Raw genomic sequence first — 44650 nt, 5'->3', positions numbered from 1 at the left:
CGGGGCCCAGGCACCCGCAGCGGCCGTCCGTCCGGCGCCGGCCGCCCAGCCGGCTCCCGCTGCGGCTAAGCCGGCTGCTCCGGCTCCGGCTCCTGCGCCGGCTCCGGCTCCTGCTCCTGCGCCGGCACCCGCACCTGCGCCGGCTCAGCCGGCCGCCTCGGCACCGACCCCCAACGCGAGCGCCGTCGACACGGCACTGAACTTCGCCCGTCAGCAGCTCGGCGACCGCTACCAACTGGGCGGATCCGGTCCCGACGTCTGGGACTGCTCCGGCCTGACCAAGGCCGCCTACGGTGCGGCCGGCGTCTACGTCGGGCCGCATTCGGCGACCGCGCAGTACCGCACGATGGCCAACCAGGGCCGGCTGGTGTCGTTCAGCCAGGTTCAGCGCGGCGACCTCGTCTTCTGGGGCGGCGGCGGCGACTACTACCACGTGGCCATCTACGTGGGCGGCGGGCAGGTGCTCGAGGCTCCGGACGTCGGCAAGCCGGTGCGCATCCACAGCATCTGGTCGCCCGGGGACGTAGCCCCGTACGTCGGCCGGCCCACCGGCTGACCCCGACCCCTCATCCGGCCGGCCCTTCTACGCCGAACCGTGAGAAAAGCCCCTTCCCGGACTCCGGGAAGGGGCTTTTCTCACGGTTCGGCGAGTGTGTGTGGGTGTTGGAGGAGCGGAGGCTAGTGGCCCTCGGTCGCCAGCTTCTCGATCCCGTCGCGCACGATCTGGTCGGCTTCGGCGGCGTCGCCCCAGCCCTCGGTCTTGACCCACTTGCCGGGTTCGAGGTCCTTGTAGTGCTCGAAGAAGTGCTCGATTTCCTTGCGCGTGTACTCCGGGATGTCCTTGACATCCTGGATGTGGTCCCAGCGCGGGTCGCCGGCCGGAACGGCGATGACCTTCGCGTCTGAGCCGCCGTCATCCGTCATGTTGAACACGCCGACCGGACGCACGGAGAGCCCGACGCCCGGAAAGAGCGGGAAGTCGAGCAGCACGAGAACGTCGACCGGGTCGCCGTCCAGGCCGAGGGTGTTCTCGAAGAAGCCGTAGTCGGTCGGGTAGACGAAGCTCGTGTAGAGCACCCGGTCCAGGTAGACCCGGCCGGTCTCGTGGTCGACCTCGTACTTGTTACGGCTCCCACGGGGGATTTCGATTACTGCGTCGTATGCGGCCATGGCCTGTTTCTCCCTTGATCAAAGTCTGCCGCTAACGTTACTGGATGGAGTCCCCCCGCCGTCCGAGGCTCAGCCCGGCCATCGCCGATGTGCGGCGGATGGTGCGTGAGCTGCTCCCCGAGGCCGGTCTCGTGCTGGTCGGGCTGAGCGGGGGAGCCGACTCGCTCGCCCTCGCCGCCGCCACCGCCTTCGAGGCGTCGCGCGCCGGCCTGGGCGCCGGGGCGGTCATCGTCGACCACGCGCTGCAGGCCGGCTCGGCCGAGGTCGCCGCCGAGGCGGCCCGTCAGGCCGGTGCGCTCGGCCTCGACCCGGTGCTCACCCTGCGGGTCACCGTCGACGAAGGCGCGGGTGCCGGCGGGCCGGAGGCCTCCGCCCGCCAGGCGCGGTACGCGGCGTTCGACCGGGCGCTGGCGGAGACCGGTGCGAGCCACGTGCTGCTCGGCCACACCCTCGACGACCAGGCCGAGACCGTGCTGCTCGGGCTGGCGCGGGGCTCCGGCCCGACCAGCCTGCAGGGGATGAGCGCCGTCAGCGGGCCGTTCCTGCGGCCGCTGCTGGGCATTCGCCGAGCCGTGACGCGCCGGTTCTGCCTCGACGTCGGACTGACGCCCTGGCAGGACCCCCATAATCTCGATCGAAGATTCGCGCGGGTGCGGGTGCGGCACACCGTGCTGCCGCTGCTCGAGGACGAACTGGGCCCGGGCGTCGCCGAGGCGCTCGCGCGCACGGCCGACCACCTGAGGGAGGACTCCGGCGCCCTGGACGACCTGGCCCGGCAGCGGGCCGAGGAGCTCTGCGAACTAAGTACGGGCGGCGTGCGGCTGGCGGTGAGCGGGCTGGAAGCGAACCCGCCCGCGCTGCGGCAGCGGATCATCCGTTTCGCGGTAGAGCGCGAATTCGGCGCATCCCTGGAACGGGTGCACACGCTGGCCGCGCTTCGGCTGGTCACCGACTGGCACGGACAGAAGGCGCTGGACCTGCCAGGCGTTAGAGTTGTACGGCAGGACGGTTGGCTGATTTTCGCCGCGCCTGGACACACTCCAAGCAAAGGAACATCCCGCTCCCATGGAACCCCGCGACATTGAAGGCGACCTCACCGAGATTCTGATCGATGAGGAGCAGATCCGGGCCAGGCTCGCCGAGCTGTGTCGCGTGATCGAGAAGGACTACGCCGGCAAGGACCTGCTGCTGGTCGGCGTTCTCAAGGGCGCGGTCATGGTCATGGCGGATCTGGCCCGCGAACTCGTGCACCCGATCACGATGGACTGGATGGCGGTGAGCTCCTACGGCTCCGGCACGCAGTCCAGCGGCGTCGTCCGCATCCTCAAGGACCTTGACACCGACCTGCACGGGCGGAACGTCCTGATCGTCGAGGACATCATCGACTCCGGGCTGACGCTCTCCTGGCTGCTCGCCAACCTCAAGTCGCGCGGACCCGAATCCGTCGAGATCTGCGCGCTGCTGCGGAAGCCCGCCGCGGCTCGCGTCGACATCGACGTGAAGTACCTCGGATTCGACATCCCGAACCAGTTCGTCGTCGGCTACGGCCTCGACTTTGACGAGCGCTACCGCAACCTGCGCTCGGTCGGCGTGCTCGCCCCGCACATCTACGCCTGACCCGCACGGAGCGCTGACACCCTGGCGCTGACACACATAGCGCTTTGGGCGAACACACGGTTCCCGCTCAGTGGCGGCAAGGTAGCCTGTGACCACGATGAACGTCAAGAAGCTACTGCGCGGGCCGCTCCTCTACATTCTGCTGGCATTTGTTGCCGTCTGGGTAGGGTCGAGCCTCATTACCATGTCGGGATTCAAAGAGATTTCGACCCAACAGGGGCTCGAGTTCCTCAAGGACGGGAAGGTCTCCGAGGCCAAGATCGTCGACGGCGAGCAGCGCGTCGACCTGACCCTGACCAAGGCCGATCCGAAACTCGGCAGCGAGGTGCAGTTCTACTACGTCGCCCCGCGCGGCGAGGAGATCATCACCGCCGTCACGAACGCAGACCCGAAGAACGGTTTCACCGACGAGGTGCCCAAATCGAGCTGGTTCCTGTCCCTGCTCGGGATCCTGTTGCCGCTGCTGCTGATCGGCGTGTTCTTCTGGTTGATGCTCTCCGGCATGCAGGGAGGGGGCAACAAGGTCATGCAGTTCGGCAAGTCCAAGGCCAAGCTCGTCTCCAAGGAGAGCCCCCAGGTCACGTTCGCGGATGTCGCGGGCGCCGACGAGGCGATCGAAGAACTCGAAGAGATCAAGGACTTCCTCAAGGAACCGGCCAAGTTCCAGGCCGTCGGCGCGCGCATCCCGAAGGGCGTTCTGCTCTACGGCCCTCCCGGCACCGGAAAGACTCTCCTCGCCCGCGCCGTGGCCGGTGAGGCCAACGTGCCCTTCTACGCCATTTCCGGTTCCGACTTCGTCGAGATGTTCGTCGGCGTCGGCGCGAGCCGCGTGCGCGACCTGTTCCAGCAGGCCAAGGAAAATGCCCCGGCCATCATCTTCATCGACGAAATCGACGCCGTCGGGCGCCACCGCGGCGCCGGCATGGGCGGCGGTCACGACGAGCGTGAGCAGACCCTCAACCAGCTCCTGGTCGAGATGGACGGCTTCGACGTCAAGGCCAACGTCATCCTGATCGCTGCGACGAACCGTCCGGACATCCTCGACCCGGCGCTGCTGCGCCCCGGCCGGTTCGACCGTCAGATCGGCGTGGACGCCCCCGACATGCTCGGACGCAAGCGCATCCTCGAGGTGCACTCCAAGGGCAAGCCCATGGCCCCCGGCGTCGACCTCGAGGTGCTGGCCCGCAAGACTCCCGGCTTCACCGGCGCCGACCTGGCCAACGTGCTGAACGAGGCCGCCTTGCTGACGGCCCGCTCCAACGCCCAGCTGATCGACAACCGCGCCCTGGACGAGGCCGTCGACCGGGTGATGGCGGGTCCGCAGCGCCGCAGCCGGGTCATGCGCGACAAGGAAAAACTGATCACCGCGTACCACGAGGGCGGCCACGCGCTGGTCGCGACCGCGATGCGCAACACCGACCCGGTGACGAAGATCACGATCCTGCCCCGCGGTCGCGCCCTCGGCTACACGATGGTGATGCCGGTCGAAGACCGCTACTCCGTCACGCGCAATGAGTTGCTCGACCAGCTCGCCTACGCCATGGGCGGCCGGGTGGCCGAGGAGATCATCTTCCACGACCCCACCACCGGCGCCTCGAATGACATCGAGAAGGCCACGTCCACAGCCCGCAAGATGGTCACCGAGTTCGGGATGAGTTCGGCCGTCGGCCCGCTCAAGCTGGGCCAGGGATCCGGTGAGGTCTTCCTCGGCCGCGACATGGGCCACCAGCGCGACTACTCCGAAAGGGTCGCCGAGAGCGTCGACGCCGAGGTGCGCCAGCTCCTCGAAGACGCGCACGACGAGGCCTACGAGGTGCTGAACACCAACCGGGAGATCCTGGACCGGCTGGCCGCGGCGCTGCTCGAGCACGAAACGCTCGACCAGCACGCGCTGGCCGATATCTTCGAGGGCGTCGTCAAGCTCCCGACCCGGCCGCAGTGGCTGTCCAGCGACAAGCGCCCCGTCTCCGACCAGCCTCCCATCCCGATGCCGGCACCCAAGATCTCCGCCCCGACCGGCGTGCTCGACGGCGACGCCGTCGCGAGCAAGCCGGCCCGCACGCCGGCCCGCAGCCCCCGTCCCGCCACCGCCTAGGTCGCGCCGGTGGCAGTAGACAGGGCGCGGATCGAAGCCGCGGTCGCCGAGATCATCGCCGCAATCGGCGAGGATGTCGCCCGGCCGGGGCTCGAGGCGACGCCCCGGCGGGTAGCGGAGTCCTACGCTGAATTCTTCGCGGGGCTCGACGTCGACCCGGTCGACCACCTGCGCGACACCATCCCGGTGGGACCCCACACGGGCGAGCTCGTGCTGCTGCGGGACATCGCCTTCCGGTCGGTCTGCGAACACCACCTGCTGCCGTTCCTCGGCACCGCCCACCTCGCCTACCTGCCCGACGAACGCGTCGTCGGGCTGGGCAAGCTGCCCGCCGTGGTCGACACCCTGGCCACCCGGCCCCAGCTGCAGGAGCGGCTGACCGAGGAAATCGCCGAGGCCCTGCACACGGGGCTCCGGCCGCGCGGGGTGCTCGTGGTCCTCGACGCCGTGCACGGCTGCGTGACCGCCCGCGGCCCGAGGCAGTCCGCCAGCTCGACCGTCACCATGGCCAGCCGCGGCGAGCTGTCCGAGCCCGCCGCGCGCGCCGAGATCATGGCCCTGATCGGGGCCGGGCGGTGACGCCCCCGCATTCGTCGGCGCCGACCCCGCCGAGGACCCTGGTGATGGGGGTGCTCAACGTCACCCCGGACTCCTTCAGCGACGGCGGGAAGTGGGCCTCCACGGATGCCGCCATCGCCCACGCCCTCGCGCTCACGGGCGAGGGGGCCGATTTGATCGATGTGGGCGGCGAGTCCACTCGCCCCGGCGCCGGCCGCGTCTCGCCCGCCGAGGAGCAATCCCGGATCATCCCGGTGATCACCGAACTGGCCCGCCAGGGTCTCCGGATCAGTGTGGACACCCTCAACTCCGGCACCGCCGCGGCGGCCGCCGCCGCCGGCGCGAGCGTCATCAATGACGTCTCCGGGGGACTGGCCGACCCGGTGATGGCATCCGTCGCTGCGGACAGCGGGCTCACCTACGTGGCCATGCACTGGCGCGGACACGCCCGGAAGATGGACGCGCTGGCCCGGTACGGCGATGTCGTCGCCGACGTGCGCGCCGAACTCTCCGCCCGGGTGGAGGCGCTCACCGAGGCCGGCGTGCTGCGGGGCAACATCGTGCTCGACCCCGGTCTGGGCTTCTCGAAACTGCCCGAGCACAACTGGCAACTGCTCGCGCACCTGACGTCCTTCGCCGACCTGGGGCTTCCCGTGATGGTGGGCGCGTCCCGGAAACGGTTCCTGGCCGGGGCGCTCCCCGCCGACGTCGGCCTCTCCGAGCGCGACCTGCCGACCGCGGTGGTCAGCGTGCTGGCGGCCCAGGCCGGCGCCTGGGCGGTTCGCGTGCACGACGTCGCGGCGACGCGCACGGCACTGAACGTGCTCGCACTGGTCGACTCGGCCACAATGGAACTATGAGAAGCGACTCCATCACGTTGACCGGGCTCCGAGTCAACGCGCATCACGGCGTCTACGACTTCGAGCGTGAGAACGGTCAGGACTTCGTCATCGACGTGACGGTCTGGCTCGACCTGCAGCGGGCCGCGGCGTCCGACGACGTGACCCAGACCATCCACTACGGCGAACTCGCCGTCGAGGTCACCGATGCAGCCCGGCACAACCCGGTCGACCTGATCGAAACCGTGGCCGAGCGCATCGCCGCCGTGGTCCTGGCCCACGACGTGGCCGAGCGGGTGCAGGTGACGGTGCACAAGCCGCAGGCGCCGATCTCCGTGCCGTTCACGGATGTCGCGGTGCAGATCCTGCGGACCCGCGAATGAGCGGGCAGCCGGCGCTGCTGGCCCTCGGGAGCAACCTCGGCGACCGGGCGGCCACCCTCGCGGCGGCCGTGAACGAGCTGGCCGGGATTCACGGGCTCGAGCTGACCGCCGTGTCCCCGGTGTACGAATCGGTCGCGGTGAAGCCGCACGGCGTCGACGAGAACGCGCCCCGGTACCTCAACCTGGTGGTGGGCATCCGTTACGACGGCGACCCGCACACCCTGCTGGACGCCGTGAACGCCATCGAGAACGACCACGGCCGGGTGCGCGCCGAGTGGTGGGGTGATCGCACCCTGGACATCGACATCATCGCCTTCGACGACCTCGAAATCGATGACGCCCGCCTGACCCTCCCGCACCCTCGGGCCTGGGAGCGCGACTTCGTGCTGGCCCCGTGGCTGGACCTCGACCCCGAGGCCGTCCTGCCGGGGCACGGCACGGTGCGCGCGTTGCTCGCCGCCGTCGGCTCCACGGTGCGGCCCTACCGTCTGCCGCACGACATCGGCGGCGCCCGGTGAAGCGCACCCGCGCGACACCCGTCATCGCCCTGACCATGCTGGGCCTGGTCGTCGGCTTCCTGGTCGAAATCACCTCGGCGGCGACCGGGGCCGCGATGGTCCTGCCCCCGGCCACGCTGCCGGTGGCCCTGGTCGGCATCGCCATCGCCGTGGTGGCGCTGGCGTGGCCGATCCGGCAGGCGACCCGGGGCAAGGTGCGCCGGCACGTCAACCCCTTCCTCGCCATGCGCGTTGCCGTCCTGGCGAAGGCCTCAGCGCTGAGCGGGGCGCTGATGCTCGGCTTCGGCCTCGGCATCGTGCTCTACGCCCTGACCCGGTCCGTGATGCCGGCGGCAACGTCGGTCTGGTCCGCACTCGGGATGGCGCTCGGGGCCGCGATCCTGCTGACCCTCTGTCTCGTCGCCGAGCACTTCTGCACGCTCCCCCCGGACGACGAGGACGACGAGCAGGGCGGAATACGTGCCTGAGACCGCCGGACGACTGGACCTGCCCGAGGCGGGTGAGTGGAAGCGCGTCTCGCCCAGGTACGTGGTGGTGGAGATCGTCGGGACGGTGCTCTTCGGCCTGGCCCTGTGCGCCGCAGCCTCCGCGCTGTGGCTGGTCGCGGACGTGCAGTGGGCGCCGTACCTGCTCGCGGCCATCATCGTGATCACGGCGGTCACGGTCGCGTTCGAACCGCGCCGGGTGCGCGCCATCGGCTACCAGCTGCGCCAGGACGACCTGCTCTTCCGGCGGGGCATCATGTTCACCCGGTTCGTGTCGGTTCCCTACGGGCGGATGCAGCTGGTCGACATCACCCGCGGACCGATCGCGCGCCGGCTGGGACTCGCCGACCTCAAGTTCGTGACGGCCGCCGCCTCTTCCGGAGTCCTCATCCCCGGGCTCACCGAGGCGGATGCGGAGAGCCTGCGCGACGCTCTCGTCGAACTGGCCGAGAGCCGTCGGGCCGGACTGTGACCGAGCTGGCCGACGGGGAGTGGCACCGGCTGCACCCGGCCAGCCCCCTGCTGCGCGGCGGAATCTTCATCGTCGCGGTGCTCGGCTTCATCGTCGCGAACCTGCGCGAACGCCTGGTCGACTTCTTCCTGGGGGTTCCACGCTACGGCGGTGACCCGATCGACGAGATCCTCGAGCGCGGCGCCGTCGGCTGGGCCCTGCTCGGACTCACGGCCGTGCTGATCGCGATCCTGGCGGGCTTCTACCTGTCCTGGCGCATGCACACCTTCCGGGTCACCGGCGAGGTGGTCGAGGTGCGCAGCGGCCTGGTCTTCCGCAGCAACCGCCGTGCCCGCCTCGACCGGATCCAGGGCGTCAACATCGTGCGCCCCTTCGTGCCGCGCCTGTTCGGAGCCGCGAAGCTCGAGGTGAGCGTGGCCGGCCAGGACGCGAACGTGCAGCTCGCCTACCTGGGGTCGGCCAACGCGGACCAGCTGCGCCGGGACATCCTTCGCCTCGCGTCAGGTCTGCGGCAGCCCGCGCCGGTGCAGCCGGGCGCCGCCGCTCCCCTCGAGGGTGCCGCCGCCGTGGTCCCCGGCGCGGGAACCCCGGCCGGGCTCGGCGCGTTCGCCGCCCACCGGGCCGCCGACTTCTTCGCTCCCGAGCTTGACCCCGACGCGGCGCCGCCGGAATCCGTCGTGCGGATCCCGCCCGGACGGCTGATCGGCTCCGTCCTCTTCAGCAGGTTCACGGTCTTCCTGGTCCTGGCGGCCATCGCCCTGGCCGTCTTCGGCTGGACCGCCGACACCGGCGGCTGGCTGCTCGTGGTCATCCTGCCGGGCCTGATCGCGAGCGTCAGCTTCTACTTCTCCCGCGTCACCAGGTCGCTGCGCTACAGCATCGCCGGCACCGCCGACGGCGTGCGGGTCGGGTTCGGCCTGCTGACCACCAGCAACGAGACCCTGCCGCCGGGCCGCATCCACGCCATCCGTGTCTCCCAGCCCATCCTCTGGCGCCCGTTCGGCTGGTGGCAGGTGCACATCAACACGGCCGGCCACTCCACGAACAAGGGCGCCGGCGGCGAGGCCGACACCACGACGCTGCCGGTGGGCACGCTCGCCGACGTCGCCCGGGTACTCGAACTGATCCTGCCGGGGTTCGACTCCGCGCCTCAGCAGGCCCTGATCGAGCGGGGGCTCCGCTCCACGGGGGGCGACGACGGCTTCACGAACGCGCCGCGCCGCGCCGCCTGGCTGCTGCCGTTCTCCTGGCGCCGCACCGGCTACGCCCTCTCCGAGGGGGTCGCCCTGCTCCGCCGCGGCGTGCTCTCCCGGGAGCTGATCCTCGTTCCTCTGGCCCGGCTGCAGAGCGTGGGCATCAACCAGGGCCCGGTCGAACGGATGCTGCGCCTCGCCTCCGCGCGCCTGCACACCGTCGCCGGACCGGTGGTGGCGACCCTCAGCGTGCTCGACGCGGGCGAAGCCGTGGCGTTGTTCGAGCAGGTCTCGTCCGGAGCGATCACGTCCGCCCAAGCGGACACCACCCACCACTGGAACCTCCCGAACGGAGCCCTCGAATGAGCCAGCGTCCCGGCCGCCTCGGAATCGGCATCATCGGGGCCGGCCACGTCGGCCCCATCCTCGGCGCCGCCCTCGCCGGCGCCGGCCACGCCATCGTCGGAATCTCCGCGATCTCCCAGGCCAGCCGCGACCGGGCGGAGGCCATCCTTCCGTTCGTGCCGATCCTCAGCGTGCCCGAACTGGTCGAGCGCAGCGAACTGGTCATCATCGCGGTACCGGACGCCCAGCTGGAGAGCCTGGTCAGCGGGCTCGCCGCAACCGGCACCTGGCAGGCCGGACAACTCGTGCTGCACACCTCGGCGCGCTACGGCACCGCGGTGCTGGCGCCGGCGCAGGCCGGCGGCGCCATCCCCCTGGCCATTCACCCGGCCATGAGCTTCACCGGCACCAGCATCGACCTGGCCCGTCTGGCCGACACCTACTTCGCCGTGACCGCGCCGACCCCGGTGCTGCCGATCGGGCAGGCCCTCGTCGTGGAGATGGGCGGCGAGCCCGTGATCGTCGCGGAGGCCGACCGGGCCCGGTACGCCGAGGCCGTGGAGACCGCGACCGCGTTCTCCACCTCGATCGTGGAGCAGGCCACCGGGCTGCTCTCGGGGATCGGGATCGAACATCCGGGGGCCGTGATCGCCCCCCTGATGCGCTCGGCGATGGAGAATGCGCTGGCCCGCACCAGCCCCGACCGGCTCGACCTCTCGCACCTCGAGGGGCTCGGGGGTCCGGCCGGACTCGACCCCCCTGACCGGCCCGACGACCGCGACGATTTCGACGAATGATTCAACCGCAACACACCGGAGGACGAGTGAACGTGCTCACCACACCAGAAGTAATCACCAGCATCGACGAGTTGCGGAGCCGCTTGGCCTCCGCACGGGAGCGGGCCGTTCCCGGCGACGCGCGGATCGTCCTGGTGCCGACCATGGGCGCCCTGCACGCCGGCCACCTGACCCTGGTGCGCCGCGCCCGCAGCCGGGGGGACATCGTCGTGGTCTCCATTTTCGTGAACCCGCTGCAATTCGGGGCGGGAGAGGACCTGAACACCTACCCGCGCACCCTGGACGCGGACGTCGCCGCCCTGACCGAGGAGGGCGTTGACTTCGTCTTCGCCCCGACCAGCCAGGTGATGTACCCGGCGGGCGCAGCCTCCACCCGGGTCACCGCCGGCGCCGTGGGCGCGCTGTACGAGGGCGCCGCGCGCCCCGGCCACTTCGACGGCATGCTCACCGTGGTGGCGAAGCTGTTCAACATCGTCGGCCCCGACCTGGCCGTCTTCGGCCAGAAGGATGCCCAGCAGGTCTTCCTGGTCGAACGGATGCTGGCCGACCTCGACTTCCGGCTCGCCCTCGAGATCGTGCCGATCGTGCGCGAAGAGGGCGGACTGGCCCTCTCCAGCCGCAACCGCAACCTCGATCCCGCCCAGCGCCTGGCCGCACGGTCGCTGAGCGCCGGTCTCGACGCGGCGGCATCCGCTGCCCCCCAGGGCGTCGCCGCCGCGCTGGCCGCGGCCCACGCGCGGATCGACGTTCAGCCGCTGGTTAAACTGGACTATCTCGTTGTCGTGGATCCGCGGACTTTCCTTCCGGTCGGCGCCGACCACGTCGGGCCGGCCCGGATGCTGGTCGCGGCGCTGGTCGGGAACACCCGACTGATCGACAACGTGGCCCTGGACATCCCCTAGACGGAGAACCGCATGAGCGAGCAGCAGAACCCCGAACCGACCGACGCCGAGAACGCCGCGGCAGCCGCAGCAGCGGAGGCCGAAAGCAACGAGCAGAAGCTCGTGCGCCTGGCCAAGCGTGACCGCTTGAACGCCGCCGCGACCGGCCCCGGCGGCGGTGCCTACCCGGTGTCGGTGCCCGTGACCGACACGATCCCGGCCGTCCGCGCGCGCTTCGGCGACCTCGAAGCGGATGCCGTCACCGGCGTCACCGTCGGCCTCGCCGGCCGCGTCGTGCACCTGCGCAACACCGGAAAGCTCTGCTTCGCCAGTCTCCAGTCCGGCGACGGCACCCGCATCCAGGTCATGGTCTCCCTCAGCGAGGTGGGCGAGGAGTCCCTCGCCGCCTGGAAGGACCTCGTCGACCTGGGCGACCACCTGTTCGTCTCCGGCGAGGTCATCTCCTCCCGCCGCGGTGAGCTGTCGATCATGGCGGCGGAGTGGCAGGTCGCCGCGAAGGCGCTGCTGCCGCTTCCCAACCTGCACACCGAGCTCAGCGAGGAGACCCGGGTGCGCAGCCGGTACCTCGACCTGATCAGCCGCGAACAGGCCCGCCGCAGCGTCGTGCAGCGCTCGCAGACAGTCGCGAGCCTGCGCCGCACCTTCACCGAGCGCAATTTCATCGAGATCGAGACGCCGATGCTGCAGGTCATGCACGGCGGCGCATCCGCCCGCCCCTTCACGACGCACAGCAACGCGTTCGACACGGACCTGTACCTGCGGATCGCCCCCGAGCTGTTCCTCAAGCGAGCCGTCGTCGGCGGCATCGACCGGGTCTATGAGATCAACCGCAACTTCCGCAACGAGGGCGCCGACTCCACCCACTCGCCCGAGTTCGCGATGCTCGAGGCCTATGAGGCATACGGCGACTACAACTCCATCGCCGACCTCACCCAGACCCTGATCCAGGATGCCGCGCTGGCCATCGCCGGCTCGCATGTGGTGACCTGGGCCGACGGCACCGAGTTCGACCTCAGCGGCGACTGGGACCGGATCGGCATGTACGACAGCCTGTCCGCGGCCGTCGGCTACCTCATCTCATCCGAAACCCCGCTCGCCGAGCTCCAGACGCTGGCCGACCGGGAGGGCCTGGAGATCGACCACCCCATCCACGGCAAGTACGTCGAGGAACTGTGGGAGCACTTCGTGAAGGGCGGACTGACCCGCCCCACGTTCGTGATGGACTTCCCGATCGACACCAGCCCGCTCGTGCGCGGCCACCGGGAGACCGCCGGCGTGGTCGAGAAGTGGGACCTCTACGTGCGCGGCTTCGAACTGGCCACCGGCTACTCCGAGCTCGTCGACCCGGTCGTGCAGCGGGAGCGCTTCATCGAGCAGGCCCGTCTCGCGGCCGGCGGAGACCCGGAGGCGATGCGCCTGGACGAGGAATTCCTGCGCGCCCTCGAGTACGGGATGCCGCCCACCGGCGGCATGGGCATGGGCATCGACCGCCTGCTGATGGCGTTGTCCGGCCTCGGCATCCGGGAGACCATTCTGTTCCCGTTGGTGAAATGATGGACGCATGAGCATCACGCCCTCCGACACGCCGAACCCCCACACGCCCGCCTCCGGCACGCCGAACCCCCACACGCCCGCCTCCGGCACCCCCGCGCCCGGCGAGCCCACCGAATCCGGCTGGCCCCGGCGGAACGGGCCCTCGCGGAACCGGATCGTGGTCTGGATCATCGGCGGCGGCATCGGCCTGTACCTGGTCGTCACCGGCCTCTACGGCATCCTGGTCAAATAGGAAGTCGCCGCGCCCGCGGGGCGGTCTGCCCGGCGGAGTGCGGGGCGAGCTCCTGGTGCAGGATGAGGGCGGCCGCGCCGACGGCGGCGGCGTCTGCGACGTGGGCGGAGAGGCGCACCTGCACGCGGTGCCGCGCCCGGGCGAAGAACCCCTCCGCCAGGCGGCGCTCGGCCGCAACGAGGTAGAGCGGGCCGGCCGTGGCGAAGGAGGGGCCGGCCAGCACGATCGAGTCCAGGTCGAGGATGTTGGCGACCGCGACGATGGCCGTGGCCAGGTGGTCGGCCGACCGGGTGATCAGCTCCAGGGCGAACGGGTCGCCGTCGACGGCGGCCGCGGCGACGAGCTCGAAGTCGAGGAACGGGTCTCCCTCGGGGGACAGCTCAACGGCCGACCGGCGTCCCTCGGCGAGACCGGCCCGCGCGCTGGCCGCGATCGCCTTCGGCCCGGCGAGGTCCTCCACGGTGGCTCCCGGTCCCGCCCCGTCGGGGGCGCTCACCCAGAGCTGGCCGATCTCGCCGGCGTTCGAGCTGGCGCCGCGGTAGACAGTGCCGCCGAGCACGATGCCCGATCCGATCCCGGCGCCCATGTAGACCGTGCAGTGCGCCGCCGTGCCGGCGATGGAGCCGCTCCAGAACTCGCCGATGGCAGCCGCGGTCGCGTCATTGTCGATGGTGACCGGAAACCCGGTCGCGCGCCGGACCGCGTCTCGGATCGGGAAGTCGCGCCAGGCCGCCAGGGTCGGAGGGGCGAGCAGGCTCCCGGAATCAAGGTCCAGCGGGCCCGGGGCCGCGATCCCGATGCCGACCACGCGGCCGGGCGCGACGCCCAGCCCGGTGAGGAGCGCGTCGACCTGGGCGGCCATCCGTGCCACCGTGAGGTCGGGATCGCTGGGCCCGACCCCACGGATGCGGGTGCCTCCCACCAGAGCCCCGCTCAGGTTCGTGACCACGAAGGTGATGAAGTCCGCGCCGAGCTGGATTCCGACGGCGAAGCGGGCGTCCGGGTCGACCTCGAGCAGCACCCGCGGCTTGCCGCCGGTGGACTCGCTCCTGCCGGCCTCCCGCACCAGGCCCTCCCGGATCAACTGCCGCACCACGGTGGACATGGTCGCCTGGGTGAAACCCGTGCGTTCGGCCAGTTCGACCCGGCTGATCGGCCCCGCCGACCGGATCAGATCGAGGACCAGGCCGCGGCTCGTGGCGGTCGTCAACGCCGCGCGGGGCTTCGGTATCCGTCCTCCTTCTGGCACCGGGCAAGCTTAGCCATCAACACTTCACAAAGCCCCCGGGTCGAGCCGAACAGCCCCGTGGACCTGTGCCCTCGCCCACCGTTTTCCCGTATCGTTGGAGGGACTATGGACAACTTCTGGGTCAGCGCATTCTGGTCGCTCCTGCCCACCATTCTGGTCGGGCTCATTTTCTGGGTGATCATGCGGTCCATCCTGCGTGCCGACCGAACGGAACGTAAGGTATACGCCCGGATCGAGGCGGAAGAGCGCGCCAAGCTCGGGCTCGACAAGCCGGTCACCTAGCACCGCATGTTCGGCATCGATGTCTCGACCGTCATCCTGGTGATCGCCCTGGTGGTCGATTTCGCCATCCGTGTCGTTGCGATCATCGTCGTGCCCCGCAACCGACGGCCGACCTCCGGGATGGCCTGGCTGCTCGCGATCTTCTTCCTGCCGTTCATCGGCGCACTGCTCTTCCTGATGATCGGCTACCGTACCCTGCCGAGGAAGCGCCTGGAGATGCAGGAGGAGATCAACCAGTTCATCCTCGACAGCACCGAGGGCATCGACCAGGTGCGCCGCGACCATCCGTGGCCGCCGTGGCTGGAATCGGTCGTCGAACTCAACCGCACGCTGGGGTCCATGCCGCTGGTCGGCGGCAACGAGGCCCGGCTGCTCGGTGACTACGAGGGCACTTTCGCCGAGATGGTCACCGACATCGACCAGGCACGCAATTTCGTGCACGTCGAGTTCTACATTTTCTCGCTCGACAGGACCACGGCGCCGTTCTTCGACGCCCTCGAGAACGCGGTCAAGCGCGGCGTCACGGTGCGCGTGCTGATGGACCACATCCAGTCCATGCGGAAGCCCGGCTACCGGGCGACGCTGAACCGGCTCACCGCCTCCGGAGTGAAGTGGGAGCTGCTGCTGCCGCTGCAGCCGCTGAAGGGCAAATGGCAGCGTCCCGACCTGCGCAACCATCGCAAGCTGCTGATCGTGGACGGCACGGTCGGGTACATGGGGTCACAGAACGTCATCGACCGCAGCTACAACATGCCCGCCAACATCCGTCGCGGACTGCAGTGGAAAGACCTCATGACACGGGTCGAGGGGCCGATCGTCTCCGGACTCAACGCGATCTTCATCACGGACTGGTACAGCGAGACGAACGACCTGCTCACCCGCGATATCCAGCCGGTGTCGACCGAGGTCGTTCCGCATTCGCTGGACTGTCAGGTGGTGCCCAGTGGGCCCGGGTTCGAGGGCGAGAACAACCTGCGGCTGTTCCTGGCGCTGCTCTACTACGCCCAGGACAGCATCATCATCACGAGCCCGTACTTCGTGCCGGACGAATCGATCCTGTACGCGATCACGACCGCGACCCAGCGCGGGCTGAACGTGGAACTGTTCGTGTCCGAGGTCGCCGACCAGGCCCTCGTCTACCACGCGCAGCGCTCCTACTACGAGGAACTCCTGCGGGCCGGCGTGAAGATCTTCATGTACAAGGCGCCGTACGTGCTGCACGCCAAGCACTTCACGATCGACGACGAGGTGGCCGTGATCGGGTCGAGCAACATGGACATGCGCTCGTTCAGCCTCAACTTCGAGGTGTCGATGATGGTGCGCGGCCGCTCATTCGTGCAGCAACTGCGCGCGGTGCAGGACGGCTACCGCGCCGACAGCCGCGAACTGACCCTCGAGGAGTGGATGAAGCAGCCGCTGCGCTCCACGGTGCTCGACAACCTCGCCCGGCTGACCTCCGCGGTGCAGTAGGAGCCCCTTGGCACTCGTCACCGGGCGATCGGCTCTGCTGATCGCCCGGGTTCGGCCTGCTCTGTGGCTCGCGCCGGAGCTGCCGGTTGCCGGCCGCGCACGAAGAAGATCACGGCGATGATGATCAGTGCCACGATGGCCGCCAGGCCGAAGACGAGATTGGAGACGCCCGAGGAGGCGTTCAGCACGAAGGACTCGGCGGCGAACTGCTCGCCGATGGTCAGGATGCCACCGAGTCCGGCCGTGCCCTCGGTCAGCAGGAGGAGTGCTCCGATTCCGATCGAGAGCAGGCCGGACACGACCAGCAGCCACGAATTCTGCCAGCGTCCGATCCGCACCATTCGCGGCCGCAGCCAGCCGCGCTCCGCGATCCTCAGGCGGTTCCAAACCAGCGCCAGCACGAACAGGGGCACGGTCATTCCCAGCGCATAGATCGCCAGCAGGATGCCGCCGTAGGCGGCGTTTCCGCCGACGGCGGCAACCGTGAGGACCGATCCGAGAATGGGGCCCGCGCACACCCCGGCCACCCCGTAGACCGATCCCAGGAGGAAGACCGAGGCCGAGGAGGTGCCCTCACCGCCCCCGTCCCTGGCGAACGCCGGAAGCCTGATGCCGATGAGCTGGACCAGTCCGAGGGCGATCACGAGGGATGCGGCGACGGCCACGAACCCGGCGCGGTTCTGCGTCAAAAACGCTCCGAGCGTGCCGGCGAGGACACCGATCGGCACGAGTGTGGTGATCAGCCCCAGGTAGAAGAGTCCCGTGCGGGCCAGGAGCTTCGTCGGCGTCGAGAACGCGTAGGCGAAGAACGCGGGAAGGAGCAGGACCGAGCAGGGGCTGAGCAGGGTCAGGACCCCGCCGATCAGCGCGCCGGCGTAACCGATATCCATTATTCGGCGGCTTCGGCGAGTTCTCGATCAATGGCCTGGCGGAAGGCCTCGACGGGTTGGGCGCCGGAAATGGGCGTGTCGTTGACGAGAAACAGCGGTGTTCCGGTCGCGCCGAACGAGCGAGCCTCGTCGGTGTCCCTGGTGACAGCCGCCAGTAGCGCGGGGTCGGCCAGGTCGCTCTCGAAACGAGCCATGTCAGGCACTCCGATGTCGCGGCCGATCTGGAGCAGACGCTCCCGCGGCAGGGCGAGGTGGGCTCTCTCGGGGGCATCCCGGAACGTCGCCTCGTTGAACTCCCAGAACAGGCCCTGCGCCCCGGCTGCCCGTCCCGCAACGGCGGCGTCAATGGACTCCTGGCCGAAGACCGTGAGATCCCGCCATTCGATGCGCACCTGGCCCGAATCAACATATTCGCCGATGAGCAGCGGGAGGGTCTCTCGGGCGAAGACGGCGCAGAACGGGCAGCGGTAGTCCGAATACTCGACCAGCACCACCGGGGCATCCGTGTCACCCCGCGCCGTCGGATCGCCGTCAATTCGACGGGACATGTCGAAGGCCGGTTCGGAGCCTTGCTCGTCGGCGCCGGCTGGGGGCGATGCCTGCTCTGCCGTGCCGGACTGGGCCGCGAAGCCGACCCCGAGGACGACTACAATCGCGACAGCGCCGGCGATCAGGTAGACAAGGCCGCGTCGGCGGGAGCCCGACGACGCGTTCTTGGGTTGCGCAGATGCCATGGTCGTCGCCCTCCCGGATTTTGATGAGACATTTACAATGTATAGACATTTAGTGAGAAAGGACAGCCGTGGCAGCACCTGCCCAGCCAGGCGCACGCGCTCATGATCCGTCTGAATCGGCCCCGCGCAGGCCGCTCTGGGAGAGCATCGGCGCGGACCTCGCGGTTCGCGTTGCCCGGGGAGAATTCGCGGACGGATTCCCCGGTGAGCTGGAACTGGCCGCGACCTATGGCGTCAGCCGGGGTACGATCCGCAGCGCCCTTCGCCCGCTCAGGGAGACGGGGTCGGTTACCGCTCAGAGGGGCAGGAAGCCCCGGGTGATCGTGGGCGGCCTGGGCAGCGCCTTCGGCCCGGTCTACAGCCTGTTCGCATCCGTGCAGGAATCCGGGATGACCCAGCGCAGCGTTGTTCTGGAGCGCCGGCTGGTCACCGATCCGGCCGTCGCCGAACGCCTCTCGCTGCCGCCGGCCCAGGAGTTGTTCAAATTGTCTCGATTGCGTCTCGCAGACGAGGAGCCGTTCGCGGTCGATCACGTCTGGCTCCCCGCTGACCGGGTCCGCCCGCTCCTGAGCGTCGACTTCGCCGCAACCGCGCTCTACAAGGAGCTGCGCGAGCGATGTGGCATCACCGTGGACGGCGGGGTTGAGGAGCTACGCGCCGACACCGCCTCGGCTCTGGACGTCGAACGTCTCGGCTGCGCCCCCGGAGCCCCTATTTTTCGGATCGAGAGAATCGGCTACCAGCGCGGAGCCGCCGTTGAACTGCGTTGCAGCCACATTCTGGGCGAGCGGTACTCCGTGACCGCCACCTTCGGGGCGGGCGTGCCCTCGTAGGCCGATGTGCAGTGCCGTGCCGGGTGCGGGCTAGTCGACGTCGTCGCGGCTGGGCGGGGGCGGCCCGGAGCCGACGGCCTCTGAGCCCACCGGCCCCGCTCCAACCGTGACACCCTCAGCCGGTATTTCGGCCGTCTCGGTCAGGTCGGTCGGTTCCGTCGGCGCGTCGGGAGTGAGGGGCGGCACCTCGTCCGGCGGGCGCTGCAGCAGCTCGAGCAGCAGCACCACCAGAAGGGCGAGCACGCGGTCCAGATGATCACGGCCGGGGTGAGCGGTCGCCAGAAGATCGCGACCGCGGCGGCCGCCACGCCGACCGCTGCCCGGATGTAGCGCCGGGCCCGGTAGAGCCAGACGCCAGCCCGCCCGGTGGTCACGCCGCTCCGCGCGGCGGAGCCGCGCAGGCTTCGGGCCCCGTCGCGGGTCAGGCGACGAACGGCGATCGCCCCGCGGAACGGGCCGGCCAGGTACGCGACCACGGCGACGGTCACCGCGGCCAGGCCCACCGACAGCGCGGTGGCGTACACGAGCGGCACGAGCGGCACGAGCGCGTCATAGACGGTGCCGGCGAGGTCGGCCGGCAGATCGGCGGGCGATATAGCGTTGACGAAGAGGATGCGGCCGACGGAGATCCCCGCGGCCAGCAGAGCCATCGAGAGACCGAGAGTCACGCCCGCCCAGATCAGGGCGCGCGACTTGCGCCTGGCCACGAGCACGCCGGCGGCGATCAACAGCAGGCTCACCCAGGGCAGCACGGCGCCGAGAACGTCGAGGAGCTGGTACGCGGTTCGGGCCTGCACGAGGGCATCCGCCTGCGCGATCGGGATCGTGCGATCGACCTCCGGGATGTTCGCGGCCAGGCCGAAGCCCTGCGCCACAAGCTGCTTCTTCACCTCGGCGATGATCGGCCCGAGCTGGATCCCGACCTCGCCGGTGCCGCTGATCACGAGCGCGGAGGAGGTCTCGCCCTCCAGCGCCGCGACGATCTGGGTGTGGCTGAGCCGCAGGGCTTCCTCCCAGACCTGCGCGAACGCATCCGAGGTGACGACCCGCTCGGCGCCGGAACGGATGAGGGATTCCACTCCGCGCACGGCCGGCGCCTCCAGCAGGGCGAGGGCGTCCTGCGCCCGGGGCGGCAGGTTGAGGCTCGAGAGCCCGTCGAAGAGGTCTTTCGTCACCCCCTGGATATCGACCTTCTCGTCGACGACGGTGACGATCTCATCGACCAGGTAGGCCTGGAATGCGGGATCGTCGGCCAGCGGCGCAACGGTGGCCACGAACGTGTTGGTGTCAGTCACCACGTTGCGGGTCCAGTGGGCCACCACGGCGACCGGCGCCAGCAGAACGCCGACGGTGACCAGCAGCACCGCCAGGAACGCGCGCCATCGGTGGCGGGAAGGGGGAGGAGTGCGGGGGGGGCGGCGAGGCCGGGAAGGGGAACGGTCTCTGCGCCGGCCGCCGCGGCGGCCTCTGCGGCGTCGAGGTGCTCTCGCAGCCGCGCATTCTCGGATGACAGCCGGGCCAGCGCCGCTTCCGTGCTTTCCGCCGCAGCCGTGCTTTCCGCTTCGGGACTTCCGGTCCGGTCCACTGCCTCCGCCTCTCGCCTGCGATTGTCACGGCCCCCCGGGGCGCGTTCCCCGCCACCGTTCGGAGTCATTATTGCGCTCGCCGGTCGATGCGTAAGGAGCGCGCGGCCGGCCGCGGCGGCGGGTACCTATGAGCCGCGACGGCGGGTGCCTATGAGCCGCGACGGCGGGTGCCTCGGCGGGTGCGCGGCGACATCCGTCACGCCTGCCCATGTCGCCCGCCCCCTGCCCACGCCGCACCCCTGCCCATGCCGCCCCCCGTACCCGCGCACCGCCGAGCTCGCCACTTCCGGTCGAGTTCGCCCGGCATGCCTGGCGAACTCGGCCGCAACGGTCGAACTCGGCGATCTCTCGGCCATGTCTCGGCGGGTGCCTCGGGGCCGCGGCGGCGGGCGCGGCGGCGGGTGCCTCGGCGGGTGCGCGGCGACATCCGTCACGCCTGCGGCGAACAGAGGCATGCATTTCAGGGTTCCCTCGTTACTCTCGATGTATCGGCGCCACAACTGCCCTGGCGCCAAGGGAGCGATCACATGTTTGAGAGATTTACCGACCGAGCTCGTCGCGTCGTCGTTTTGGCCCAGGAAGAGGCCAAGATGCTCAACCACAACTACATCGGTACCGAGCACATCCTGCTCGGCCTGATCCACGAAGGCGAGGGTGTCGCCGCCAAGGCCCTCGAGAGCTTGGGCATATCCCTCGACGCCGTGCGCGAGCAGGTGCAGGACATCATCGGCCAGGGCCAGCAGCAGCCGACCGGGCACATCCCGTTCACGCCGCGCGCTAAGAAGGTGCTCGAATTGAGTCTGCGCGAGGCGCTGCAGCTCGGCCACAACTACATCGGTACCGAGCACATTCTGCTCGGCCTCATCCGCGAGGGTGAAGGCGTTGCCGCCCAGGTGCTCGTTAAGCTCGGCGCCGACCTCAACCGGGTGCGCCAGCAGGTCATCCAGCTCCTGTCTGGATACCAGGGCAAGGAGCAGGTGCAGGTCGGCGCGAACGAGCAGGCGAGCGGTCCGGCGGGCAGCCAGATTCTCGACCAGTTCGGCCGGAACCTGACGCAGGCCGCCCGCGACAACAAACTCGACCCGGTCATCGGGCGCGAGAAAGAGATCGAACGGGTCATGCAGATCCTGTCCCGCAGGTCCAAGAACAACCCGGTTCTGATCGGTGAGCCCGGCGTCGGCAAGACGGCCGTCGTCGAGGGCCTCGCCCAGGCCATTGTCAAGGGCGATGTGCCCGAGACGCTGAAGGACAAGCAGCTCTACTCGCTCGACCTCGGCTCGCTCATCGCCGGCAGCCGCTACCGCGGTGACTTCGAGGAACGCCTGAAGAAGGTCACCAAGGAGATCCGCACCCGCGGCGACATCATCATCTTCATCGACGAGATCCACACCCTCGTCGGTGCCGGTGCCGCCGAGGGCGCGATCGACGCGGCCAGCATCCTGAAGCCTCTCCTCGCCCGCGGCGAGCTGCAGACCATCGGTGCCACCACGATCGACGAGTACCGCAAGCACTTTGAGAAGGATGCCGCGCTCGAGCGCCGCTTCCAGCCGATCCAGGTCGCCGAGCCGTCTCTGCCCCACACGATCAACATCCTCAAGGGGCTGCGCGACCGGTACGAGGCGCACCACAAGGTGTCCATCACCGACGGCGCCCTCGTGGCCGCGGCGAACCTCGCCGACCGCTACGTGTCCGACCGGTTCCTGCCGGACAAGGCCATCGACCTGATTGACGAGGCCGGCGCCCGCCTGCGCCTGTCGATCCTGTCGAGCCCGCCCGAGCTGCGCGAATTCGACGAGAAGATCGCCGTGGTGCGCGCCGCCAAGGAGACCGCGATCGAGGAGCAGGACTTCGAGAAGGCCGCCGGCCTGCGCGACGAGGAGAAGAACCTCCTCGGCGAGCGGCTGCGCCTCGAGAAGAAGTGGAAGTCGGGCGACGTCAAGACCACCGCCGTCGTCGACGAAGGACTGATCGCCGAGGTCCTGGCCCAGGCGACCGGCATCCCCGTCTTCAAGCTCACCGAAGAGGAGTCCTCGCGGCTCGTCTTCATGGAGAAGGCCCTGCACCAGCGCGTCATCGGTCAGGAGGAGGCCATCTCGGCGCTCGCCAAGACCATCCGCCGCACCCGTGCCGGCCTGAAGGACCCGAAGCGCCCGAGCGGTTCGTTCATCTTCGCCGGCCCCACCGGCGTCGGCAAGACCGAGCTGGCTAAGGCGCTCGCCGAGTTCCTCTTCGACGACGAGGCCGCCATGATCTCGCTCGACATGAGTGAGTACGGCGAGAAGCACACCGTGTCCCGACTGTTCGGCGCCCCTCCCGGGTTCGTCGGCTTCGAAGAGGGCGGCCAGCTCACCGAGAAGGTGCGCCGCAAGCCGTTCTCCGTGGTGCTGTTCGACGAGATCGAGAAGGCCCACCCCGACATCTTCAACTCCCTCCTCCAGATTCTGGAAGAGGGCCGGTTGACGGATGGCCAGGGTCGCGTCATCGACTTCAAGAACACCGTGATCATCATGACCACGAACCTCGGCACCAAGGACATCAGCGGCGCGCCCGTCGGTTTCCAGCTCGAGGGCGACACGGCCACCAGCTACGACCGGATGAGCGGCAAGGTCAAGGAAGAGCTGAAGAAGCACTTCAAGCCCGAGTTCCTCAACCGCGTGGACGAGGTCATCGTCTTCCCGCAGCTGACCAAGCCGGAACTGCTGCAGATCGTGGACCTGTTCATCAAGCGGCTGGGCGAGCGTCTGCTCGACCGCGACATGACGGTGGACCTGACCCTCGCGGTGAAGGAACACCTGATCGAGGTCGGCTTCGACCCCGCACTGGGTGCCCGGCCGCTGCGCCGCGCGATCCAGCGCGAGGTGGAGGACCGCCTGTCAGAGAAGATCCTGCAGGGCGAGCTCAACGCCGGCGACCACGTGCACGTGGACTACGTGGGCGGGGAGTACGTCTTCACCACGACCGTTCGCGCCTCAGCGGTCGGGGTCGGGGTCAACACGACGGCCGCGATCGGCACGGGGCCGGGCTCGCCCGACCTCGCGGTGACCAGCGACTAGCGCAACCCCGTTCAGAAGGGCCCGGCGGAGCATCCGCCGGGCCCTTCTGCGTTCTCGCCCGCCCCTTTCCACGTTCCGTCCCTCACCAATTCGACGGAGATTTTGCTTCTACAACCCTGTTTTGGGCCGGAAATGGGCATATCCGGCAAAATCTCCGTCGAATTGGTTCCTAGACTGGGAGATTGATGGTGCGGGATGAATCAGCAGGAAAGGCCGGTCGGCGACAGATGCAGGAGTATTCGGTTCGCCGGGCACGCACCACCGACGTGCCCCGCATCCAGGCCATCGTCGCGCCGCTGGTGCAGGAGCGCATCCTGCTCGGCAAGGAAAGCGTCGTCTTCTACGAGGCCGTGCAGGAATTCCGGGTGGTCGAAGATGCCGACGGCAACCTGATCGGCTGCGGCGCCCTGCACGTGATGTGGGAAGACCTCGGCGAGGTGCGCACTCTCGCCGTGACCGCCGACTGGCTGGGCCGCGGCGTCGGCCACGCACTGATGGACCGGCTCGAAGCGGATGCCCGCGAGCTCGGACTCAGCCGCCTGTTCTGCCTGACCTTCGAGGTGCCGTTCTTCGCCCGGCACGGCTTCAGCGACATGGGCTCCGAAACGGTGGATCCGCGGGTCTACGCCGAACTGGTGCGCTCGCACGACGAGGGCGTCGCCGAGTTCCTCGACCTGGCCCGCGTGAAGCCGAACACACTCGGCAATACCCGGATGGTCAAGCGGCTCGTCTGACCCGGAGCCGGGTGGACCGGACCGGCTCGTGCCGGCCTGCCAGCACAGTGAAGAGCAGAGTGAAGAGCGCACAGTACCCCTTCGGGCGGCGCTCATGTGGGGGTATTTTCGCATTCTTCTGCTCATTCGAGCAGAACGCCTGAATTCACCTTTTGTTATTTTGCAGGACGCTCAAGCAGGGCCCTGCCTCCGTAGCATTGCGATCAATGTCGTCGCCTACTTAGGGAACCCATGTCGCCTGCAGCACACAGCAGTTGGAAGTTGACTTTCGCCTCTCTCCTCGGCCTCGGCCTGGTCGCGAGCCCGCTCGTGGCGCTGCCGGCCGTCGCAGACGTCGGTGGCACCGGGGTCGTGATCAACGAGGCCTACCTGAACGGCGGCAGCGCCGGCGCCACCTACCTGAACAAGTTCGTCGAGCTCTACAACCCGACGGATGCCCTCGTCACCCTCGACGGCACCTCGCTGCAGTACCGCTCGGCCACCGGCACCGCGAACCCGACCGCCGTGCTCCCGCTGACCGGGTCCATCCCGGCCAGGGGCTACTACCTCGTGCAGGGAAACTCGAACGCCGCCAACGGCGCCCCCCTCCCTACTCCGAACGCTTCTCTCTCTTCCTCCTTCGCTGGCGGCGGCGGAACCCTCTTCCTCGCCAACCAGACCACGGCGCTGACCGCTCCCCCCACGGGATCCCTGCTGAACGCACCCGGCGTCATCGACCTGATCGGGTACGGCTCGTCGCTCACGTTCGAGACCACGGCGGCGCCCGCGGCATCCGTCACCACCGCGCTCAGCCGCGCGACGGGCCTCGACACCGACGTCAACTCGGGCGACTTCACGCTCGCGGCCCCCACCCCGACCAACGCCGCCGGCGAGACCGCGGCCACCACCACGCCCACTCCGACCCCGGCGCCGACCACCCCGCCGGCGCCCGCCGCCGCGCTCCCGATCAATGAGATCCAGGGCAGCACGGATGCCGGCGCCCAGACCGGCAAGCTCGTCACCACGACCGGCGTGGTGACCGCCACCTACCCGGCCGGCGGCTTCAGGGGCTTCTACCTGCAGACCCCCGGCACCGGCGGCGCGGTCGATCTGACCACACACACCGCCTCGGACGGAATCTTCGTCTACACGAACGCGCTCGTCGCCCCCGTCACGGCCGGCGACTACGTCTCGGTGACCGGCACCGCGTCCGAGTTCTTCGGACTCACGCAGCTCACCGTCGGCGCGCTCAGCGACGTCACCGCCCTGGACAAGGCCGGAATCGTCGCCCCGGCACCCGCCACGGTCGGCCTTCCGGCCACGGATGCCGCGCGCGAGTCCCTCGAGGGCATGCTCCTGGCCCCCGCCGGCGCGTTCACCGTCACGAACAACTACTCGACCAACCAGTACGGCGAGATCGGCCTCGCCGCCGGGAGCACCCCGCTCGTCGGCCCGACCGTCACCGCCCGCCCGGGAACGGACGCGTACACCGCGGCCGTCGCCGCCAACAAGGCGCGCGCGGTCACCCTCGACGACGGCGCCACGACCAATTACCTCGGCAGCGCCACGAACAAGGGCCTCCCTGTTCCGTATCTGTCCACCGCGAACCCCGTGCGCATCGGTGCGGCCGTCACGTTCACGAAGCCGGTCATCTTCGACTTCCGCAACAGCAACTGGAAGTTCCAGCCGACCGCCGAGCTGGTGCCCGCGACCGCCGCCGCCGTGCAGCCCGCGACCTTCGCCAACACCCGCACAGCAGCGCCCAGACCGGTGGGCGGCGACATCCGTCTGGCCACCTTCAACGTGCTCAACTACTTCGCCACCACCGGTGACTCCATCACCGGCTGCACCTACTACACCGACCGGGCCGGCACGCCGATCACGGTCAACAGCGGCTGCGACGCCCGCGGCGCGGCCACCCAGGTCAGCTTCGAGCGCCAGCAGGCGAAGGTCGTCTCCGCGATCAACGCGCTCGACGCCCAGGTCGTCACGCTCGAGGAGATCGAGAACTCGGCCCGCTTCGGCAAGGACCGCGACTCCGCCCTCGCCAACCTCGTCGCCGCGCTGAACACCGCCGCGGGCAGCCCGGTCTGGGCCTTCGTGCCCTCACCGGCCGCCCTCCCGGTCAGCGAAGACGTCATCCGCACCGCGTTCATCTACAAGACCGCCGCCGTCGAGACTGTCGGCGGGTCGACCATCTTCGACCACGCCGCCTTCGTCAACGCCCGCCAGCCGCTCGCCCAGGCCTTCCAGCTGGTCGGCGACACCGGCAGCCGCTTCCTCGCGATCGTCAACCACTTCAAGTCGAAGGGGTCCGGAACCGGCGCCAACGCCGACACGGGCGACGGCCAGGGCGCCTCGAACCTGTCCCGTGTGAACCAGGCGACGGCGCTCGTCGGGTTCGCCGACTCGCTGAAGACCAGCACCGGCATCGCGCGCGTCTTCCTCACCGGTGACTTCAACGCCTACGACCAGGAAGACCCGATCAAGGTCATCACCGACGCCGGCTACCTCAGCGAGGAAGCCAAGAGCGGCGAGTACACCTACGCGTTCGGCGGCATGGTCGGCTCGCTCGACCACGTGTTCGCGTCGCCCGAGGCGGATGCCGCGGTCACCGATGTGGACGTCTGGAACATCAACTCGGTCGAGTCGGTCGCCCTGGAGTACAGCCGGTACAACAACAACGTCACCGACTTCTACCTGGCCGACGCGTTCCGCTCGTCCGACCACGACCCGGCCGTCGTCGGGTTGAACCTCGCCAGCCCCACCGACGTCGACATCAACCTGCTCAACATCAACGACTTCCACGGCCGCATCGACGCCAACACGGTCAAGTTCGCTGGAACGGTCGAGCAGCTCCGCGCGGAATACGGGGACGCGTCCACCCTGTTCCTCTCCGACGGTGACAACATCGGCGCCTCCCTGTTCGCCTCCGCCTCGCAGGGTGACAAACCCACCATCGACGTGCTGAACGCCCTCGACCTGAAGGCTTCGGCCGTGGGCAACCACGAGTTCGACCAGGGCTTCTCCGACCTGACCGGCCGCGTCGCCGACGCCGCCGACTTCGATTACCTGGGCGCGAACGTCTACCAGCTCGGCACCGAAACCCCGGCCATGCAGGAGTACGCCACCTACGTCGTCAACGGCGTCACGGTCGGCGTGATCGGCGCGGTCACCGAGGAGACCTCGGCGCTGGTCTCGCCGAACGGCATCGCCAGCCTGAGCTTCGGTGACCCGGTCGCCGCGGTCAACCGGGTCTCGGCCCAGCTCACCGACGGCAACCCCGCCAACGGCGAAGCCGATGTGCTGATCGCCGATTACCACGAGGGGGCCAGCGCCGGAACGCCGGACGGCGCTTCCCTCGAGCAGGAGCTCGCCCTCACCGACAGCGCGTTCGCCCGGATCGTCACGCAGACCTCCGCCGAGGTCGACGCGATCTTCACCGGCCACACGCACAAGCAGTACGCGTGGAACGCCCAGCTCCCCGGTGCGGCCGCCGGGGTCACCCGCCCGGTGCTCCAGACCGGAAGCTACGGCGAGAACATCGGCCAGGTCGTGCTCAACTACGACGTTGCGTCCGGTGACACCACGACCGTGAAGAACCAGAACGTCAAGCGTTCGGTCACGGCCGACGCCACCCTGGTCGCCGCATACCCGCGGGTCGCCGCGGTGAAGACGATCACGGATGCCGCGCTCGCCCAGGCGGCCGTCATCGGCAACCAGCCGATCGGCTCGGTCACCGCCGACATCACCCGCGCCTGCCTCGGCGGCACCTCACCGTGCGCCGAGAACCGGGCCGCACCGTCTGCCATGGGCACGCTGGTGGCGAACTCCCTGCGCGAATCGCTGGCCGACCCGGCCAAGGGCGGCGCCGAAATCGGCGTGGTCAACCCGGGCGGCATGCGCGCCGAACTGCTGTACTCGCCGGACGGTGTCGTCACCTACGCCGAGGCCAACGCGGTGCTGCCGTTCCTGAACAACCTGTGGACGACCAGCCTCACCGGGGATCAGTTCAAGACCGTTCTGGAACAGCAGTGGCAGCGTGACGCGGCCGGCAACATCCCGAGCCGCCCGTACCTGCAGCTGGGGCTTTCCGACAACGTGAACTACACGTTCGACGCCACCCGGGCTGAGGGCGACCGCATCACGGGCATCTGGATCGACGGTTCGGCCATCGACCTGGCGCGCTCCTACCGGGTCGGCTCGTTCAACTTCCTGCTCACCGGCGGCGACAACTTCCGGGAGTTCAAGAATGGAACGGGCACGCGCGACTCCGGTCTGGTCGACCGGGACGCCTGGATCTCCTACCTCACGGCCAAGAGTCCAGTGGCACCGTCGTTCGCCGCCCGCCAGGCCAGCGTCACGGGCGTTCCGAGCGGGGCCGTCGAGCGCGGCGCCTCGGTCACGTTCACCGTGGGCGACCTGAACCTGAGCTCGCTCGGCGCCCCGAAGAACACGGCGCTGACGCTGCTCTGGTCCGGCAGCAGTGCCGGCCCGGGCACGGCAGCCGTCGACGCCTCCGGCAAGGCCGCGGTCACCGTCACGGTGCCGCAGGATGCCGCGGCGAACAGCGAGCTCGTTCTCACGGCCACGGAGTCCGGCACGATCGTGCGGGTGCCGATCACCGTGAACGTGCCGGTGCCGCCGGCGACCGATCCGACCGCCGCCAGCCCGAAGGCCCTGACCAAGGCACTCAAGGACAAGGTCGACACGTACGCGGCCGCCTACGCCGCGGGCGCCACGGTCACGGTCGACGTCGGAGCGGCGCACGCGGGCGAGTTCGTCTCGGTGTCGCTGCAGTCCAAGCCGGTCAAGAACCTGGGCGGCTGGCTTCTGGTGAACGCGAAGGGTGAGGTCAGCACGACACTGCCGGCCGACATCCGTGCAGGCAAGTACCAGCTCGTCGTGCAGGACGCGACCGGTGCCGTGCTCGGGTGGACCGAGATCACGGTTGCGAAGGTCAAGGCCCCTCGCTGACCATAGGACGTGCGCGGGCGCGGCCGAGCCTCTCCGGGCTCGGCCGCGCCTCTTCCTATATTCCCGCTCGACACGCTGAGCATTCCCCGGCGGCGCCGGTATACCTCGTTAGCCTTGGGTCATGTCGACGATCAAACATCCGGTCGGGCCCCAGTCCAGCAAGGTGTACTGGCGCCGTCGCCTCATCGTGGGTGTGGGCCTGCTCTTCGTGCTTGTCATTATCTTCCTGATCATCGTGCGGCCCGGTGCGGGCCCAGACGAGCAGGGCACCGCCCCGAAATCGGCGGCCAGCGCCGCAACGACGGATGCGCCGGCCGCCGCGGCGTCCGACCCGGCCGCCGGGGCATCCGCCTGCAACCCGGCGAGGGTGCAGGTGGAGGCCATCACCGACGCGGTCAGCTACGAGCCCGGACAGCAGCCGGCACTCTCGCTCAGCCTGACGAACACCGGCACCGAGCCCTGCGTGATCAACGTGGGAACGTCGAAGCAGGTCTTCACGATCTCCAGCGGCGCGGACGTCTACTGGACGTCCACCGACTGCCTCACCGACCCGGCCGACGCCGAGGTGACCCTCAAGCCCGGCCAGCCGGTGAGCTCGTCGGCCGCCATCGAGTGGGAGCGGGTGCGGTCGAGCCCGGACACCTGCGACGAGGCCACCCGCGACGCCGCGCCGGCCGGGGGAGCGGCGTACAACCTAAGCGTCTCCGTCGACGGGATCGAGTCGGCCACGCCGAAGCAGTTCTTCCTGTCCTGATCAACTGGTTGAATGGATGCCGTGACTGACGCGACTCCACCGACCCATTCCCTCGCCCTTGCCACTGCTCTGGCCGAGCAGGACGTGGTCGCCGTGGCCTACGCCCTGCGCAACGACGTGATGATCGTGCCCCAGCTGGTCGTCAACGGCCAGGCGGAGCAGGTGCGCGTGTTCGGGCGCGAGGGCACCGACCGGCGCATGCTGCTGCTCTTCTCCTCCGCCGAGAACTATGCCCGCATGGTGCCGGACGAGGTCGACCCGCAGGTGATGGTCGCCGACGGCCAGTGGCTGCGGGAGTTCCTCACCGTGCACAAGCAGGTGCTGGAGATGGTGTTCTTCGACATCGCCGGCCCGCACGTGATGCAGGCTGCCCCGGCCGACCTGTTGCGGGCTCTGGGTCCGCTCCCGGGCGAAGACGAACCCGCTCACAGCGACAGCGATGGCGACGGCGAGTAACTCGCCTCTTCTCCCCTCAGGCTGGGGGTTCGCAAACACCCGGCCGAGCAGGCGGCCCACGCTAGGCTGAGCGCGACAGTGTTCGGCCCGCTCTCACCAGCGGAGCATCCGACGGACTTTTCACGGTCTGCTTTCTGCATCTGTCAGGGAGCAGGACGTGGTGGTGGGGACTGTGCGTGGTCGGGACACCGCACGCTTGGCGCGCATTGAACGAGAGTTCTGGATCGACCGGGACGTGGCGCTCCAAGCCGCCGAGGAGTGGCTCGCGGAACTCGGCGAGGCAGACTCGGGGGCCACGTCGCGCCGCCTGATTGTGCTGATCGCCGCCGTGCGCATCCATCGCACCGACCCGGGCCAGATCGCCACCGATGTGCAGCAGATCCTGGGCTGGGCGGAACAGCACGGCGAGGTCGCGCTGCAGTCCCGGTGCCACGACGTTCTGGGCTCGGTCTTCGAGATGGTCGGCGATCGCGCCCTCGCGCTGGAGCATGCCGTCACAGCGAACGATCTGCTCGACGAGTCCGAGACTCCGCTGATGCGGGCCGCCGCCCGTAAGTGCCTCGCGGATGCCCTCGGCTCGGCAGGTTCTCTCGACGAGGCGCGGAGGCGGTATGACGATGCGCTGCGGCTGGTGATCGATGACCCGGAAACCAACATCCGTTACATCATCCTCAACAACCTGGCCTTCACGGAGCACCTGGCACACAACCAGGTCGAGGCCCTCGCCGCGGTCGACCGCCTGGTCGGTCTGTCGGAGCTCAGCGACCGCCAGATCGGGATGTCCGCCCGGGACACGATCGCGCGGATCTACCTGACGGTGGGTCGCATCGACGAGGCGGAGCAGATGCTGCTGACGGCCATGGACCCTGCCATCAGCGACGCGCACCCGGACAGCTCCGCGGCCGCCCTGGTCGCCCTGGCCCAGCTGTACCGCCTGGACGGGCGGCTCGAGAAGGCGCAGCTCGTGATCGACCGCTGCCGTGACATCGCCCAGCGCAACGGTCTCAATCGCTGGCTGACGGAAACGACCCGCGAGCAGGCCGAGACTCATGCCGCGAACGACGACTACCGCTTCGCGTTCGAGGCCTACCGCCACTACCACGAGCAGTTCGAGGCCCTCGGCGCGAGCGAGAACGAGGCGCGGGGACGCATCCTCGATGCCATGTTTCAGACCGCGGAGTCCCGTCGGGAGAGCGACCGGTATCGCGAGCTGGCCGAACGGGACCCGCTGACCGGGCTGCACAACCGGCGGTTCGTCGACGAGCACCTCGATCTGGCCCTGATGAGGCTGCGGGAGGGCGGACCGGAACTGGCGGTCGCGATGCTCGACCTGGACCACTTCAAACGCATCAACGACACGTTCTCCCACGAGATCGGCGACGAGGTGCTGCGCGCGATCGGGCGCATCCTGATCGACGCCGTATGGGCCGTGCCGGGCGGGATCGCCGCGCGGCTGGGTGGCGAGGAATTCCTGCTGATCCTGCCGGAAACGGATGCGAACCAGGCCCGCGCCGTCTTCGACGAGCTCGGGCGAACCATCGCCGACTTCGACTGGTGGCCGATCACCGAGAACCTGCCCGTGACGGCGAGCATCGGCGTGGCGGTGGCGCCGCTCGACGGCGAACACACCTCGGACCTGCTGCGGGCCGCGGACACCCGCCTCTACGTAGCCAAGCAGGCCGGCCGAAACCAGGTCGTGCACGCTTAGCGCGGCCGCGTCCCCACCCTAGTTTGGACCCTGTCCGATCCCTCCACAATGTGGCCTTGATCGGGTTTTCCACCGTGTGCACGGATGCCGGGGGAGTGTCGGTGGGTGCCCGTAATCTGTCCCTCATGAAGCCGTCATTCATTGAAGAGCGTGAGGCCATGGGCCGGCATTTCGATGCCATCGCCGAGGCCGAGCGGGACCTCGCCGCGGCCTTCGCCCGGCGGGCGGAACGGGTCGAGGATGCCCGCCGATTCGGGCAGGCCATCGCCCGCACCGCGGCCCGGGGGCCGGGGGCCGGGGGCCCGCTGGGACGCACGGGAGGTCGCCGAGCGGGAGTTCTCGAGCGAGCTGGCCTGCACGATCCGGGTGCCGCAGCGCACGGCGGAGAACCTGGTCGCGGAGAGCCGGGCCCTGGCCGTGGATCTCCCCGCGACCCGGGCTGCGCTGGCGTCGGGAGAGATCAGCTACCGGCACGCGCAGGTGGTGGTCAACCAGGCGTGGTCGGTCCCCGCAGAAGGGCGGGCGAAATTCGAAGCCGCGGTGTTGAAGTCGGCAGGCACTCTCACCGCGTCGAAGCTGAAGTACAACGCCCGGATTCTGCGAGAGCGGTGGCATCCGGAGACGATCAAGGCCCGGTACCAGAAGTCCGTGCTTGACCGGGCCGTGTTCTTCGAGCCCGAACAGGACGGCATGGCATCCCTCACCTTCTACGCCAGTGCGGAGAAGGCGCAGGCGGCTTACGAACGGGTGACGCTGATGGCCCTGAGCCTGCAGTGCGCCGAGGAGGAACGAACCCTGACCCAGTTGAAGGCGGACGTGTTCGAAGATCTCATCCTCGACGGGGTCACGCCGTCGGGACTCGGCAAGGGCATTCGGGGCTCGGTGAACATCACGGTCCCGGTGTTCAGCCTGATGGGTCTCACTGACGAACCCGCCCACCTGGAGGGGTACGGCCCGATCGACGCCGACACCGCGCGGCGAATCGCCGCCGGCGCACCGAGCTTCACCCGGCTTCTGGTGCACCCGGAGACCGGGGTGGTGCTCTCGGTCGGTCGAGACCGGTACAAGGTGCCCAAGGACCTCAAAAAGTATCTGCGGGTGAGGGACGAGACGTGCCGGTTCCCGGGCTGCAACCGTTCGACGGCCCATTCGGGCATCGACCATTCGTTGGATTGGCAGTTCAACGGTTTGACCGCCGAGGACAACCTCGCGCACCTGTGTCCGCCGTGCCATGCGCTGAAGAGCGAGACCGGGTGGAGCGTGAAACACCTCGAAAATGGCGTTCTGGAGTGGAGGTCACCGAGCGGGCGAGCATTTGTGACCGAGCCGGCCACGGTCATCCGTGCGGCGGCACCTGTGATGCCTGTGCAAGCTGTGACGCCTGTGCAAGCTGTGACGCCTGGGCACCCTGTGGCGCCGAATTCATTGGGATCACCCGAACCGCCCGGCGACCCCGCACCCTTCTGAGAGATTCGATCTGAGGCCTGAGCGATCCGAGGCTTCAGCGAGCCGAGGCCCTAGAAGGAGCGGTCCAGTTCCGCCTCGCGGGCAGAGACGCCGGTCGCGATCGCCGCGGCGACCGCGGTACCGATCGACCCGGCCTCGGCGTCGATGCGGGTGGTGAAGCCGAGGCGGCCCGCTTCGGCCGTGCGAAGCTTGGACGCCGACACCGGCCGCACCTCGCCGGCCAGGCTGATCTCGCCGAATGCGACCGTGTTCTGCGCGATCGGCCGGTCCCGGAACGCCGACGCGATGGCGAGGGCGATGGCGAGGTCAGCGGCCGGCTCAGTGAGACGGATGCCGCCCACGGTCGAGACGTAGACATCCATCCCGCCCAGGCCGGTCAGGTTCGCCCGCCGTTCCAACACGGCGAGGAGCATCGCCACCCGGGAGGAGTCCACGCCGTTGGTGACGCGACGGGGGTTGGGGGCCTGGGTCTTGATGACCAGGGCCTGGATCTCGACCGGCATCGCCCGCCGGCCCTCGAGCGCCACGGTGACGCAGGTACCCGAGACGGCCGAGTTGCCGCGGCTGAGAAAGAGTCCGCTCGGGTCGGGTACCTCGGCGATGCCGTCGCCGGTCATCTCGAAACAGCCCACCTCGTCGGTGGAACCGAACCGGTTCTTCAGCGCGCGCACGAAACGCAGCGCCGTCTGCCGGTCGCCCTCGAACTGGCACACCACGTCGACGAGGTGCTCGAGCAGGCGGGGGCCGGCGATCGTGCCGTCTTTTGTGACGTGTCCGACCAGCAGGATGGGCAGATCGCGGTCTTTGGCGACCCGAATCAGGGTGGAGGCCACTGCCCGCACCTGGCTGGGCATGCCGGCGAGGCCGTCGGAGAGCGAACTGGCCACGGTCTGCACGGAGTCGATGATGACGAGGTTGGGTTTGACCGCGTCGATCTGGCCGAGGATGGTGGCCAGGTCGGTCTCGGCGGCGATGAACAGTTCGGGCTGCAGCGCCCCGGTGCGCTCGGCGCGGAGGCGCACCTGGCTGACCGACTCCTCGGCGCTGACGTAGAGCACGCGGGACTTCGCGGCCGCGGCCTTCGACGCGACCTCGAGCAGCAGGGTGGACTTGCCGACCCCGGGCTCGCCGCTGAGCAGGATGACGGATCCCGGCACGATGCCGCCGCCCAGCACCCGGTCGAACTCATCGATGCCGGTCGGCCAGTGCGAGACCGCGTTGGTGTCGACGTGGGTGATCGGCCGGGCGATGCCGTCGCCGCTGACGCTGGCCGGCTTAAGTGCGCGGGCCAGGCTCGCCTTCTCGGTCATGTCGACGACGGTGCCCCATTGCTGGCATTCGCCGCAGCGGCCCGCCCATTTCAGGGTGGTCCAGCCACATTCGGTGCAACGGAAGTTGGAAACGGGTCTGGCCATGCCTGCGAGCCTAGCTGGGGCCGCCGACACCGCTTGTGTTGGGGGTTGTTGCGGCCGTCGTTTCGGCTGCGGACCCGGTCGGCGTTGCCGTGAGTGGTGCCTCCGCGGGGTCCGTTGCCGTGGTGGGTGCCGCCGCGGGCGCCGGTGCCGAGGTCGCCGCGCCCGCCGGTGCGGACTCCGCTTCGAGGGGAGGGAACCGCCGGGTGAGGCTCGCTTCCAGCGCCGGCAGGAACGCGTCGGCCCAGGCCCGGTAGCCACGGTTGTTGGGGTGGAACAGGTCGCCCGCGACGTGCGTGGCGACGCTGCGCAGCCCGAGCCGCTTGGTGGTCGCGTGCAGCGGCACCACGGTGAGCCGGTGCTCCGCGGCCACCTCGGCGATGATGCGGTTGGCGACTGCGACCATCCGTTCGTTGCGGGGCAGGTGGAAGCAGGGCAGGCTGGCGACCAGCGCATGCGGGGGGAGTGCCGCGAAGACCGTGCGGATGCCTGCCTCGAACGCCACCGCGTCCCAGAGGGCTATGTCGTTGGCGCCGATGGCGACCGTCACGATGTCGGGGGTGAGCTTCACAAACTTTGGCAGCTGGTCGCGCACGGCCAGTCCGACCGTCGCGCCCGAGACGCTCAGGTTGACCACCCGCACGGTGCGGGCGGTCGTCAGCGCGATCTGGTCGGCCAGGATGCCGACGTAGCCGCGGTGCGGGGAGCTCGCGCCGATCCCCTGGGCGGCGCTGTCACCGATGACGGCGTAGAGGAGCTCGCCCTTGTCCTTCGCCCGGGTGCGCCACCACAGCGAGTGCACCGGCAGGGTCTCGTTTAGGATGACAGCGCTCGCGGAGACGCGCTGCTGGAAGGCCCGGTGGTTGGCCACGACGGCCACGCCGATGCCGGCGGCCGTCGACACGGCGCCGACCGTCAGGGCAAGGGAACGGAGCCGGTTGTTCGCTGATATCACCTCGCGAGATTACAGCGGCCGGCTGGGTGCGCGCCGTTCAGACACGGATGCCCGGATCGCGATTGGCGCCGGCACCCGCTTCTCAACTACACTTTCCCTCGGTACCGTGTCCGAGCGGCCGAAGGTGCAACTCTCGAAAAGTTGTGTGGGGGAGACTCCACCGTGGGTTCAAATCCCACCGGTACCGCCACGGGGTTGTTCTTAGAACTGGTTGATTCTGTTCCAAGAACTCGTCCCAAAACGAATGGCCTCCGAGATTTCGGAGGCCATTTGTCGTTTCCGGCGTGCGTAGCGCGTGGTTTCCCGCTCATGCGGGCTGGTAGGTGCGGATTAAATGACAATGCACGGCCAGGGACGCCCGAGCGGCCGTTTTTCGGCGCTGCGAATTGTCCTGGTCGTGCGGTGGCGTGTTGATTCAGCTGGTGGGTGCGCGGTTAAGTTCGGAGCGGCGGGTCGAGTTCCGCGCCTTCCGGGGCGCCGGGGAGCACCTTGAGCGGCCACTTCGCTTTGTAGTTGGATAGGCCTTCGCGGTCACGGCGGCGCGTCTTTCGCAGGGGCCCCAAGTTCTGACCGGTCGTGGTGCTCTTGGACGTTTGGGTTTCGCGGTCAGTAAGGAAGGTAACGATCTTCCTGATGTTGGCCGACACGAGCAGCATGGTCGCCATTATCTGGTGTGCGGCGAATCCGCGGATTCGGCGGCGTGCTGGAGTGTCAGCTGCTTCGTGTCCGACGTCTTTCACGTAAGCGTGGTAGCTCTCGTCGGTGTTGCGGCCGATGCGGTACGCGTCGCTCCATTCCTTCGACTGGTAACGGAAGAGCTGAGCGTCGCGGATGCCGTCTTCGGGCCCAAACTCCACCGAGCTCTGCGTGCAGATTGAGTCGGGGGCCTCTGGAACATTGCCCGTAAGTACGGCGGTGCGGATCTTATCGGTCGCGTTGCGGTGGAGTTCGCGCAGGGGGCATTCCAAGGTCGAGTTCGGACCGACGGCGGGGCACATCATCGGTGTGTGCCCCCGTGCGTCGGGCTTCTCCTTGGGGCGAAGCTCGAAGGCCGTCCGTTCTTCGAGCCGTTTCCGGTAGGTGTCCTCGTCAATCGTGTGGGCTTCTGCATCGACCGAGGCGTTGAGGAGATCCTTTGGGGTCCCAGCGCAGTAGTGGCGGCCTTCGACCTGTTTGGCACCGGCTTTGCCTCCCTTGATTCCCAACCCGGTCTTCTTGTAGTCGGTGATGACAGCCCACCCCATTTCCTTCACTGGGATGTGCAGGACTTCGGGTGTAAGGGTCGCGAAGTAGAGGCGGTCGGCGACGACCGTTCCGGGAGTGTGGCCGCGGTCAGCAATGGACTGGAGGACCCGCACGGTTTCACTGGCGACGTGCTGAGTGCCCGGCAGACTCATTGAGAACCCGAGGGCGATGTTGGGGAATTCAGCATGGTCGACGGGGCGATTCGGTACCAGAACGGCGATGCTGCCAGCCCGACCCCACACGAAGTCCTTGTCTGCTTTGCTTTCCGGACCTGACTCCTCGCGTCTTTCCGCGTTAATCGGGTACCAGCCGGAGTCGTGTTCGAGGACGAGCTTGTCCGAGTAGTTCTTACCGGTTTTTGGGTTGACCCTCAGCTCCAGACCGGTCTTCTTGTCGACAGGGGAACGCCCCCGCGGGCTGGCCGCGACCATGGGAGTCTGGTCAATACCGACAGTGGTGTGCTGATTGATCTTCCTCCGAACCTCGCGTGGTAGGAGCCGAAACGTCATTTCCAGGAGCGAGTCGGAAAACCAGTTGAGCCGTTCCCGCCCCTGCGCGACGACCTCCGGATCGCGCAGCTCGACGATTCGGTCACGCTGAGCTCGGTTGGTGAGTCTGTAGAGCGGGGTGTCGGGGTAAGGGTCCATGAGGGCTTTCATGCGGTGGAAGGAATTCCATGCGGCGTTGTACCAGCGCCTCGCCTCAGCGCGTCCTCTCGCCGTCCCGGATAAGTTGGCGGGGAGACCAAGGAAGACACGCGCCTCCTTGGTGAGGCGACGATGCAGGACGGCTCCCATCTCCGTGGCCCAAAGCGGGGTGTGCTCGCGTGCGAGGAGAAGCAGGACGATGAGGATGACGCGGTCATCAATCTTCGGGGGGCGGCCGCCGGGGTGCGTGCCTTGGCGGGCTTCGTGACGCCACGCGGCGAGTTGTTCCAGCATCCTGGACCCGTCGACCATCGTGGCAGCTCGGCGTACGTCGTCGATGTCGAACTTGGATGTCCGGCCCGAGGTGGTGCCAACGGCGTCGTCGAGGAGGTGCTCGAACGCGGTGCTCTCCTGCACCTCGTCCTGCACCTCGAGGGTGCCGTCGGTGATGCCGCTCATCGGGTCGGCTCCGCTCCGGAGATCAGGTGGCGGACGTCGACCATGTCATATGGAGTCATGGCCTGCACGTAGGGCGCGAGCGAGGTTGGGGTCGCTAGTCCGGCTAGCTCCAGCAGGATGTCGAGTCTGAGGCCGGCGTTGAGGTGCCGCACAATCCAGGTGGCGCGGAGCCTGGTCGCTGATGGAGTGGGTTCATCTGGAGCATCGATGCCGAACTGGTGGATCACCCGAGCCGGGTATTCAGGCAGACGGTACCCGGCGAACAGCCACTCGCCGGGCTCGCGGCCATTGATGCCCGTCGCGAGGGCGCGTCGCCACTCGACGCGGAGCGGGACCGTGCGAGGGTGGTTGCCGCGCACGCTGACCAGAAGTTCGTCGCCGTCGGTGGTGACGTCGCTGATGCGTGCGAGGGCGATCTCTTCGGCACGCATGCCGGCTCCGGCGCCGAGCGCGAGGAGGACGTGTGCGTTCATTCGTCGCTCCACGTTCGTGCGTCGCGCGGCTGAACTTCGGAAGGTGATGAGATCCCGGCTGGCGTAGGGGTGAGCCGAGGCCGGGTTCTTCCGGGTCTGACGGTCGGGCGTGGCGGCGGTGAAGTGCGCGACGAGGGTATTGAGACGTTGCGCGGTCTGCTGCTGGTAGGTCTCGGCACGGGCAGGCATGACCTCGTGCACGAATCGGCGAATGAGCGCGGGCCGGAAGGCGGCTGCGGGATCCAGGTTCGCTGCCGCTGTCTGCCACAGCCAGTGGGCAAACTTCGCGGTCGCTGCAAGATAGTTCCGTGCAACACCACGAGTTTGGAGCCCGAGGCTGGTCACGCTGGCGCGAACGAAGGTTTCGATTTCAGTCCAGTGCGCTGCAGGGATCTTGGCCACGTAGTTGTCGATGACGCGCTGCACTGCGGGCGGGCTGACGGCGCTCATGCCCGGCCGCCGCAGGGCTGAGCGACGGACGGGAGACCGCCGGATGGTCGGGTGACGGGGAAAGTGCTCTGGGGGATGCTCATACAGGTTGGACATGCGGAGAATCCCGGCCATCTCGCCGATGCATGCCCTTTTAGGGTACCGAACCAGGTAGCATAAATGACCGTGACCGATCCGCGTTTTCGCCCGCGAGCTTCCTGCGAGCCGACGACGAACTTCGGTACAGCCCGTCCCGTGTCCTGGGACAGCCCTCATGGGATGTCGGAGAGTGCGCTTGATCAGCTGGGGGCCGCCAAACTTCAGCACGCGCATGCCCAGCAGGTCCGTGCCGCCCTTGCGGCGGATGGTGCGACCATAGCGTCCTATGCCAGAAAGAACGGACTCGACGAAACGCGCCTGGGAAGGATACTTCGAGGTGACGTGATCATGAGGGTCGAGGACATGGTCAATGCGGAACGTAACCTCAAGCTGAGGGAACGGCGCGCTGCCGCCGGGGAGGGCCCGGCCCAGCGCTGACGGTTCAGCGCGGCGCGGCGACCGCATCTCGCAGCGCGTTCCGGCACCACCGGAGGTCGGGTTCCCGAGCGAACCGGAGGAATCGGTCCAACGCTTCGGGCGATTGCAGCCCGGCAGCAATTATCAATGGCACGAGCGGGGTGCCGGCTTCCAGATGCTGCACGATCCAGGTCGCGTGCATCCTCCGGGCCTGCAACTGGATCTTGCCTTCCGCCCGTGAGACGAAGTCCGTGATCAGATTCCGGTTGCCACCGGCGTGCTGCTCGCGGAACGCCCACGCCTCGTCCTGACATGCGCCTACTCGTTCAACGAGGGCCCGTTCCCATTCACGCAGCACGGGAACCACCCGGGCTCGCTCGCCACGCACCGTGATGAGTACGCCGTCGTCGTCGGCTCTGATGTCTCCGATCGTGAGGTTGACGATCTCTCGTCCTGCCAGGCCGGCGCCGAGTCCGAGGGCGAGTAGCGCCTCCGCGTTCGACCTCCTTTCGGCAGTGGTCTGGGCGGTTGCCCAACTCTTCAGGGTCACCACCTCCCGGGCGGTGTACGGCGCCGACGGATCCGATCCGCCTAGCGGCCGCAAGACCGGCGGTGCCGCCGCGTCGAGCAGCGCCTCCGAGATCCGGAGGAGCCGGGAGCGCAGGGTGCTTCGGCTTGCCTTGCTCCCGTATTGCGTCAGGCCGACGGCAATGAACCGCTCGATCGTGCGAACGGCAAATATCACGTCGCGTTCGAGGGGCATGGCTGCCGTCTGCCACGCCCACAAGGTCAGCGGGGTCGCCGCAGCGTACAGTTCCCTCTCGGAGTAGACCGTCCCCGGTGCAGCGTCAACGACAGCGGCGCGCACGAAATCCCCGATGTGGTTCCAATACCCTGCATCCATCCGGGGCAGATAGGTCGGCTCGTCGTGATTCACCGGGTATCCCCCTGTTTACGACGGGAGCACTGCACCGCGCCCGGTGCTCCGCCGGGGACTGACTGCCGCTTCTGGGCGGCGGTTTGAGACTCTTTGAACGCCGCGAGATCAGCCCGCGTGGGTCCAGCCTCAATCAGGCACGACACCGTCGGCTCCCGGCAGCTCATCACGGCTTATGGCTTCTATGGCGGCCACGAGCGAGGTCTGGGCCCAGAAAAAGTCAACGTCCTCGTCCCAGCCGTCGGTGTACATGGTCCATCGGCCACGGGCACCGACCCGGAGAGTGTCGATCGACCGTAGAGAACGGGTCCGGTCATTAATCGTCGGCGGTGCGCCGGCCCCACGTACCCGGGTCACGGTGCCCAGCTCGAGGTCAAAATAGTGGCGGCTGTCCCGCGTTACGACGCGCCACGCGCCGCCCTCATCTCCACGGAGTTCCCTCACGCGGATTGGTTCAACTGCCGGGTCGTCCATCGTCGGTCCTTTCTGGTTGGTGGGTGTCCGGTACGACGGGGGCGCCGTTCCGGTAGAGGAATTCCAGGCCGAGGGTGGCGGTATTCAGGATCGTCAGGTTCACCCGGTTCTTGCCGTTCGTGTCGAGCACGACAACGCGGGTGGGGTAGGCGGCCCCGGGCACGGTCAGCACCTGGTCGTGGAATTGGTGGTAGTGGCCTCCGAGGGTCAGTCGGGGGCGGGTTTGCAGGACGGCACGGCGAAACATCACCCGACTTTCCGTTGCGTACCTGATGTCGTCCGTCGAGAAGCCCAGGTCCCGGGCGCGTCTGTCTAGATCGGGCTCGTCCATCAGCGGCGCTTCATGTCCGACTAGGACATCTGCGCGTTCGGTGCCCAGGCGCCGCAGGTCGCCTTCAGTGATCTGCTCCTCGGGCCACCATGAAATGCCCTCTTTTCGGAGTTCGCGGTCTATGCTGTTGGCTCCTCCGAGGGTGGCGAGGGTGAAACGTCCGCCGATCTGGGTGCGATACGCGCGGGGGAGGTGGGCGATGTTGGCCGTGATCCAACGGATGCCGTCGGGATCGACGGGATACTTCAGGATCTTGGGGTGCCAGTCGTGATTACCGTCTAGGAAATACATGGCTATCTGATGCCGGGCCAGGGCGCGCGAGATCTTGTTGAGGTCGATCTGCCAATTCCGGCCAGGCCACAGCACGCCCCAATCGCCCAGTTGCACGATGACGTGCACGCCGCGGTCAGCCAATGTCTTGAACGCTTGAAGGGCGTGCTCGATGTCCCCATGCAGGTCTCCCATGACTCCGATCCGACGCACCGTGGACAGAGTCTGCACGGCGTACGGCGAATACGCTGAGCTGGGTGCCGGGCGGTGCGTCCGAAAGAGTGGGGACAGGTCGTTGCGGGGGTCGCGATCCGGAGGGGTCGCCTCGCCTGCGTTCATGGTTCGAACTGCGGGATGACGCGGTAGTTGATGTAGTCGCCGACGAAGTGCACGGTTTCGATCTCGGCGGCGCTGAGTTCCCGTGCCGGCTTCACCAGCTCGATGCTCACGATGGGGGCGCTGACATAGCGGCCAGTGACCTGGCTGGCGGACACGACTCCAAGGGGGCTGCCGATCTCGACCGGACCGATCCCGGAAAAGCTTAACCACTCGTGGTCGCCAGGAAGCTGGCGAGCCGCCGGGCCCGGGGTCCGCCGGTAGGCGCGCAGGTCGCCGTCGATGAGGAGGACCGAGCCGTGCTCTGTGGTCAGCCGGGTGATGCCCGACGAGCCGGGCACCCCATCGGACGGCGCTTGTCTGCGGATCATGCTTCACCCCGTTCGCTGTCGAGATCTGGGGTTATGCGCTCGATCGCGGTCACCGGCGAGCTGCGGCGCGTCGTCGCATCCACACCCGGAACGGCCAGGTCAATGAGCAGCTGCATGGAACGGCCGACCGAGCACTCCACAACCCTCAGCAAACGGACGGTGGAACGATCACGGCGCAGACTGTGGACCCGGTCGGGATCATCCGCCGCGGGAATTCGGCACATCTCGTGTCGGTCGAGGTCAAGCCAGTAGGTCGAGCCGGACCGGGTTCGGATCCTGAACTGCCCGGTGACCTGGTCCATCAGGGTGCTCATCGAGAGCATGAGCCAACCTCCGTGCAGCTGCGCAGCCGGACTGGGCGGACAGGACCTGACCTGTCGACGGTGGGCGTCGTCGCCACGGGCCCGTGCACCCAATCCCGACCCGCGACGCCCTGAGTAGTCGCACCTTGATGGGGCATTCGCGAACCTCCCGTGTCACTCGACTGCTCGAGTGAACTGTCGGTACAGGGACGCTAGCCGGGGATTCCCATCGTGCGGGTCCGTGCAGGAATACACCTTCCGGCACACCGCGAGACTCGTCCCGCGCATGACCTCTCCGACACCGCACGCCGTGCGGGTCGGAAAGGGAAACCATGCCCAATCAGAGCCCCGTGGAACAGCTCCACGCCGAATACGCACGGCTGCACGACCAGCCTCCCTCTACCCTTACTGAGGACCAGAGACGATCGCTGACCTTCTACAACGGTGAAATGGAATCCCACAGCGCCGGCGAGATCCCCGACACCGTCCCTCGAGACGTCGCCAACTGGATCCGCAACGTGTTCGCGCTGGAGGCCTTTGTTCGCTGTCAGGGCCGCATGCCCCGCGAAAACCGCCGCCTCCCAGAGGGCGCGATCTCCGCCGTGGAGAAACAGCGCGCTAACAGTGTCCGCGCGCAGCGCCGCGCATTCATCGCCGGGCGCCTCAGCACCTACCAGGCGCGCCGGCTGCTCTGCGTCCCCGGGTTCAGTTTCCATCCGCTGGAGGACGTCTGGCAGGCGACCCGCGTCGCGTATGCCGACTTCACCGCCACACAGGGGGGCGCACCGAAACTTCGCAGCACAGACCCGTCCGAACGGGCCCTCGCGGGGTGGGCCGCGAAAATGCGCTTTGCCTACCGGGGCGGCACTCTGTCCGCAGACAGGGTCGAGACTCTGACGGGTCTGGACTTCTGGACCTGGGGCGCCCCGTCCAGCCGGGACTGAGTTCCCGTGCCGGAATACAGTTCGGACTGCTCTCCACCGGCCGACGGTGGCCCGGTGCAGGATCAGACCATGACGAATGGCTTTGACGGCGACGGGCGCGCCACGAGCGGGTCACAGCACCGTTCGGACGAGACTCGCTCGGCGGGAGCGGCGGCGCCTTCGCCGCAGCTCGCTCGGGCCGTTCGTGCAACGGCAGAGGTGTGGCGGCGGTTGGAGGAAGAGTTTGGTCTCCTGACCAGCGGTGAGGTTGCCGAGCTGCTGGGAGTCACGCCCGCTGGTCCGAGCTGGGTGGCTGCGCAACGGAAGGCTCGCAAGATCATCGGCGTGCGCCGGGGGAACACCTACCGGTACCCGGGCTTCCAATTCGACCACCAGACGGTCCTGCCCGTGATCGCACCCTTGCTCGAGCTGGCACGCGCCAACGGGTGGTCGAGCGACGATCTGACCCTCTGGATATTCGGCCCCACCACATCTTTCGTTCAGGAAGATCGGCCGGTCGACCATCTGCGGGAGCCCGAGGCGGTCCTGGCCACCGCGACGCTGACCATGGAAGCCTTGTGGTGACCGGCAGCGACCCGTCTCACCGGGCGGATGAGCCCACGCGTTCCGCGCTCGAGGCCACTGACGTCGAGAACGCCAAGCTTGGACGTCGCTCTTCGGCCGCGAAAACACACACTCAAGCCACGTGGGAGTCGACCGTGGGACCCTTCTACGACGGCGCGAGCCTGATGCGCCTGCTCGCCATATCGACGGAGGAGTTGGACCGGGCGTCGAATGCCGGCGAGATCCTGCGCACCCGAACAGCCGACGGCACCGACCTCTACCCGAGCTTTCAGCTCAACGCCTCAGTAGAGCGCTTAGCGGGGCTGCGCGAGGTGTTGACCGTTTTGGACCCGGGGCTGGATGATCCGTGGGGCGACGCCCTTTGGCTCACCGCGGTCGTCCGGCGATTCGAGGGCCGCTCCGCCGCAGAGTTGATGCGGAATGGTGAACTTGAACCCGTTCTTGCTGCGGCGCGACAAGATCGGACCACGTGGGACCGGTAGTCGGACGGCGGTCCCGACCGGCGCTACAGCCTCGCCGAGGCAGCGGACTGGGGTCGGACCAGGTGATCTGCGGCCCTCTCTGTCAACCTTGGACAAGGCACCGGGATCGTCCCGAATAGTGTTGTAGAGGGCGGGGAAGGAGTTCCCCTTGACGAACGCAGTGATGACAGG

The 44650-nt window shown here is 68.5% G+C and carries 43 protein-coding genes and 1 tRNA gene; 30 read left to right on the top strand and 14 right to left on the bottom strand.

Features of this window, described 5'->3' with window-relative positions:
- A partial coding sequence (locus tag E3T42_RS11665) for a C40 family peptidase (RefSeq protein ID WP_174776688.1) occupies positions 1-556 on the top strand: 556 nt, incomplete at its 5' end.
- A gap of 122 nt (positions 557-678) precedes the next feature.
- On the opposite strand, the gene ppa is transcribed toward E3T42_RS11665, so the two are convergent.
- Positions 679-1170: an inorganic diphosphatase gene (gene ppa, locus E3T42_RS11660; protein ID WP_134366850.1), complete on the bottom strand. Its 492-nt coding sequence runs from the start codon at positions 1168-1170 to the stop codon at positions 679-681.
- Positions 1171-1214: 44 nt separating this feature from the next.
- On the opposite strand from ppa, the gene tilS reads away from it, so the two are divergent.
- The 14 genes from tilS to E3T42_RS11590 all read left to right on the top strand — a co-directional run bounded on the left by tilS (position 1215) and on the right by E3T42_RS11590 (position 13160).
- On the top strand, positions 1215-2255 hold the full coding sequence (gene tilS, locus E3T42_RS11655; RefSeq protein WP_134366849.1) for a tRNA lysidine(34) synthetase TilS: 1041 nt from the start codon (positions 1215-1217) through the stop codon (positions 2253-2255).
- Complete coding sequence (hpt, locus tag E3T42_RS11650) at positions 2236-2787, top strand: hypoxanthine phosphoribosyltransferase (protein ID WP_134366848.1); 552 nt, start codon at positions 2236-2238, stop codon at positions 2785-2787. The genes tilS and hpt overlap by 20 nt, the downstream gene beginning before the upstream one ends.
- Before the next feature lie 97 nt (positions 2788-2884).
- Positions 2885-4882: an ATP-dependent zinc metalloprotease FtsH gene (gene ftsH, locus E3T42_RS11645; RefSeq protein ID WP_134366847.1), complete on the top strand. Its 1998-nt coding sequence runs from the start codon at positions 2885-2887 to the stop codon at positions 4880-4882.
- A gap of 9 nt (positions 4883-4891) precedes the next feature.
- A complete protein-coding gene (gene folE, locus E3T42_RS11640; RefSeq protein ID WP_134366846.1) occupies positions 4892-5461 on the top strand; it encodes a GTP cyclohydrolase I FolE in 570 nt (189 codons plus the stop codon).
- A 44-nt stretch (positions 5462-5505) separates the two neighbouring features.
- On the top strand, positions 5506-6300 hold the full coding sequence (folP, locus tag E3T42_RS11635) for a dihydropteroate synthase (protein ID WP_134366845.1): 795 nt from the start codon (positions 5506-5508) through the stop codon (positions 6298-6300).
- Positions 6297-6662 (top strand): dihydroneopterin aldolase, encoded by a 366-nt coding sequence (gene folB, locus E3T42_RS11630; RefSeq protein ID WP_134366844.1) that lies wholly within the window; start codon positions 6297-6299, stop codon positions 6660-6662. The genes folP and folB overlap by 4 nt, the downstream gene beginning before the upstream one ends.
- Entirely contained in the window at positions 6659-7180 is a 522-nt protein-coding gene (gene folK / locus E3T42_RS11625; RefSeq protein WP_134366843.1) for a 2-amino-4-hydroxy-6-hydroxymethyldihydropteridine diphosphokinase, read from the top strand. Before folB ends, folK begins: the two co-directional genes overlap by 4 nt.
- Positions 7177-7647, top strand: coding sequence for a DUF3180 domain-containing protein (locus E3T42_RS11620; RefSeq protein WP_134366842.1), 471 nt, complete (start codon positions 7177-7179; stop codon positions 7645-7647). The genes folK and E3T42_RS11620 overlap by 4 nt, the downstream gene beginning before the upstream one ends.
- On the top strand, positions 7640-8137 hold the full coding sequence (locus E3T42_RS11615) for a PH domain-containing protein (protein WP_134366841.1): 498 nt from the start codon (positions 7640-7642) through the stop codon (positions 8135-8137). Before E3T42_RS11620 ends, E3T42_RS11615 begins: the two co-directional genes overlap by 8 nt.
- Positions 8134-9696, top strand: a complete 1563-nt coding sequence (locus tag E3T42_RS11610; RefSeq protein WP_134366840.1) for a PH domain-containing protein — start codon at positions 8134-8136, stop codon at positions 9694-9696. Before E3T42_RS11615 ends, E3T42_RS11610 begins: the two co-directional genes overlap by 4 nt.
- The gene (locus E3T42_RS11605) at positions 9693-10472 is read left to right on the top strand and encodes a Rossmann-like and DUF2520 domain-containing protein (protein WP_134366839.1); all 780 of its coding nucleotides are present in this window, start codon (positions 9693-9695) and stop codon (positions 10470-10472) included. The genes E3T42_RS11610 and E3T42_RS11605 overlap by 4 nt, the downstream gene beginning before the upstream one ends.
- 32 nt (positions 10473-10504) lie before the next feature.
- Entirely contained in the window at positions 10505-11374 is an 870-nt protein-coding gene (gene panC / locus E3T42_RS11600; protein ID WP_241976076.1) for a pantoate--beta-alanine ligase, read from the top strand.
- Positions 11375-11386: 12 nt separating this feature from the next.
- On the top strand, positions 11387-12928 hold the full coding sequence (lysS, locus tag E3T42_RS11595; protein WP_134403054.1) for a lysine--tRNA ligase: 1542 nt from the start codon (positions 11387-11389) through the stop codon (positions 12926-12928).
- Between the two features lie 7 nt (positions 12929-12935).
- On the top strand, positions 12936-13160 hold the full coding sequence (locus tag E3T42_RS11590; RefSeq protein ID WP_134366836.1) for a hypothetical protein: 225 nt from the start codon (positions 12936-12938) through the stop codon (positions 13158-13160).
- Here E3T42_RS11590 and E3T42_RS11585 read toward each other — a convergent pair.
- The gene (locus E3T42_RS11585; RefSeq protein WP_241976075.1) at positions 13153-14409 is read right to left on the bottom strand and encodes an ROK family transcriptional regulator; all 1257 of its coding nucleotides are present in this window, start codon (positions 14407-14409) and stop codon (positions 13153-13155) included. The two genes, E3T42_RS11590 and E3T42_RS11585, sit on opposite strands and share 8 nt — an antisense overlap.
- A gap of 105 nt (positions 14410-14514) precedes the next feature.
- Here E3T42_RS11585 and E3T42_RS16780 point away from each other — a divergent pair, with 105 nt between their 5' ends.
- Positions 14515-14691: a hypothetical protein gene (locus E3T42_RS16780; RefSeq protein ID WP_166787168.1), complete on the top strand. Its 177-nt coding sequence runs from the start codon at positions 14515-14517 to the stop codon at positions 14689-14691.
- Between the two features lie 6 nt (positions 14692-14697).
- The gene (gene cls / locus E3T42_RS11580) at positions 14698-16161 is read left to right on the top strand and encodes a cardiolipin synthase (RefSeq protein ID WP_134366835.1); all 1464 of its coding nucleotides are present in this window, start codon (positions 14698-14700) and stop codon (positions 16159-16161) included.
- 17 nt (positions 16162-16178) lie between these two features.
- On the opposite strand, the gene E3T42_RS11575 is transcribed toward cls, so the two are convergent.
- Positions 16179-17051, bottom strand: a complete 873-nt coding sequence (locus E3T42_RS11575; protein WP_134366834.1) for a cytochrome c biogenesis CcdA family protein — start codon at positions 17049-17051, stop codon at positions 16179-16181.
- On the bottom strand, positions 17051-17785 hold the full coding sequence (locus E3T42_RS11570; protein ID WP_134366833.1) for a thioredoxin domain-containing protein: 735 nt from the start codon (positions 17783-17785) through the stop codon (positions 17051-17053). Before E3T42_RS11570 ends, E3T42_RS11575 begins: the two co-directional genes overlap by 1 nt.
- A 68-nt stretch (positions 17786-17853) precedes the next feature.
- On the opposite strand from E3T42_RS11570, the gene E3T42_RS11565 reads away from it, so the two are divergent.
- Positions 17854-18618: a GntR family transcriptional regulator gene (locus tag E3T42_RS11565; protein ID WP_241976073.1), complete on the top strand. Its 765-nt coding sequence runs from the start codon at positions 17854-17856 to the stop codon at positions 18616-18618.
- A 140-nt stretch (positions 18619-18758) separates the two neighbouring features.
- Here the strand turns inward: E3T42_RS11565 and E3T42_RS11560 are convergent, their stop codons facing one another.
- Complete coding sequence (locus E3T42_RS11560) at positions 18759-19982, bottom strand: hypothetical protein (protein WP_134403053.1); 1224 nt, start codon at positions 19980-19982, stop codon at positions 18759-18761.
- Positions 19983-20731: 749 nt separating this feature from the next.
- Here E3T42_RS11560 and E3T42_RS11555 point away from each other — a divergent pair.
- The 7 genes from E3T42_RS11555 (at position 20732) to E3T42_RS11525 (ending at position 33332) form a co-directional block, all read left to right on the top strand.
- A complete protein-coding gene (locus tag E3T42_RS11555; protein WP_134366831.1) occupies positions 20732-23257 on the top strand; it encodes an ATP-dependent Clp protease ATP-binding subunit in 2526 nt (841 codons plus the stop codon).
- Between the two features lie 227 nt (positions 23258-23484).
- Positions 23485-23991: an amino-acid N-acetyltransferase gene (locus E3T42_RS11550; protein WP_134366856.1), complete on the top strand. Its 507-nt coding sequence runs from the start codon at positions 23485-23487 to the stop codon at positions 23989-23991.
- Positions 23992-24252: 261 nt separating this feature from the next.
- Positions 24253-28947: an ExeM/NucH family extracellular endonuclease gene (locus tag E3T42_RS11545; protein WP_241976071.1), complete on the top strand. Its 4695-nt coding sequence runs from the start codon at positions 24253-24255 to the stop codon at positions 28945-28947.
- Between the two features lie 121 nt (positions 28948-29068).
- Positions 29069-29701: a hypothetical protein gene (locus E3T42_RS11540; protein WP_134366829.1), complete on the top strand. Its 633-nt coding sequence runs from the start codon at positions 29069-29071 to the stop codon at positions 29699-29701.
- A gap of 21 nt (positions 29702-29722) precedes the next feature.
- Positions 29723-30157 (top strand): dehydrogenase, encoded by a 435-nt coding sequence (locus tag E3T42_RS11535; protein WP_241976069.1) that lies wholly within the window; start codon positions 29723-29725, stop codon positions 30155-30157.
- A 196-nt stretch (positions 30158-30353) separates the two neighbouring features.
- Complete coding sequence (locus E3T42_RS11530) at positions 30354-31865, top strand: diguanylate cyclase (RefSeq protein WP_134403051.1); 1512 nt, start codon at positions 30354-30356, stop codon at positions 31863-31865.
- 240 nt (positions 31866-32105) lie between these two features.
- The gene (locus E3T42_RS11525) at positions 32106-33332 is read left to right on the top strand and encodes an HNH endonuclease signature motif containing protein (protein ID WP_166805331.1); all 1227 of its coding nucleotides are present in this window, start codon (positions 32106-32108) and stop codon (positions 33330-33332) included.
- A gap of 50 nt (positions 33333-33382) precedes the next feature.
- On the opposite strand, the gene radA is transcribed toward E3T42_RS11525, so the two are convergent.
- On the bottom strand, positions 33383-34747 hold the full coding sequence (gene radA / locus E3T42_RS11520) for a DNA repair protein RadA (protein WP_134403049.1): 1365 nt from the start codon (positions 34745-34747) through the stop codon (positions 33383-33385).
- A gap of 10 nt (positions 34748-34757) precedes the next feature.
- Complete coding sequence (locus E3T42_RS11515) at positions 34758-35699, bottom strand: SGNH/GDSL hydrolase family protein (RefSeq protein WP_241976067.1); 942 nt, start codon at positions 35697-35699, stop codon at positions 34758-34760.
- A gap of 100 nt (positions 35700-35799) precedes the next feature.
- Here E3T42_RS11515 and E3T42_RS11510 point away from each other — a divergent pair.
- Positions 35800-35889, top strand: a tRNA-Ser gene (locus E3T42_RS11510).
- Positions 35890-36133: 244 nt separating this feature from the next.
- On the opposite strand, the gene E3T42_RS11505 is transcribed toward E3T42_RS11510, so the two are convergent.
- Both E3T42_RS11505 and E3T42_RS16775 read right to left on the bottom strand, forming a co-directional pair.
- On the bottom strand, positions 36134-38050 hold the full coding sequence (locus E3T42_RS11505) for a hypothetical protein (RefSeq protein ID WP_134403048.1): 1917 nt from the start codon (positions 38048-38050) through the stop codon (positions 36134-36136).
- Positions 38047-38973: a tyrosine-type recombinase/integrase gene (locus E3T42_RS16775; RefSeq protein WP_166787169.1), complete on the bottom strand. Its 927-nt coding sequence runs from the start codon at positions 38971-38973 to the stop codon at positions 38047-38049. The genes E3T42_RS11505 and E3T42_RS16775 overlap by 4 nt, the downstream gene beginning before the upstream one ends.
- Positions 38974-39132: 159 nt before the next feature.
- On the opposite strand from E3T42_RS16775, the gene E3T42_RS16770 reads away from it, so the two are divergent.
- Entirely contained in the window at positions 39133-39489 is a 357-nt protein-coding gene (locus tag E3T42_RS16770; RefSeq protein ID WP_166787170.1) for a hypothetical protein, read from the top strand.
- 4 nt (positions 39490-39493) lie between these two features.
- Here the strand turns inward: E3T42_RS16770 and E3T42_RS11495 are convergent, their stop codons facing one another.
- From E3T42_RS11495 to E3T42_RS11475, 5 genes are all read right to left on the bottom strand, one after another.
- Complete coding sequence (locus tag E3T42_RS11495; RefSeq protein ID WP_134403046.1) at positions 39494-40405, bottom strand: hypothetical protein; 912 nt, start codon at positions 40403-40405, stop codon at positions 39494-39496.
- Between the two features lie 129 nt (positions 40406-40534).
- Positions 40535-40879 (bottom strand): hypothetical protein, encoded by a 345-nt coding sequence (locus E3T42_RS11490; protein WP_134403045.1) that lies wholly within the window; start codon positions 40877-40879, stop codon positions 40535-40537.
- Positions 40860-41675, bottom strand: a complete 816-nt coding sequence (locus E3T42_RS11485; RefSeq protein WP_166789172.1) for a metallophosphoesterase — start codon at positions 41673-41675, stop codon at positions 40860-40862. The genes E3T42_RS11490 and E3T42_RS11485 overlap by 20 nt, the downstream gene beginning before the upstream one ends.
- 140 nt (positions 41676-41815) lie before the next feature.
- Entirely contained in the window at positions 41816-42187 is a 372-nt protein-coding gene (locus tag E3T42_RS11480) for a hypothetical protein (RefSeq protein ID WP_134403043.1), read from the bottom strand.
- Complete coding sequence (locus E3T42_RS11475; protein ID WP_134403042.1) at positions 42184-42510, bottom strand: hypothetical protein; 327 nt, start codon at positions 42508-42510, stop codon at positions 42184-42186. The genes E3T42_RS11480 and E3T42_RS11475 overlap by 4 nt, the downstream gene beginning before the upstream one ends.
- Positions 42511-42839: 329 nt before the next feature.
- Between E3T42_RS11475 and E3T42_RS11470 the strand changes: the two genes are divergently transcribed.
- The 3 genes from E3T42_RS11470 (at position 42840) to E3T42_RS11460 (ending at position 44479) form a co-directional block, all read left to right on the top strand.
- Positions 42840-43433 (top strand): helicase associated domain-containing protein, encoded by a 594-nt coding sequence (locus E3T42_RS11470; RefSeq protein WP_134403041.1) that lies wholly within the window; start codon positions 42840-42842, stop codon positions 43431-43433.
- Between the two features lie 69 nt (positions 43434-43502).
- On the top strand, positions 43503-43997 hold the full coding sequence (locus tag E3T42_RS11465) for a helix-turn-helix domain-containing protein (protein WP_134403040.1): 495 nt from the start codon (positions 43503-43505) through the stop codon (positions 43995-43997).
- Positions 43994-44479, top strand: a complete 486-nt coding sequence (locus E3T42_RS11460) for a hypothetical protein (RefSeq protein ID WP_134434413.1) — start codon at positions 43994-43996, stop codon at positions 44477-44479. The genes E3T42_RS11465 and E3T42_RS11460 overlap by 4 nt, the downstream gene beginning before the upstream one ends.
- Positions 44480-44650 lie beyond the last annotated feature (171 nt).

Origin of the sequence: Cryobacterium sp. TMT4-10 (genome assembly GCF_004403275.1) — a bacterium.
Classification (GTDB): Bacteria; Actinomycetota; Actinomycetes; order Actinomycetales; family Microbacteriaceae; genus Cryobacterium; species Cryobacterium shii.
This window is presented reverse-complemented; position numbering and strand designations above follow the sequence as displayed.

What these genes read in the sequence shown, in the direction of transcription:
- ppa (WP_134366850.1), bottom strand. Translation starts at nt 1,170, where the DNA reads ATGGCCGCATACGACGCAGTAATCGAAATCCCCCGTGGGAGCCGTAAC.
- tilS (WP_134366849.1), top strand. Translation starts at nt 1,215, where the DNA reads ATGGAGTCCCCCCGCCGTCCGAGGCTCAGCCCGGCCATCGCCGATGTG.
- hpt (WP_134366848.1), top strand. Translation starts at nt 2,236, where the DNA reads ATGGAACCCCGCGACATTGAAGGCGACCTCACCGAGATTCTGATCGAT.
- ftsH (WP_134366847.1), top strand. Translation starts at nt 2,885, where the DNA reads ATGAACGTCAAGAAGCTACTGCGCGGGCCGCTCCTCTACATTCTGCTG.
- folP (WP_134366845.1), top strand. Translation starts at nt 5,506, where the DNA reads ATGGGGGTGCTCAACGTCACCCCGGACTCCTTCAGCGACGGCGGGAAG.
- folB (WP_134366844.1), top strand. Translation starts at nt 6,297, where the DNA reads ATGAGAAGCGACTCCATCACGTTGACCGGGCTCCGAGTCAACGCGCAT.
- folK (WP_134366843.1), top strand. Translation starts at nt 6,659, where the DNA reads ATGAGCGGGCAGCCGGCGCTGCTGGCCCTCGGGAGCAACCTCGGCGAC.
- E3T42_RS11605 (WP_134366839.1), top strand. Translation starts at nt 9,693, where the DNA reads ATGAGCCAGCGTCCCGGCCGCCTCGGAATCGGCATCATCGGGGCCGGC.
- lysS (WP_134403054.1), top strand. Translation starts at nt 11,387, where the DNA reads ATGAGCGAGCAGCAGAACCCCGAACCGACCGACGCCGAGAACGCCGCG.
- E3T42_RS11590 (WP_134366836.1), top strand. Translation starts at nt 12,936, where the DNA reads ATGAGCATCACGCCCTCCGACACGCCGAACCCCCACACGCCCGCCTCC.
- E3T42_RS16780 (WP_166787168.1), top strand. Translation starts at nt 14,515, where the DNA reads ATGGACAACTTCTGGGTCAGCGCATTCTGGTCGCTCCTGCCCACCATT.
- cls (WP_134366835.1), top strand. Translation starts at nt 14,698, where the DNA reads ATGTTCGGCATCGATGTCTCGACCGTCATCCTGGTGATCGCCCTGGTG.
- E3T42_RS11575 (WP_134366834.1), bottom strand. Translation starts at nt 17,051, where the DNA reads ATGGATATCGGTTACGCCGGCGCGCTGATCGGCGGGGTCCTGACCCTG.
- E3T42_RS11570 (WP_134366833.1), bottom strand. Translation starts at nt 17,785, where the DNA reads ATGGCATCTGCGCAACCCAAGAACGCGTCGTCGGGCTCCCGCCGACGC.
- E3T42_RS11555 (WP_134366831.1), top strand. Translation starts at nt 20,732, where the DNA reads ATGTTTGAGAGATTTACCGACCGAGCTCGTCGCGTCGTCGTTTTGGCC.
- E3T42_RS11550 (WP_134366856.1), top strand. Translation starts at nt 23,485, where the DNA reads ATGCAGGAGTATTCGGTTCGCCGGGCACGCACCACCGACGTGCCCCGC.
- E3T42_RS11540 (WP_134366829.1), top strand. Translation starts at nt 29,069, where the DNA reads ATGTCGACGATCAAACATCCGGTCGGGCCCCAGTCCAGCAAGGTGTAC.
- E3T42_RS11525 (WP_166805331.1), top strand. Translation starts at nt 32,106, where the DNA reads ATGCCCGCCGATTCGGGCAGGCCATCGCCCGCACCGCGGCCCGGGGGC.
- radA (WP_134403049.1), bottom strand. Translation starts at nt 34,747, where the DNA reads ATGGCCAGACCCGTTTCCAACTTCCGTTGCACCGAATGTGGCTGGACC.
- E3T42_RS11505 (WP_134403048.1), bottom strand. Translation starts at nt 38,050, where the DNA reads ATGAGCGGCATCACCGACGGCACCCTCGAGGTGCAGGACGAGGTGCAG.
- E3T42_RS16775 (WP_166787169.1), bottom strand. Translation starts at nt 38,973, where the DNA reads ATGAGCGCCGTCAGCCCGCCCGCAGTGCAGCGCGTCATCGACAACTAC.
- E3T42_RS16770 (WP_166787170.1), top strand. Translation starts at nt 39,133, where the DNA reads ATGACCGTGACCGATCCGCGTTTTCGCCCGCGAGCTTCCTGCGAGCCG.
- E3T42_RS11490 (WP_134403045.1), bottom strand. Translation starts at nt 40,879, where the DNA reads ATGGACGACCCGGCAGTTGAACCAATCCGCGTGAGGGAACTCCGTGGA.
- E3T42_RS11485 (WP_166789172.1), bottom strand. Translation starts at nt 41,675, where the DNA reads ATGGGAGACCTGCATGGGGACATCGAGCACGCCCTTCAAGCGTTCAAG.
- E3T42_RS11480 (WP_134403043.1), bottom strand. Translation starts at nt 42,187, where the DNA reads ATGATCCGCAGACAAGCGCCGTCCGATGGGGTGCCCGGCTCGTCGGGC.
- E3T42_RS11475 (WP_134403042.1), bottom strand. Translation starts at nt 42,510, where the DNA reads ATGCTCTCGATGAGCACCCTGATGGACCAGGTCACCGGGCAGTTCAGG.
- E3T42_RS11465 (WP_134403040.1), top strand. Translation starts at nt 43,503, where the DNA reads ATGACGAATGGCTTTGACGGCGACGGGCGCGCCACGAGCGGGTCACAG.